This window comes from Pseudomonas sp. NPDC087697, from assembly GCF_044743155.1.
GTDB lineage: Bacteria > Pseudomonadota > Gammaproteobacteria > Pseudomonadales > Pseudomonadaceae > Aquipseudomonas.
In genome coordinates, this window is the sequence record NZ_JBIUVW010000011.1 from 57,672 (window position 1) to 113,139 (window position 55,468).

At 59.9% G+C, this 55,468-nt stretch carries 56 protein-coding genes and 1 pseudogene (1 of these 57 running past the window's edge); 27 read left to right on the top strand and 30 right to left on the bottom strand.

Features of this window, described 5'->3' with window-relative positions; translation table 11 throughout:
• Positions 1 to 89: 89 nt before the first annotated feature.
• Together ACIPIN_RS10825 and ACIPIN_RS10830 are read left to right on the top strand one after the other, a co-directional pair.
• Positions 90 to 1,217, top strand: coding sequence for an NAD(P)/FAD-dependent oxidoreductase (locus ACIPIN_RS10825; protein ID WP_401118259.1), 1,128 nt, complete (start codon positions 90 to 92; stop codon positions 1,215 to 1,217).
• Positions 1,218 to 1,307: 90 nt separating this feature from the next.
• On the top strand, positions 1,308 to 1,934 hold the full coding sequence (locus ACIPIN_RS10830; protein ID WP_401118261.1) for a transcriptional regulator: 627 nt from the start codon (positions 1,308 to 1,310) through the stop codon (positions 1,932 to 1,934).
• A 118-nt stretch (positions 1,935 to 2,052) separates the two neighbouring features.
• Here the strand turns inward: ACIPIN_RS10830 and ACIPIN_RS10835 are convergent, their stop codons facing one another.
• The 6 genes from ACIPIN_RS10835 to ACIPIN_RS10860 form a co-directional block, all read right to left on the bottom strand.
• Complete coding sequence (locus tag ACIPIN_RS10835) at positions 2,053 to 2,829, bottom strand: ABC transporter substrate-binding protein (protein WP_401118264.1); 777 nt, start codon at positions 2,827 to 2,829, stop codon at positions 2,053 to 2,055.
• A gap of 266 nt (positions 2,830 to 3,095) precedes the next feature.
• Positions 3,096 to 3,545, bottom strand: coding sequence for a molybdopterin synthase catalytic subunit MoaE (moaE, locus tag ACIPIN_RS10840; protein WP_401118267.1), 450 nt, complete (start codon positions 3,543 to 3,545; stop codon positions 3,096 to 3,098).
• A gap of 3 nt (positions 3,546 to 3,548) precedes the next feature.
• Positions 3,549 to 3,791: a MoaD/ThiS family protein gene (locus tag ACIPIN_RS10845; protein ID WP_262113841.1), complete on the bottom strand. Its 243-nt coding sequence runs from the start codon at positions 3,789 to 3,791 to the stop codon at positions 3,549 to 3,551.
• Positions 3,788 to 4,261 (bottom strand): cyclic pyranopterin monophosphate synthase MoaC, encoded by a 474-nt coding sequence (moaC, locus tag ACIPIN_RS10850; protein WP_054593900.1) that lies wholly within the window; start codon positions 4,259 to 4,261, stop codon positions 3,788 to 3,790. Before moaC ends, ACIPIN_RS10845 begins: the two co-directional genes overlap by 4 nt.
• Positions 4,262 to 4,497: 236 nt before the next feature.
• Positions 4,498 to 5,889, bottom strand: a complete 1,392-nt coding sequence (locus tag ACIPIN_RS10855) for a PhoH family protein (protein ID WP_401118270.1) — start codon at positions 5,887 to 5,889, stop codon at positions 4,498 to 4,500.
• A gap of 362 nt (positions 5,890 to 6,251) precedes the next feature.
• A complete protein-coding gene (locus ACIPIN_RS10860; RefSeq protein WP_401118273.1) occupies positions 6,252 to 7,376 on the bottom strand; it encodes a polysaccharide deacetylase family protein in 1,125 nt (374 codons plus the stop codon).
• Between the two features lie 255 nt (positions 7,377 to 7,631).
• On the opposite strand from ACIPIN_RS10860, the gene yaaA reads away from it, so the two are divergent.
• From yaaA to ACIPIN_RS10875, 3 genes are all read left to right on the top strand, one after another.
• Positions 7,632 to 8,411, top strand: a complete 780-nt coding sequence (gene yaaA, locus ACIPIN_RS10865) for a peroxide stress protein YaaA (protein ID WP_401118275.1) — start codon at positions 7,632 to 7,634, stop codon at positions 8,409 to 8,411.
• A 196-nt stretch (positions 8,412 to 8,607) separates the two neighbouring features.
• A complete protein-coding gene (locus ACIPIN_RS10870) occupies positions 8,608 to 9,072 on the top strand; it encodes a multidrug transporter (RefSeq protein ID WP_401118277.1) in 465 nt (154 codons plus the stop codon).
• 43 nt (positions 9,073 to 9,115) lie between these two features.
• The gene (locus tag ACIPIN_RS10875; protein ID WP_401118279.1) at positions 9,116 to 9,940 is read left to right on the top strand and encodes an SDR family oxidoreductase; all 825 of its coding nucleotides are present in this window, start codon (positions 9,116 to 9,118) and stop codon (positions 9,938 to 9,940) included.
• Positions 9,941 to 10,061: 121 nt separating this feature from the next.
• Here ACIPIN_RS10875 and ACIPIN_RS10880 read toward each other — a convergent pair whose 3' ends face one another.
• Complete coding sequence (locus ACIPIN_RS10880; RefSeq protein ID WP_401118282.1) at positions 10,062 to 10,949, bottom strand: LysR substrate-binding domain-containing protein; 888 nt, start codon at positions 10,947 to 10,949, stop codon at positions 10,062 to 10,064.
• A gap of 109 nt (positions 10,950 to 11,058) precedes the next feature.
• Between ACIPIN_RS10880 and ACIPIN_RS10885 the strand changes: the two genes are divergently transcribed.
• The 3 genes from ACIPIN_RS10885 to ACIPIN_RS10895 all read left to right on the top strand — a co-directional run bounded on the left by ACIPIN_RS10885 (position 11,059) and on the right by ACIPIN_RS10895 (position 13,602).
• Positions 11,059 to 12,438 carry an MFS transporter gene (locus ACIPIN_RS10885; protein ID WP_401118284.1) on the top strand — a complete coding sequence of 460 codons (1,380 nt, stop codon included), beginning with the start codon at positions 11,059 to 11,061 and terminating at the stop codon, positions 12,436 to 12,438.
• Positions 12,435 to 12,833: a DUF4440 domain-containing protein gene (locus ACIPIN_RS10890; RefSeq protein WP_401118286.1), complete on the top strand. Its 399-nt coding sequence runs from the start codon at positions 12,435 to 12,437 to the stop codon at positions 12,831 to 12,833. Before ACIPIN_RS10885 ends, ACIPIN_RS10890 begins: the two co-directional genes overlap by 4 nt.
• A 394-nt stretch (positions 12,834 to 13,227) precedes the next feature.
• Positions 13,228 to 13,602: a DUF6124 family protein gene (locus tag ACIPIN_RS10895; protein ID WP_401118288.1), complete on the top strand. Its 375-nt coding sequence runs from the start codon at positions 13,228 to 13,230 to the stop codon at positions 13,600 to 13,602.
• A 251-nt stretch (positions 13,603 to 13,853) separates the two neighbouring features.
• Here the strand turns inward: ACIPIN_RS10895 and ACIPIN_RS10900 are convergent, their stop codons facing one another.
• From ACIPIN_RS10900 to ACIPIN_RS10915, 4 genes are all read right to left on the bottom strand, one after another.
• Positions 13,854 to 14,717 (bottom strand): efflux RND transporter periplasmic adaptor subunit, encoded by an 864-nt coding sequence (locus ACIPIN_RS10900; RefSeq protein WP_401118290.1) that lies wholly within the window; start codon positions 14,715 to 14,717, stop codon positions 13,854 to 13,856.
• Positions 14,718 to 14,727: 10 nt separating this feature from the next.
• The gene (locus ACIPIN_RS10905) at positions 14,728 to 14,928 is read right to left on the bottom strand and encodes a DUF1656 domain-containing protein (protein WP_019691945.1); all 201 of its coding nucleotides are present in this window, start codon (positions 14,926 to 14,928) and stop codon (positions 14,728 to 14,730) included.
• On the bottom strand, positions 14,918 to 17,104 hold the full coding sequence (locus tag ACIPIN_RS10910) for an FUSC family protein (protein ID WP_401118292.1): 2,187 nt from the start codon (positions 17,102 to 17,104) through the stop codon (positions 14,918 to 14,920). Before ACIPIN_RS10910 ends, ACIPIN_RS10905 begins: the two co-directional genes overlap by 11 nt.
• A gap of 147 nt (positions 17,105 to 17,251) precedes the next feature.
• Positions 17,252 to 18,763: an efflux transporter outer membrane subunit gene (locus ACIPIN_RS10915; RefSeq protein ID WP_401118294.1), complete on the bottom strand. Its 1,512-nt coding sequence runs from the start codon at positions 18,761 to 18,763 to the stop codon at positions 17,252 to 17,254.
• Between the two features lie 275 nt (positions 18,764 to 19,038).
• Between ACIPIN_RS10915 and ACIPIN_RS10920 the strand changes: the two genes are divergently transcribed.
• From ACIPIN_RS10920 to ACIPIN_RS10930, 3 genes are all read left to right on the top strand, one after another.
• On the top strand, positions 19,039 to 20,007 hold the full coding sequence (locus ACIPIN_RS10920) for a LysR family transcriptional regulator (RefSeq protein WP_401118296.1): 969 nt from the start codon (positions 19,039 to 19,041) through the stop codon (positions 20,005 to 20,007).
• 253 nt (positions 20,008 to 20,260) lie between these two features.
• Positions 20,261 to 21,235 carry a 2-hydroxyacid dehydrogenase gene (locus tag ACIPIN_RS10925; protein ID WP_401118299.1) on the top strand — a complete coding sequence of 325 codons (975 nt, stop codon included), beginning with the start codon at positions 20,261 to 20,263 and terminating at the stop codon, positions 21,233 to 21,235.
• Between the two features lie 245 nt (positions 21,236 to 21,480).
• Positions 21,481 to 21,990 carry a DUF2165 family protein gene (locus ACIPIN_RS10930; protein ID WP_401118301.1) on the top strand — a complete coding sequence of 170 codons (510 nt, stop codon included), beginning with the start codon at positions 21,481 to 21,483 and terminating at the stop codon, positions 21,988 to 21,990.
• Positions 21,991 to 22,038: 48 nt separating this feature from the next.
• On the opposite strand, the gene ACIPIN_RS10935 is transcribed toward ACIPIN_RS10930, so the two are convergent.
• Positions 22,039 to 22,941 (bottom strand): DMT family transporter, encoded by a 903-nt coding sequence (locus ACIPIN_RS10935; protein WP_401118303.1) that lies wholly within the window; start codon positions 22,939 to 22,941, stop codon positions 22,039 to 22,041.
• Between the two features lie 140 nt (positions 22,942 to 23,081).
• On the opposite strand from ACIPIN_RS10935, the gene ACIPIN_RS10940 reads away from it, so the two are divergent.
• Positions 23,082 to 23,957, top strand: coding sequence for a helix-turn-helix domain-containing protein (locus ACIPIN_RS10940; protein WP_401118305.1), 876 nt, complete (start codon positions 23,082 to 23,084; stop codon positions 23,955 to 23,957).
• 96 nt (positions 23,958 to 24,053) lie between these two features.
• Here the strand turns inward: ACIPIN_RS10940 and ACIPIN_RS10945 are convergent, their stop codons facing one another.
• The 8 genes from ACIPIN_RS10945 to ACIPIN_RS10980 all read right to left on the bottom strand — a co-directional run bounded on the left by ACIPIN_RS10945 (position 24,054) and on the right by ACIPIN_RS10980 (position 33,146).
• Positions 24,054 to 25,106, bottom strand: coding sequence for a hypothetical protein (locus ACIPIN_RS10945; RefSeq protein WP_401118307.1), 1,053 nt, complete (start codon positions 25,104 to 25,106; stop codon positions 24,054 to 24,056).
• Positions 25,106 to 27,541 (bottom strand): TonB-dependent siderophore receptor, encoded by a 2,436-nt coding sequence (locus ACIPIN_RS10950; protein ID WP_401118309.1) that lies wholly within the window; start codon positions 27,539 to 27,541, stop codon positions 25,106 to 25,108. Before ACIPIN_RS10950 ends, ACIPIN_RS10945 begins: the two co-directional genes overlap by 1 nt.
• 224 nt (positions 27,542 to 27,765) lie before the next feature.
• A complete protein-coding gene (locus ACIPIN_RS10955) occupies positions 27,766 to 29,466 on the bottom strand; it encodes a bifunctional metallophosphatase/5'-nucleotidase (RefSeq protein WP_401118311.1) in 1,701 nt (566 codons plus the stop codon).
• A 99-nt stretch (positions 29,467 to 29,565) separates the two neighbouring features.
• On the bottom strand, positions 29,566 to 29,706 hold the full coding sequence (locus ACIPIN_RS10960; RefSeq protein ID WP_401118313.1) for a hypothetical protein: 141 nt from the start codon (positions 29,704 to 29,706) through the stop codon (positions 29,566 to 29,568).
• An 11-nt stretch (positions 29,707 to 29,717) separates the two neighbouring features.
• The gene (locus ACIPIN_RS10965) at positions 29,718 to 30,707 is read right to left on the bottom strand and encodes a FecR family protein (protein WP_401118315.1); all 990 of its coding nucleotides are present in this window, start codon (positions 30,705 to 30,707) and stop codon (positions 29,718 to 29,720) included.
• Positions 30,704 to 31,279, bottom strand: coding sequence for an RNA polymerase sigma factor (locus ACIPIN_RS10970; protein WP_401118440.1), 576 nt, complete (start codon positions 31,277 to 31,279; stop codon positions 30,704 to 30,706). The genes ACIPIN_RS10965 and ACIPIN_RS10970 overlap by 4 nt, the downstream gene beginning before the upstream one ends.
• 298 nt (positions 31,280 to 31,577) lie before the next feature.
• Complete coding sequence (locus ACIPIN_RS10975; protein WP_401118317.1) at positions 31,578 to 31,985, bottom strand: HPF/RaiA family ribosome-associated protein; 408 nt, start codon at positions 31,983 to 31,985, stop codon at positions 31,578 to 31,580.
• 213 nt (positions 31,986 to 32,198) lie between these two features.
• Positions 32,199 to 33,146 (bottom strand): LysR substrate-binding domain-containing protein, encoded by a 948-nt coding sequence (locus tag ACIPIN_RS10980; protein ID WP_123424317.1) that lies wholly within the window; start codon positions 33,144 to 33,146, stop codon positions 32,199 to 32,201.
• 135 nt (positions 33,147 to 33,281) lie between these two features.
• On the opposite strand from ACIPIN_RS10980, the gene ACIPIN_RS10985 reads away from it, so the two are divergent.
• From ACIPIN_RS10985 to ACIPIN_RS10995, 3 genes are all read left to right on the top strand, one after another.
• The gene (locus tag ACIPIN_RS10985) at positions 33,282 to 34,658 is read left to right on the top strand and encodes an L-serine ammonia-lyase (RefSeq protein WP_401118320.1); all 1,377 of its coding nucleotides are present in this window, start codon (positions 33,282 to 33,284) and stop codon (positions 34,656 to 34,658) included.
• 63 nt (positions 34,659 to 34,721) lie between these two features.
• A complete protein-coding gene (locus ACIPIN_RS10990; protein ID WP_401118322.1) occupies positions 34,722 to 36,023 on the top strand; it encodes an HAAAP family serine/threonine permease in 1,302 nt (433 codons plus the stop codon).
• Positions 36,024 to 36,303: 280 nt separating this feature from the next.
• Positions 36,304 to 36,621: a DUF3509 domain-containing protein gene (locus ACIPIN_RS10995; RefSeq protein ID WP_401118324.1), complete on the top strand. Its 318-nt coding sequence runs from the start codon at positions 36,304 to 36,306 to the stop codon at positions 36,619 to 36,621.
• On the opposite strand, the gene ACIPIN_RS11000 is transcribed toward ACIPIN_RS10995, so the two are convergent.
• On the bottom strand, positions 36,618 to 37,118 hold the full coding sequence (locus ACIPIN_RS11000; RefSeq protein ID WP_401118325.1) for a phosphate-starvation-inducible protein PsiE: 501 nt from the start codon (positions 37,116 to 37,118) through the stop codon (positions 36,618 to 36,620). The two genes, ACIPIN_RS10995 and ACIPIN_RS11000, sit on opposite strands and share 4 nt — an antisense overlap.
• Positions 37,119 to 37,390: 272 nt before the next feature.
• Here ACIPIN_RS11000 and ACIPIN_RS11005 point away from each other — a divergent pair.
• A pseudogene (locus ACIPIN_RS11005) lies at positions 37,391 to 37,630 on the top strand (YebG family protein); the annotation flags it as partial.
• A gap of 163 nt (positions 37,631 to 37,793) precedes the next feature.
• Here the strand turns inward: ACIPIN_RS11005 and ACIPIN_RS11010 are convergent.
• From ACIPIN_RS11010 to ACIPIN_RS11025, 4 genes are all read right to left on the bottom strand, one after another.
• Entirely contained in the window at positions 37,794 to 38,903 is a 1,110-nt protein-coding gene (locus ACIPIN_RS11010) for a dihydrolipoamide acetyltransferase family protein (RefSeq protein WP_401118327.1), read from the bottom strand.
• Positions 38,904 to 38,931: 28 nt separating this feature from the next.
• Entirely contained in the window at positions 38,932 to 39,921 is a 990-nt protein-coding gene (locus tag ACIPIN_RS11015; protein ID WP_401118330.1) for an alpha-ketoacid dehydrogenase subunit beta, read from the bottom strand.
• On the bottom strand, positions 39,914 to 41,011 hold the full coding sequence (gene pdhA / locus ACIPIN_RS11020) for a pyruvate dehydrogenase (acetyl-transferring) E1 component subunit alpha (protein ID WP_401118332.1): 1,098 nt from the start codon (positions 41,009 to 41,011) through the stop codon (positions 39,914 to 39,916). The genes ACIPIN_RS11015 and pdhA overlap by 8 nt, the downstream gene beginning before the upstream one ends.
• Before the next feature lie 100 nt (positions 41,012 to 41,111).
• Positions 41,112 to 42,131: a Leu/Phe/Val dehydrogenase gene (locus ACIPIN_RS11025; protein ID WP_401118334.1), complete on the bottom strand. Its 1,020-nt coding sequence runs from the start codon at positions 42,129 to 42,131 to the stop codon at positions 41,112 to 41,114.
• 184 nt (positions 42,132 to 42,315) lie between these two features.
• On the opposite strand from ACIPIN_RS11025, the gene ACIPIN_RS11030 reads away from it, so the two are divergent.
• From ACIPIN_RS11030 to ACIPIN_RS11055, 6 genes are all read left to right on the top strand, one after another.
• Positions 42,316 to 43,119: a SirB1 family protein gene (locus ACIPIN_RS11030; RefSeq protein WP_401118336.1), complete on the top strand. Its 804-nt coding sequence runs from the start codon at positions 42,316 to 42,318 to the stop codon at positions 43,117 to 43,119.
• A 75-nt stretch (positions 43,120 to 43,194) separates the two neighbouring features.
• The gene (gene folM, locus ACIPIN_RS11035) at positions 43,195 to 43,905 is read left to right on the top strand and encodes a dihydromonapterin reductase (protein WP_401118338.1); all 711 of its coding nucleotides are present in this window, start codon (positions 43,195 to 43,197) and stop codon (positions 43,903 to 43,905) included.
• 23 nt (positions 43,906 to 43,928) lie between these two features.
• Positions 43,929 to 44,504, top strand: a complete 576-nt coding sequence (gene folE / locus ACIPIN_RS11040; RefSeq protein WP_401118341.1) for a GTP cyclohydrolase I FolE — start codon at positions 43,929 to 43,931, stop codon at positions 44,502 to 44,504.
• Between the two features lie 2 nt (positions 44,505 to 44,506).
• Positions 44,507 to 44,878 (top strand): dihydroneopterin triphosphate 2'-epimerase, encoded by a 372-nt coding sequence (gene folX / locus ACIPIN_RS11045; protein ID WP_401118344.1) that lies wholly within the window; start codon positions 44,507 to 44,509, stop codon positions 44,876 to 44,878.
• A 68-nt stretch (positions 44,879 to 44,946) separates the two neighbouring features.
• Positions 44,947 to 45,243 carry a DUF1244 domain-containing protein gene (locus ACIPIN_RS11050; RefSeq protein WP_262113777.1) on the top strand — a complete coding sequence of 99 codons (297 nt, stop codon included), beginning with the start codon at positions 44,947 to 44,949 and terminating at the stop codon, positions 45,241 to 45,243.
• Positions 45,236 to 45,574 (top strand): HopJ type III effector protein, encoded by a 339-nt coding sequence (locus ACIPIN_RS11055; RefSeq protein WP_401118346.1) that lies wholly within the window; start codon positions 45,236 to 45,238, stop codon positions 45,572 to 45,574. Before ACIPIN_RS11050 ends, ACIPIN_RS11055 begins: the two co-directional genes overlap by 8 nt.
• A gap of 187 nt (positions 45,575 to 45,761) precedes the next feature.
• Here ACIPIN_RS11055 and trxB read toward each other — a convergent pair whose 3' ends face one another.
• On the bottom strand, positions 45,762 to 46,724 hold the full coding sequence (gene trxB / locus ACIPIN_RS11060) for a thioredoxin-disulfide reductase (protein ID WP_401118348.1): 963 nt from the start codon (positions 46,722 to 46,724) through the stop codon (positions 45,762 to 45,764).
• Positions 46,725 to 47,037: 313 nt separating this feature from the next.
• Here trxB and cysZ point away from each other — a divergent pair, with 313 nt between their 5' ends.
• Both cysZ and ACIPIN_RS11070 read left to right on the top strand, forming a co-directional pair.
• Positions 47,038 to 47,793 (top strand): sulfate transporter CysZ, encoded by a 756-nt coding sequence (gene cysZ / locus ACIPIN_RS11065; protein WP_401118351.1) that lies wholly within the window; start codon positions 47,038 to 47,040, stop codon positions 47,791 to 47,793.
• Positions 47,794 to 47,833: 40 nt separating this feature from the next.
• Positions 47,834 to 49,069 (top strand): glycosyltransferase family 4 protein, encoded by a 1,236-nt coding sequence (locus ACIPIN_RS11070; RefSeq protein ID WP_401118354.1) that lies wholly within the window; start codon positions 47,834 to 47,836, stop codon positions 49,067 to 49,069.
• Here the strand turns inward: ACIPIN_RS11070 and ACIPIN_RS11075 are convergent.
• From ACIPIN_RS11075 to ACIPIN_RS11085, 3 genes are all read right to left on the bottom strand, one after another.
• Entirely contained in the window at positions 49,038 to 50,141 is a 1,104-nt protein-coding gene (locus ACIPIN_RS11075) for an NADH:flavin oxidoreductase (RefSeq protein WP_401118357.1), read from the bottom strand. The genes ACIPIN_RS11070 and ACIPIN_RS11075 overlap by 32 nt on opposite strands.
• A 188-nt stretch (positions 50,142 to 50,329) precedes the next feature.
• Positions 50,330 to 50,812, bottom strand: a complete 483-nt coding sequence (locus tag ACIPIN_RS11080) for a glutathione peroxidase (RefSeq protein WP_123424296.1) — start codon at positions 50,810 to 50,812, stop codon at positions 50,330 to 50,332.
• Between the two features lie 125 nt (positions 50,813 to 50,937).
• Entirely contained in the window at positions 50,938 to 51,423 is a 486-nt protein-coding gene (locus ACIPIN_RS11085; protein WP_007901600.1) for a peptidylprolyl isomerase, read from the bottom strand.
• Here ACIPIN_RS11085 and ACIPIN_RS11090 point away from each other — a divergent pair.
• From ACIPIN_RS11090 to ACIPIN_RS11100, 3 genes are read left to right on the top strand one after another with little or no spacing between them, the layout of a single operon-like run.
• Positions 51,392 to 51,730 carry a DUF3565 domain-containing protein gene (locus ACIPIN_RS11090; protein WP_401118359.1) on the top strand — a complete coding sequence of 113 codons (339 nt, stop codon included), beginning with the start codon at positions 51,392 to 51,394 and terminating at the stop codon, positions 51,728 to 51,730. The genes ACIPIN_RS11085 and ACIPIN_RS11090 overlap by 32 nt on opposite strands.
• 59 nt (positions 51,731 to 51,789) lie before the next feature.
• Complete coding sequence (gene pta / locus ACIPIN_RS11095) at positions 51,790 to 53,889, top strand: phosphate acetyltransferase (RefSeq protein ID WP_401118361.1); 2,100 nt, start codon at positions 51,790 to 51,792, stop codon at positions 53,887 to 53,889.
• Entirely contained in the window at positions 53,890 to 54,795 is a 906-nt protein-coding gene (locus tag ACIPIN_RS11100) for an acyltransferase (RefSeq protein ID WP_401118364.1), read from the top strand.
• Between the two features lie 177 nt (positions 54,796 to 54,972).
• On the opposite strand, the gene cysN is transcribed toward ACIPIN_RS11100, so the two are convergent.
• A protein-coding gene (gene cysN / locus ACIPIN_RS11105; RefSeq protein WP_401118365.1) for a sulfate adenylyltransferase subunit CysN crosses the window boundary here: on the bottom strand, positions 54,973 to 55,468 show its 3' end. The gene runs 1,403 nt beyond the window's last position; the window shows 496 of its 1,899 coding nt (coding positions 1,404-1,899); its start codon lies beyond the right edge, outside the window — the gene reads right to left on this strand; it ends in the stop codon at positions 54,973 to 54,975.

Genomic DNA, 55,468 nt, shown 5'->3' on the forward strand with positions numbered 1-55,468 from the left:
GCCTCTAAAAAGATCGCAGCCTCGTTCCACTCGTCAGCTCCTACAGGGGCATCTATACCATTGGCATTTGCGCCCATCAGGAGACGTTCATGACCCAGGCTGACTTCATCATCATCGGCGGTGGCATTGCCGGTGCTTCCACCGGTTTTTGGCTGTCGCAACACGGTCGGGTAATCGTACTCGAACGTGAATCCCACCCGGCCTACCACTCCACCGGGCGTTCAGCCGCTCTGTACACCGCCGCTTACGGCACGCCGCAAGTGCGCGCACTGACCCAGGCCAGCCGGGACTTTTTCGATGCGCCACCGGCCGGATTCTGCGAACACCCGCTGCTGACGCCACGCGGTGAGATGACCGTCGACTTCACCGGCGATCCGGAGGAGCTGAACAACCAATACCTGAGTGCCAAGGCGACCGTGCCGCAGATGCAGCTGCTCAGCGCCGACGAAGCCTGTGCGCGAATTCCAATTCTGCGTCGCGAGAAAGTTCATGGCGCGATCTATGACCCCACCGCCACGGACATCGACACCGACGCCCTGCATCAAGGCTACCTGCGCGGAATCCGCCGCAATCAGGGCGAAGTGCACACCGACAGCGAAGTCCTGAGCCTGACGCGCGATGCCGACAATCTCTGGCAAGTGAAAACCGCCCAGCAGACCTTCAGCGCGCCAATCATCATCAATGCGGCTGGCGCCTGGGCCGACCAACTCGGTGAAATGGCCGGCGCCAAGCCTCTGGGTCTGGTCCCCAAGCGTCGCGCAGCCTTCATCTTCGCCGGTCCCGAAGACGTGGACATCCACGATTGGCCGATGCTGGTCAGCCTCGACGAATCGTTCTACATGAAGCCCGATGCCGGGATGTTCCTGGGTTCGCCGGCCAACGCCGACCCGGTCGAGCCGCATGACGTGCAGCCTGAAGAGCTGGACATTGCAATGGGTATCTACCAGATCGAAGAAGCCACCACCCTGACCATCCGCCGACCGACCCGCACCTGGGCCGGCTTGCGCAGTTTTGTCGGCGACGGCGATTTGATCAGCGGCTACGACCCGCAGGTGCCAGGGCTGTTCTGGGTGGCCGCGCAGGGTGGTTACGGCATTCAAACCTCACCCGCCATGGGTCAGGCCAGTGCCGCGCTGGTTCAAGGCAAAACCTTGCCGGAACAACTCAGCCGCTTTGGCCTCAGCGCCGCCATGCTCTCCCCTTCCCGCCTAGGCTGAACCTGCCCGCGGGGTGACGTCTGACCTCGATTACGGCAAACTCCCAGCGCCCCTTTCTCTACGGGGCGCTGATTGCCTGGAGCAACACCGATGACCCCACCTCTTCAAGATCCCGCACTGGATAACTACCGGGCGATCGCCGACGCCATTGCCACGCTGTTTTTCCCCCACGCCGAGGTGGTACTGCACGACCTGCGCACGCAAAAGATCGACTACATCGCCAACAACATTTCCAAACGGGAAGTGGGCGACGACGCCGCGTTGGAGGACATGCTCAGTGAAGAAGTCAGCGAGCGGAACATCGGCCCGTACGAAAAGCTCAATTGGGATGGGCAAAAGATCCGCAGCCTCAGCAGCGTATTGCGCGACAGCGAAGGCCATCCGATTGCCGTGCTGTGCATCAACCTGAATATTTCGCTGTTTGAAAACGCCAAGGCGGCGCTGGATCTGTTTCTCTCACCGAGCAAGTTGATCCCGCAACCTGACGCGCTGTTTCGCGACGACTGGCAGGAGCGCATCAACACCTTCCTGCATAACTGGCTGCGAGAGCGGCAACTGGGTCTGAATGTGCTGACCCGCGAGCACAAACGCGAGCTGGTGCTGGCGTTGCACGCCGAAGGCGCCTTCAAAGGCAAAAGCGCCTCCAACTATGTGGCCAACGTGCTGAACATGGGGCGGGCGACGGTGTACAAGCATTTGAAAGAATTGAAAGGCTGAAACCTGACCTGAGAGGTGTGTTGGCTGATAGGGCCTCATCGCGAGCAAGCTCGCTCCCACAATGGACCTGTGTTCGCAGGACTAATGTGGGAGCGAGCTTGCTCGCGATGGCTATCAATCAATCGCCGTAGATATCCGATTTGAAGTACTTGGCCTCAATCTTCTGGTATTCGCCGCTAGCGCGAATGCCATCGATGGCATTGTTCAGCTCGGCAACCAATTCGGTGTTGCCCTTGCGCACCGCAATCCCGGCGCCTTCACCCACGTATTTCGGATCCTTGAGCTCCGGCCCGACAAAGGCGTAGCCCTTGCCGCGAGGCATCGACAGAAAATCATTCAGCGGAATGGTATCGGCGAAAATACCATCCAGACGCCCGGCGGCCAGGTCCATGTAGATCTCTTCATTGTTGCCGTAACGCATAACCTTGATGCCCTTGGGCTCGAAGACTTCCGTGGCATAACGGTCCGTGGTGGTTGCCCGTTGCACACCAATGGTCTTGCCCTTGAGGCTTGCGTACTGATCATCAACCACCGCGCCGTCCTTCATCACCAGCCGCGATGAAGTGAAGTAGTACTTATGGGTGAAGTCCACCGACTTTTTACGATCTTCGTTAATGGTCATGGACGACAGCGCGGCGTCGATTTTCTTCACCTTGAGGGAAGGAATCAGACCGTCAAACTCGCCCTCGACCCACTCGCACTTGACCTTCATCTGCGCGCACAACGCGTTGCCGATGTCATAGTCGAAACCGGTGATTTTTCCATCCGAGGTCTTGGAGGCAAACGGCGGATACGCCGCTTCAATACCGATGCGCAGGGTTTTCTCGGCGGCAAACAGACTGCTGCACGCCAACAGGCTCAGGGCCAGGCCACCGATCAGGGGGAGCTTCTTCATGTTCGTTTTCTCGCGGGTTGTTGTTGGTTTGGCAAGACAGAAGAAAGTGAAACGGGAAACGCCTTTTTTGTACTTATAATTCCATACTGGACTTTTATGTATTTCCCGTCAATCAGGCGTACGCAGTTATTCCGGTCATTCATCGCGGTTGGATTTTTGGGGGTTGTTAAGATCAAAAGATCGCAGCCTGCGGCAGCTCCTACGCAGATTGACTTGTGTAGGAGCTGCCGCAGGCTGCGATCTTTTAGGAATCACACGAGGAAACGTTACTTCCAGCGATCCGCCGCCGCGTGATCACTGTCACGCCCTTCCACCCAACGCGGGCCGTCACTGGTGTTTTCCTTCTTCCAGAACGGTGCACGGGTTTTCAGGTAGTCCATGACAAAGGCACAAGCGTCGAATGCCGCCTGGCGGTGGGCACTCGCAGCACCGACAAAGACGATGGGCTCGCCCGGCTCCAAAGCGCCGATGCGATGCAGCACTTCCAGCTTGAGCAGCGGCCAGCGTCGTTCGGCCTCAATGGCGATTTTGCCGAGAGCCCTTTCGGTCATGCCTGGGTAGTGCTCAAGAAACATCCCGGCCACATCGAGCCCGTCGTTGAAGTCGCGAACATAGCCGACAAAACTCACCACTGCGCCAACACCGACATTCGCCGCGTGCATCGCGTTGACTTCAGCACCCGGATCGAACGCCGTGGACTGCACACGAATCGCCATGGATCAGCCTCCGGTCACTGTCGGGAAAAACGCCACTTCATCGCCATCGACGAGCGGTTCGTCGAGCTGGCACAAATCTTCATTGCGCGCGCACATCAGGTTCTGCTCGCTCAGCACCTCGGCGCCCTCGCGTTGCGCCAACAGCAAACGCACATCGTCGACCGTGGCGAAATCGCCTTCGACGCTCAACGAATCAACGCCCAGCGCCTCGCGGTAACGGGCGAAAAACCTCACCGTCAATTTCATTGATCAGCCACCTGATAATGCCCGCTCTTGCCGCCGAGTTTCTCCAGCAGGCGCACGGTTTCGATGACCATGCCACGGTCCACGGCCTTGCACATGTCGTAGATCGTCAACGCGGCAACACTGGCCGCAGTCAGCGCTTCCATTTCGACGCCGGTCTGTCCGGACAGTTTGCAGCGGGCGACGATGCGCACCGCATCGAGGCCTTCGGCACTGAGCTCGACCTTGACGCTGGTGAGCATCAGCGGATGGCACAGCGGGATCAAATCGGAGGTTTTCTTCGCCGCCTGAATGCCGGCAATGCGCGCCACAGCGAATACATCACCTTTGGGGTGACCACCGCTGACGATCATCTGCAGGGTTTCAGGGAGCATACGCACAAGCGCTTCGGCCGTGGCCTCACGGAACGTCACGGCTTTTTCGGTGACGTCGACCATATTGGCGCGACCTTGGGAATCGAGATGAGTCAGCACAGCCTTACTCCTGATCAGGAGCAGCGATTGTAAACCCGTGGGTCAATTTTTCGCGAGTTTGATTATCAGATCACCACAACCTTGTGGGAGCGGGCTTGCTCGCGAAGGCGGTGTATCAGTCAGCATCATTTGTGAAGGTCAGATCGCATTCGCGAGCAAGCCCGCTCCCACAGGATTATTCGTCGGGCGCAAAAAAACCGGGCGGCTTTTGGGCCGCCCGGTTCTGGTGGGACAGGTTACAAATGGGATTCGGCGTATTCGGCCAGAATCGAACGCGGCACCCCTTGCAGGGTGATGTGTACACCGTTGGGGAAATCCTTGAAGCGTTCAGTCAGGTACGTCAGCCCGGAGCTGGTCGCGGACAGGTAAGGGGTGTCAATCTGCGCCAGGTTGCCCAGGCACACCACTTTGGAACCGGCACCGGCACGGGTGATGATGGTTTTCATCTGGTGCGGGGTGAGGTTCTGGCATTCGTCGATCAGGATCAGGCTCTGCTGGAAGCTACGGCCCCGGATGTAGTTGAGGGATTTGAACTGCAACGGCACTTTGCTGAGGATGTAGTCGACGCTGCCATGGGTGCTTTCGTCATCCATGTGCAAGGCTTCGAGGTTGTCGGTGATGGCGCCCAGCCAAGGCTCCATTTTTTCCGCTTCGGTGCCCGGCAGGAAACCGATCTCCTGGTCCAGGCCCTGCACGCTACGAGTGGCAATGATGCGCCGGTAGCGCTTGCTGACCATCGTCTGCTCGATCGCCGCCGCCAGCGCCAGAATGGTTTTACCCGAGCCCGCAGCACCCGACAGGTTGACCAGGTGAATATCCGGGTCGAGCAAGGCGAACAGCGCCAGGCTCTGATAGATGTCGCGTGGTTTCAGGCCCCAGGCTTCCTGGTGCAACAGGGGTTCCTGATGCAGGTCGAGGATCAACAGCTTATCGACCTGGATTTCCTTGATCCAGCCGACAAAGCCCTGTTCGTCAATGATGAATTCGTTGATATGCACGGCCGGCAGGTTGTCGATCAACTGCACCTGGTGCCAGGTGCGGCCATGGTCCTGACGGGTTTCGACCTTGCTCACGCGGTCCCAGAACGAACCCGTCATGTTGTGATAACCATTGGGCAGCAACGACACGTCGTCGACCAACTGGTCGGTGCTGTAGTCCTCGGCCGCGATCCCGCAAGCCCGGGCCTTGAGGCGCATGTTGATGTCTTTGGTCACCAGCACCACACGCAGGTCTTTGTCACGCGCGTGCAGGTCGATCAACTGGTTGATGATGATGTTGTCGTTCAGGTGTTCAGGCAGAACAATGTTCGGCTCGCTGCGCTTGCTCATCAGAATCGACAGCAAACCCTTGGGCCCGCTTTTTCCGCGCTGGATCGGTACACCCAGTTCAACGTCTTCGGGAGAGGCGTCGCCCAGCGTCTTGTCGATCAGGCGAATGGCCTGACGGCATTCGGCCGCAACACTGTGATGGCCGCCCTTGAGCTTGTCCAGCTCTTCAAGGACGGTCATCGGGATGGCAACGTGGTGTTCTTCGAAGTTCAGGAGCGCGTTTGGATCGTGGATCAATACGTTGGTATCGAGTACATAAAGGATTGGCTGGTTGGAGGGGCTACGTCCGTGATCATCCATACTCGGTCACCTGTGTGGGAGCCAGTCGACGCAATACCATGACAGTGCTGCGCCTCGAAGTGGCCACCGAATTCACCTGCCGTACTCAAATGAACTGCACGACTCAAGTGAACTGCACACGCGGGGGGTCTTGGAAGACGCCACCTGTGTTGCAGGTTTCGGCGGTCTGTCTTCGTAATACTCTAAAACCCATGACAGAAAAAAGCACTTTGACGCTTTTTTGAAGTTTATTTTTCAGAGTGACGAAAAGCCCTTGGCGCGCCGACCCGGCACCGTTAAAGTCGGAAGTCCGCCTGCATCGAATTCCCTCCTGAAATCCCCCCTACCCCAATGTTTCCGGCTTTTTTGGGGAAGGGCGCGTCTCAGTGAAAAGCGTCCTGACAATCCTCCCAGCCGATCCCGCTTTGCGCGGTTTGCTTCAGAAGCCAAGGCATCGCCGTTTTCACCGAGTCCTGTTTAACGTTGAAATTGATCACCCCGTGGCGCCACAACAGCATCAATGTCAGCACCCGCTGCGCGCTCTGCTCAGCCGAGAGCTGACGACTGCCGTCCGCCGGGTCAATGTCCCACAACGCAACCTGCAATCCCTGAGTCTTGAAGAAACCCTGCGCATCGGCGCGACGCTGGCCATTGGGCGGGCGGAACAACGGCACAAAGTTCTCCGGCAGTTTGTTCTTCACCAGTTCGACGCTGCGCGTGATCGAGTACTGCCAATCCTGCCAATGGCTGTGGGAACGGAACTCCCAGCCCTGCACGCCGATGCACTGCTTTGAGTACAACGCTTGCAGCTCGGCCACCGAATGTTGTGCCAAACGGTTCTGGATGTCACTGCCCAGCACAAAGAAGGTTCCGCTCAGGTTCGACTTGCGCAGGTACTCGGTCAGCCAGGCGGTGTGGTCCGGTGCAATGTTGACGGCACTGTCGAAGCTCAGCACAAACAGCCGATCGTTGAGCTCATCGCCATTGCGCTCGTAGTCACCGAACAGTTCGACTTCGCTGCTGGTTTGCGGAAACAACGCAGCCTTGCGCAATTGTTCGTCCAGATAACGTTCATGAAAACGCCGGCTCGGCTCGGCCCAGCGGGTGTAATACGAGTCTTCGCCAAGCTGGAACTTGGCAGCCTGCTGACGCAGGGTGTCCATGTCTTCGACCAGAAAACAGAAAGACGCATCCTGGTCACAGCTCTGCTGGGCGAAGTTGTAGTTGGCGAGCAGGCGCAGCCACATGTGCGCGCGCAGTTTGTTGATCGAATCGAGGTTGATCATGCGCAAGCCCAGGCGCTGCTTTAAAGCAGCTTCGTCCAGCATTTCACTGGCGAGCAAGGCCCGGGCGAAGGTGAGAATTTCCGCGCGTGAAGCGACATCGAACAGGGTCGGACTGCCGAGTTGCTCTGGCCAGGTGCTGCGATCCAGCGTGGCGAGGTCGTTGGGCGCGGCATAAGCGCCAACGCTGAACAACCAGGCACAAAACAGTAAAGCGATACGCAAAGGGATGTCTCCATAACAAAACCCGCGCGGCACTATAGCTGATCTGCGCGCAGCTCCCCCCTTCTCAGATGCACCCGTAGGAGCAAAGCTTGCTCGCGATGGCAGCGACTCGGTTTGTCTGGAGTCCGCGTCATCGTTCATCGCGAGCAAGCTTTGCTCCTACATACGGTCGCCGTCTGGCAGCTATGACCTTGATAGCTGGAGTCAACCCGGACAACCCCCTAGAATCCCCGCACGATTAAAGGAGACGACTTCATGCTGATGGTGATTTCCCCCGCCAAGACCCTCGATTACGAAACACCGCCGGCCACCCAGCGCTTCACCCAGCCGCAGTACCTGGACCATTCTCAGGAGCTGATCCTGCAATTGCGCGAGCTGAGCCCGGCGCAGATCAGCGAGTTGATGCACGTTTCCGACAAGATCGGCGGCCTCAACGCCGCACGTTTCGGCAGCTGGACCCCGGCATTCACGCAGGCCAACGCCAAGCAGGCGCTGCTGGCGTTCAAGGGTGACGTGTACACCGGCATGAATGCCCAGACCTTCAGTGAAGCCGATTTCGACTACGCGCAGCAACACTTGCGCATGCTCTCGGGCCTCTACGGCCTGCTGCGCCCGCTGGACCTGATGCAGCCGTATCGTCTGGAGATGGGCACCAAACTGGCCAATGCCCGCGGCAAGGATCTGTACGCCTTCTGGGGCACGCAAATCAGCGAATGGCTGAACGAAGCCCTGGCCGACCAAGGCGATGACGTGCTGCTCAACCTCGCCTCCAACGAGTACTTCTCGGCGGTCAAACGCAGCGCCTTGAATGCCCGGATCATCAACACCGAGTTCAAGGACCTGAAGAACGGCCAGTACAAGATCATCAGTTTCTACGCGAAGAAAGCCCGCGGAATGATGAGCCGTTTCGTGATCCAGGAACGCATCAACGACCCGGCCGCGCTCAAGCAATTTGACGTGCAGGGTTACCGCTACAGCGCTGAACAGTCGAAACCCGACAACCTGGTTTTCCTGCGCGACCATGCTCCTGAGTAAAGCATCGCGATGGCGCACGATATAGATCAATGTACGTGCGCCGAAACGTGATCGGCCCTACATTTTCGTGCATCATTAGTCTTTCTTATTCCCTGGCCTTTGTAGGGGCCGATTAAGGCTGCGGCGACTCTCAGCCATGGTCAATCACATCTACGCTTAGGTAGGATGGCCCTCTCCCCTTCCGAGGTTTCGCTTCATGTTCATCGGCGTCCTGCTGGTCATTACCTGGCTGTTCCTGCTGTTGCGCTACCCGGCCAAAGCCTTGCCGGTGTCCTTGGCAGCAGCCGTCGGATTGGCCATGGTGGCGACGTGGGTGGTGTGGCTGGATAACCGCGAGGCCAAACAACTGGCGCGACTGGAGTTGCGCATCACCTATGCACCGGAACACTGCCCGGCCGATCGCCCGCTGCTACTGAAGATGAACAACGGCAACGACGTGCCGCTGACCGAATTGCGCTGGCGGATCGCGGCCTACGCGCCGGGCGACACGGTCAATCTGGCCGACAATCAATACGCCGCGCCGCGCTACCGTGGCCCCGGCGAATTGCAGGCCGGCGCCGATTGGGAAGACTGTTTGCCGATGCCGCCGCTGCGTCCCGGCTATCGCCCGCAAACCCTGGAGTTTCGCGCCGAGCGTTTGCAGGGTAGTTTCTCTGACTGATCCTTCATCTCCCCCCCCCCTCTTCTTGCACAAGGACCGCGCCATGCCCCTCGCGTTAATCACCGGTTGTTCCAGCGGCATCGGCCGCGCTCTGGCCGATGCCTTCAAAGGCGCCGGTTTCGAGGTATTGGCCACCGCGCGCAAGGCTGAAGACGTGGCGGTACTCGCGGCGGCCGGATTCACCGCGGTGCAACTGGACGTCAACGATGAACCGGCGCTCGAGCAATTGAGCGAGCGGATCAACCAGCAACACGGCGGCCTCGACGTGCTGATCAACAACGCCGGTTACGGTGCTATGGGGCCGCTGCTCGACGGCGGTGTCGCGGCGATGCAGCGTCAGTTTGAAACCAACGTGTTCGCCATCGTCGGCGTCACCCGTGCATTGTTTCCGGTATTGCGTCGTAGCAAAGGCCTGGTAGTGAACATCGGCAGCGTCTCAGGGGTTTTGGTCACGCCGTTCGCTGGCGCTTATTGCGCCTCGAAAGCCGCGGTGCATGCCTTGAGCGATGCATTGCGCATGGAACTGGCGCCGTTCGGCATTCGGGTGATGGAAGTCCAGCCCGGCGCCATCGCCTCCAGTTTCGCCAGGAACGCAGGCGTTGAAGCCGAACTGCTGATCACCGAACAATCGCCCTGGTGGCCGTTGCGCGAGGGCATTCGCGCTCGGGCCAAGGCTTCCCAGGACAACCCGACCCCGGCCACGGAGTTCGCAGCTGATCTGCTTAAAGCCGTGCAGCACAACAAACCACCGCGTTTACTGCGGCTGGGCAACGGCAGCCGGGCGTTGCCACTGCTGGCGGGGTTGCTGCCCAAGGGCTTGCTGGAAAGCGGGTTGATGAAGCGGTTTGGGTTGCGCGGGCAACTTTAAGACCGCGTCGACACCATCGCGAGCAGTCTCGCTCCCACATTGGATCTGAGTGATATACAAATTGTGTGTTCGCCAGAGATCCAATGTGGGAGCGGGCTTGCCCGCGAAGGCGTCAGGATGTTCAACCCGATTGCGGGCTCTTCATGAAATCGATGAATGCTCTGACCTTCAGCGGCAGATGCCGGGTATCCGGATACAACGCGTAAACCCCTTGCCGGGCGAACTGATGATCAGGCAGCAAACGTTGTAACCGTCCGGCATCAAGGTCCTCCTGAATCAACCATTGCGGCAGGATCGCTACGCCATGTCCTGACAGAGAGAAGGCCCGCAAGGTGGCCGAATTGTCAGCGACAATCGCGGTTTTGCCGGGGCCTGGCTGATAGAGATGTTCCGCCCCCTCAGCATCGGTCAGCGTCAATTCAGTCACCCGCGCGTGCCCCAGTTTCGGCAGCGCCTCCAGAGTCTCCAATGTCGTGACTGTTGCGTGTCGGGCGATCAGCGATGGCGCGGCAACAGCAAAGATCTCGAACGTCGACAACTGCACTGCGCGCAAATTGGAGTCGAGCATCCGCCCCAGCCTGATCGCCACGTCGAAGCGCTCGGAAATCAGATCAGCCTGGGTCGAGGAGGTGGATAAGTGAATGTTCAGTTGCGGGTGCAAGTCACGGAATACATCCAGTGTCGGCACCACCTTGGCCAGCGCATATTCCAGCGTTGTCGTGATACGCAGCGTGCCCTCGAGTTGGTTGTGTGCCGAACGTGCCTCTTCGATGGCCCGGCGTGCTTCGTCTAGGGTCCGTAGACAACGCTGATAAAAACGCTCGCCGGCGTCGGTCAGCGCCAATTGCCGGGTGTTGCGGGTCAACAGAGTCACGCCCAATTCCGCCTCCAGCCGTTTCAGATTGAAACTCACCACCGCGCGGCTCTGACCCAGCAGATCGGCCGCAGCCGTCAGTGACCCGGCCTCGACCACGGCTTTAAAGGTGTCGAAACGATCCAAACTCACCATGTTGCGCCGCCCATCTGTCAAAATATTTTTGACAAACTAACAGCCAAACCGACGTTTCTCCAGCACGCCAAACGCCCTACGCTACGCCTCTGTCTACCTGGAGGCTGCCATGGCCTATCGCTCGAAAGTCACCCTCGTGTATTTGCTCGGTTTTGCCCTCGACCTGCTGAACATGTTCGTCGCCAACATCGCTTACCCGGACATTGCCCTGGAACTGCACGCCTCGGTGACTCAACTGGCGTGGATCAGCAACGCCTACATGCTCGGGCTGACGCTGATCATTCCGCTGAGTGTCTGGCTGGCGGCAGCGCTCGGTGAGCGTCGGTTGATCCTCGGCTCATTGCTGCTATTCAGTTGCGCCTCATTGTGCGTGGCTCGGGCCGGTTCAATCGAGGCGCTGATCGGTTGGCGACTGGTTCAAGGTCTGGGTGGCGGGCTGCTGATCCCGGTGGGTCAGGCCTTGGCCTATCGGCAGTTTCCGGTAGCAGAACGCAGCCGTCTGACGGCCTGGGTGATGCTGATCGCTTTGCTGGTGCCGGCGCTGTCACCTGCGGCGGGCGGGCTGATTGTGCAGGTGTTGTCCTGGCGCTGGATCTTCTACGTCAATGTGCCGCTGGCACTGCTGGCGTTGTTGCTCGCTGCCGTGTGGTTGAAAGCCGACGACCCGACGCCTGAACGCCCGACACTGGACAGTCGGGGACTGTTGCTCGGTGCCGGGACCTTGAGCCTTTTGCTGATTGCGCTGAGCCTGTTGAGCGAGGCCGGCAGCCGCTATCTGGGTATTTTTGGACTGGCGCTCAGTGCTGTCGGCGGGTGGTTATACGTTCGCGATGGCTGGCGAAAAGCGGCGCCGATCCTCGATCTGCAGTTGATCAAAGGTCAGTGGTTGCGCGTGGCGATGCTGGTGTACCTGTTTATCCCCGGCGTCTTCATCGGCACCAGCCTGATCGCCGTGCTGCACTTGCGCGACCTCGGTTTCAGCGCGGTACAGACCGGTGCGTTGATGCTGCCGTGGGCGATTGGGTCGGGGCTCGCGATCACGTTGGGCAAACGCGCCTTCCAGCGTTTCGGTCCCAAGCCATTGTTGATCGGCGGCATGATCGCTCAGAGCCTCGGCATCCTGCTACTGACGCAGATCGAACAACCTCAAGGGCCGCTGCCGATCCTTGCCTACGCGCTGATGGGGCTGGGCGGCAGCCTGTGCAGCAGCACGGCGCAGACCCTGGCGTTTCTCGACATTCACACCTCACGCATGGGCCACGCGAGTGCCCTGTGGAACATCAATCGGCAACTGAGTTTCTGCCTCGGTGCGGCGCTCTTGAGTTCACTGCTGGGCGCGCTTGGGCCCTCTTCGTCACACGCATTCATCCTGTGTTTTCTGTGCGCAGCAGCGCTCACGTTTTCTCCCTTGTCAGCCATTCTGCGCCTCGACACCGCGAAGCTGCTGACGCACATTACCCCTCACCCACCCAAGGAGAAAACCGCATGACGGACTACAGCGAATACTTCAACGAAGTGACCCAGACCCTCGTCGACATCGAGCAATGGTTTTCCGGCACCGCCGATAAAGGCGTACTGACGCAGTTGCTGGCGCGTTTCTCGCCGCAGTTTTCGATGATCGTACCCGGCGGCAACGCGCTGGATTATCCGGGCTTGAGCGAGCTGTTCGATAAACTCGGCGGTGCTCGCCCCGGCTTGATTATCGGCCTGAGCGAACTGCACGGGATCGGCCAACACGCAGGCGGCGCCACCGTCAGCTATCGCGAACTGCAATCCGATGCGAGCGGCGTGCTGAACGATCGGCGCGCTACGGCCGTGATTGAAAAACTGCCGTCAGGCGCGCTGCAGTGGCGGCATTTGCATGAGACGTATTGCCAAGGTTGAACAAGATTGCTCCCACTCTGGAGAGTGGGAGCAATCAACAGCCTTTGTTTATATAACGCGTCATCTCACCAGCCGCCCCCTACATCACCTTGCGTCGCAACCTACACCTGCGCCAGAATCCGCCGGCTTGTGCGCCTTGGCCCTTGCTCCTATTGTTTCCGTGTCACTGCTCATCAGTGATCGGGTCTGCAAGCCCGCCGGAAATAACCAGTCGCACGGCAACACCATAAGTAAAAGGACGCTTTTTTGTGTCCGTTTTTATGGCGGCTGTGCGCGGGAGACCTTCGGGTCTGCCGGGTTCCTGGTTTCCCGGTCTTGCAGACCCGCGCATAGCTGCCACCCATCATCTGCAAGTGATATTGGCAGCTCCTTTGGAACAATCAGGAGCATCACCATGTTCAAAGCTACTCCAAACCCTCCCGAAACCGACCCCGTTTCTCCCTACGCCTCCCTCGATTCAAAAGAACTCCACGCCGCCGCGCACCGTGCGCTCGACCATTACCTGGTGCTGCCCGAAACAAAGGCACTGTTAGCCGACCGACGCCCCGGCTGCATTTTCGTCATCGCCCCCGACGTCGACTCTGAAACCCTGCTGGCCCACGCCTGCGAAACCCTCGCCTCGGCCAATGTCATGGCCAGCGATCTGGCGTTTGAGCTCGACGGTCCGAAGCGCAATACCGCGCTGGCGATTCAACAGATGATCTCTTTGGCCGAGTTGGCGGTGAATCGGGCACTGGATCACCTCGATCCACCGGACTCGCCGCAGTAGCGCGCCAAGGCGTTAATCGTTCATAGCAGGCAAGCCTTGATGGCAATCAGTTAAGGCGAAGGCGCGCAACCTGTGGGAGCGAGCTTGCTCGCGATGGCGGTGGGCCAGCCAACATTGATGTTGAATGTAATGCCGTCATCGCGAGCAAGCTCGCTCCCACAGTTGACCTCCTTCGTGCACATATCGTGTGTTCGCTGAAGATCTAGTGTGGGAGCGGGCTTGCTCGCGAAGCAGGCGACTCGGTCTACCAGCTACTCCCCGCCCGCCTGCTTCACCACCACCGTACAAGTAATCCCCGCCGCCAGCAGCACCCCGTCCGGCACTTCATCGATGTGAATCCGCACCGGCACCCGTTGTGCCAATCGCACCCAGTTAAAGGTCGGATTCACGTCAGCGATCAGCTCGCGGCTTTCCGGGTTATCGCGATCATAGATACCGCGCGAAATACTTTCGACATGGCCCTTGAGCACTTCGCCACTCATCAATTGCATATCGGCCTTATCGCCAACTCGCACGTGGGGCAGTTTGGTTTCTTCGAAGAAGCCGTAGACCCAGAACGAGTTCATGTCGACCACGGCCATTTTCGCTTCGCCGATGCGTGCGTAGTCGCCGCGATGAACGTTGAGGTTGGTGACGTAACCGTCCACCGCTGCCAACACTTTAGTGCGTTTGAGGTTCAGCTCTGCCGCCTCAAGCTGAGCCTGGGCCTGTTGGTAATCGGCCAGTGCCGAGTCGGCAATGTTACTGGCATCGTCGCGGTTTTCTTTGGAGATCACCAGGTTGTCGAGATCCGCTCGGCGATGCGCGTTGACTTTGCGCATCTCCCAGGTGGCCTTGCGTGACGCCACCAGCGACTGCGCCTGTTTCACCGCGATCTGGTAGTGCTCGGGGTCGATCTGCATCAGCAGGTCGCCCTTTTTCACCAACTGGTTGTCACGCACCGGAACGTCGATCACTTCGCCGGTGACGTCGGCGGCGACGTTGATGATGTTGGCGCGCACCCGGCCATCGCGGGTCCACGGAGTGTCCATGTAATGCACCCAGAGGGTCCGGCCGATCCACAGCGCGAGGGCCAGTACCAATAAGGTCGCGAGCAGACTGAAGAGCTTTTTCATCGAATCGGTCTCAAGGGTAAACAGTCAGCGCCAGGGCGCCGAACAAGCAAGTGAAGAGGCTCAAACGCAGCAGCGCCGGGTGCCAGAAGAAGCGGTACAGATCAAACCCGGAGAGAAACCGGTCGAGCGCCCAGGCCACTGCCGCAGCGATGAAAAACATCAGGGTCATGGTCGGCATGTACACGCCGTGGAAGGCGATTTCACGAGGCATGGTCAGGTCCTTGAGCGGTGGCAAGTGCTGCCAGCGGCGATTGCGGGTCGAGCAGCGATGTGCGGATGAAATGCAGGTAGCTCTTCACCCGACGCAAGGCCGACGTGTCGAAATGCGGGGCGAAGGGTTCGTCGGTGGCCTGGACGCGGCTGATGGCGTGGTCGACCGCCACCAGACTGCGTTCCAGATTGCTTTGACTTGGTTGCAGAAACAGCCGCACCAGCGAGCGGCCCATGACCCGGATCGCCTGGCGCCACGGTTGAGATTCGGCATAGGCCGGGTGCACCGGAAGAATCGCCTGCTCCTTGCGCAACTCGATGATCGCGTGGCCGATTTCCAGCACCACGAACATCCAGCGCAACAGATCGCGTTGCACCTGCGGTTGCCCGGCGGCCAGGCCATAGGCCTGATGCACCAGATCGCGGGTGCTGCTTTCAAAACTGCTGGCCAGCCCCTTGAGTTTGCCGCTGATGGCGAACACCACTTGCCCACGCAAGTCCTGCTCCAGTCGCCACCACAACCAGCGACTGTTGGGCGGCAAGATGATCGCCCCCGCCGCCGCGCACACCAGCATGCCCATGACCATGGCGATGTAGTCGTTGATGAAGGTGTAAGGGTTGTAGACCGTCAGGTTGTCCGGCACTGAACCGGTGCTGAAAAAGATCAGCAAACCCAGGCCGACACCGGCGTACTGCGGCCGTGAAGTGAGGAACGAACCGAGCACAATCACCGGCGCCAGCATCACGCAGAGCAACGGGAAACCGTCGATCCACGGGAAGATGAAAAACATCTCGACGAAGCCGATCAGCGCCCCGAGCAACGCTCCGCAGGCCATCTGGAACGCCATGCGTTTGGGGTTCGGGGTGGCCGCCGAAAGACCGACGGTGGCGGCAGCGATCAAGGTCATGGTGGCGCCGCTCGGCCACGCGGTGGCGACCCAGTAACTGCCCAGCACAATCAGAATGAACGAGGCCCGAATGCCCGCAGCGGCCGAGGCCAGCCAGTTGGTTTTCGGGGTGTAGGGTTCGTCCCATTGCTCGCGTTCGTGACGGTGCTCGGCCAGTGACGCGTGGGTCTGTGCATAACTGTGCAGCTCGTCGACGAAGCGGTAGAGCAACTCGTACGCCGTGTGGAAATCCAGCTGCTCGGCGTCGCTCGGTTCGCTCTCCTGAAAGATCGCCCGCAAGCTGCGCACCCGCGCCGGCAAACCCTCTTTGTAGGTCGCCAATTGCGCCGCCAGACGCGCCGCATCGGCATGCGTCAGCGCACGCCCCGAAAAGCTATCGAGCAATTCGGCCAGGTCCTGCAAGCCCGGTTTGATCGCCGCCACCACCTGTTCGGTGCCACTGTTGCGCAAGCGTTCGAGCAATTGGTGCAAGGCATTGAAACGGGTGGTGATGCCCATGAACTCGCTGTTCAAGCGACTGAGCCGACCGTTGCGTCGACGCATGTGCGGGTCTTCGAACACAGTGACGCTGCGCAGACCTTCCAGGCCCACGGCTTCGGCGATAAAACGCACGTTGCCGGCTTCGAAAGCCTCGCGTTGGCTGCGCCCACGCAAGCCATCAGTCACGAACAGTGCGAACACCCCGAAGCGCTGATACAAGGCGTTGCGCATCGCGGCGCTGGCGGTTTGCGGGAGGATCGCGGCACTGACCAGGGTTGAACAGAGAATCCCCAGGGAGATTTCCAGCACCCGCCAGACCGCAGCCATAAAGGCGCCGTCCGGATGCGCCAACGCCGGCAAACCGACCATCGCTGCGGTGTAACCAGCGAGCACAAACCCGTAGGCGCGGAAGTTGCGATAACGCGCGGCACCGGCCGTGCAGATACCGACCCAGATCGCCAGTGAGCCGAGAAACAGCTCGGTGTTCTGCGCGAACAGGGCAATCAGCGCGACCATCACCGCCGACCCGGCCAACGTGCCGAGGAAGCGATAAAAACTTTTGGCGAACACCTGACCGCTCTGCGGTTGCATGACGATGAACACGGTGATCATCGCTGTGCGCGGTTGCGGCAGTTCCAGGCGCATGGCCAGCCAAAGAGTCAGGAACGCGGCGATCAGCACCTTGAAGATGTAAACCCAGGTCACGCCGTCACTGCGTGCCCAGTCGAAAAAACCACGGCGCCATTCAAGGGAATACAGCCAGCGCAGCGGTGCAGGCAAGGGAGTCATGAAATCCTGCTCAGTGGTCGAAAATTGTGCGGCGAGAACACGATCCCTGTGGGAGCGGGCTTGCTCGCGAAAGCGGTGTGTCAGTCGATGCAGATGTCACCTGACACACCGCTTTCGCGAGCAAGCCCGCTCCCACAGGTTTTGTGTTCAATTCGAGAGGCTCTGAAGAAGGACCGGGGTTTTCGGCGCCTGGACTTTGCTGTCCGGCGGCACGTCGTTGCCAGCGCCAAGTCCGCCGCCGAGGGCGGTGACCAGTTCGGCATGGGCACTCAAACGAGCGGCCTGAACCTGTTGTTGCACTTGCTGCTGCTTGAACAACAGGCTCTGGGCGTTAAGCACGTTGAGGTAATCGGTGAGCCCGCGCTGATAGGCGATCATCGCGATGTCGTAGGTTTTCTGCGCAGCCGCCACCGATTCCTCGGCGAAGGCTTGCTGCTTGTCCATGGACTCGCGGCGGATCAACTGGTCGGAGATGCTTTTGAGCGCATTGACCAGGGTCTGGTTGTACTTGGCCACGGCGATGTCATAGCCGGCCGAGGCTTCACCCAGCTCCGAGCGCAAGCGCCCACCATCGAAGATCGGCAAGGAGATCGCCGGCCCGACGTTGTAGTTAAGCTTCTTGCCGGTCAGGAACTCCAGCGCTCCACCGCCGGTGGCCATGTAACCGAGGCTACCGACCAGATCGACGTTGGGGTAGAACCCGGCGTGCGCCACATCGATACCGCGTGCCTGAGCCGCGACTTGCCAGCGACTGGCGACCACGTCCGGGCGTTGGCCGAGCAATTGCGCCGGCAGCGCCGAAGGTAGTTTCAGTGCTGTGCCCAAAGACAGCGTCGGGCGCTGCAAACGTGCGCCCTCCCCCGGCCCTTTGCCTGCCAGTGCCGCGAGCTGGTTTCGACTCAGGGCGATTTCTTCGTCCAGCGCGTCCAGTTGCCGATGGGTTTCCGGCAACGGGGTTTGTGCCTGGCTGACTTCGAAATGAGTGCCAATGCCGCCGTCCAGACGCTTCTGTGCGAGGTCGAGAATCTGCTGTTGCTGCTTGAGGGTCGCGACCACGATGTCCCGCTGCGCGTAATGCAGCGACAACTGGATGTAGGCACGCACCACGTTGTTCTGCAATTCGAGCTGAGCCATGCGCGCTTCGGCGGCGCTCATGTGCGCCATGTCGACGGCGCGTTCGGTGGCATTGCTTTCGCGGCCCCACAGGTCGAGGGCGTAGCTGAAACCGAGGGCGGCGTTGTTGTCCCAAGTGGTGGTATTGGCCAGTTCACCCGGACCGTAGAACTGATCGGTGGGCCAGTTGTGGCGCTTGAGGGTGGATTGGCCATTGACCTGCAACGACTCGGCCGACTCGGCAACACCGGCCATGGACTTGGCCTGACGCACACGGGCGGCGGCCATGGCCATGCTCGGGTTGCCTTGCACGGCGAGGTCGACCCAGGCGTTCAATTGGGGATCGCCATAGGCCTGCCACCACTGCGCGGTGGGCCAATGAGCGTCCTTGGCGGCGCTCTGGATCGCCTCGTCGGTGGCCAATGTGTTGGCGTCGAATGCCTTGCCCTGTGGGGCAATACCTCCGGTTCCGATGCAGCCGCTGATTGCTAACGATAAAGCCCAAACACTGAGAGTCTTCAACTCTCTGCTGATGCGACGCGGCACTGCTGCAAATTCCTGGAATTGGGGGAGGTACGAGATCCTTGTGGGAGCGGGCTTGCTCGCGAAGGGGCCGCCGCGGTGGGTCTGAATGACCTCGTTGCAGCCATTCGCGAGCAAGCCCGCTCCCACAATGGCGGCAATTCTAGGCGGCGGTCCGGGTGGCGATAAGCCGGGAATCCTGTGAATCTTTGTTACCGTTCACGAGATAATCCCTTGGTCGGGGTCACAGAACTCCGCAACTTCGTGCCACAATTTGTCATCGCACCCGAGAGCACCCCATGGACACTTTGCAAAACATGCGCGCCTTCAGCTGCGTCGCCGAAGCCGGCAGCTTCACTGCCGCTGCCGTGCAGCTGGATACCACGACGGCCAACGTCTCGCGCGCGGTCTCCAACCTGGAAGCTCACCTGCAAACCCGTTTGCTCAACCGCACCACCCGCCGCATCGCCCTGACCGAGGCCGGCAAACGTTATTTGCTGCGCTGCGAGCAGATCCTCGCCTATGTCGAGGAAGCCGAAGCCGAAGCCAGCGACGCCCATGCGCGCCCGGCCGGGCAACTCAAGGTGCACACCATGACCGGGATCGGTCAGCACTTCGTGATCGATGCGATCGCCCGCTATCGCAAAACCCACCCGGACGTGACCTTCGACCTGACCATGGCCAACCGCGTGCCGGACTTGCTGGACGAGGGCTACGACGTATCGATCGTGCTCGCCAGCGAACTGCCGGACTCGGGTTTTGTCTCGCAACGGCTGGGCATCACTTACAGCATTGTCTGTGCATCGCCGGCCTACGTGAAGGCCAACGGCTGCGCGCAGAAGCCCAGCGACCTGCTTAACCATGCCTGCCTGCGCCTGGTCAGCCCGGTGATTCCGCTGGAGAAATGGGTGTTCGATGGCCCGGAAGGCCAGGAAATGGTCACCATCAACAGCTCGCCGTTTCTGGTGAACTCCGCCGACGCCATGAAAACCGCGATCATCAGCGGCATGGGCATTGGTGTGCTGCCGGTCTACGCCGCCATCGAGAGTCTGCGCAACGGTAGCCTGGTGCGGGTCATGCCCAACTACCGCTCGCAAGAGCTGAACCTGTACGCCATCTACCCGTCGCGCCAGTACCTGGATGCGAAGATCAAGACCTGGGTCGAATATTTGCGCGGGTCGTTGCCGGAGATTCTAGCGGCGCATCAGGCGGAATTGGCGGCGTATGAGTTGAGCGGGAGTATGGGTGGGGTTCGGGTGGCGAATTGATCGTAAGGATTGACGCGATCCAGTGTGGCGAGGGAGCTTGCTCCCGCTCGGGTGCGAAGCAGCCGTAAACCAGACGACAAGGTTTGCCTGATACACCTTACGCTCCGGCTTTTGGGGCCGCTGCGCTGCCCAGCGGGAGCAAGCTCCCTCGCCACAGGGTTTGTGTTCGCTCAAAGCCTGGAGCTCTCGCAAAACCCCGTCAGAGAATGTTAGCGTGCTTGGCATTCTCCTCCGCCTGACGAGCCTTCCTGCGATGAAAAAGACCGTACTTGCCTTCAGCCGTGTCTCGCCCGAAATGGTCGAGTCCCTGCAACAGGACTTCGATGTGATCGTGCCCAATCCCAAGCTGGGCGACATCAGCGCACAGTTCAACGAAGCCCTGCCCCACGCCCATGGCCTGATCGGCGTCGGTCGCAAGCTCGGTCGCGCGCAGCTGGAAAACGCCAGCAAACTCGAAGTGGTGTCCAGCGTCTCGGTCGGTTACGACAACTATGACCTGACCTATTTCAACGAGCGCGGGATCATGCTCACCAACACCCCGGACGTGCTGACCGAAAGCACCGCCGACCTGGCCTTTGCCTTGCTGATGAGCAGCGCCCGGCGTGTCGCCGAGCTGGACGCCTGGACCAAGGCCGGGCAATGGCAGGCCACTGTCGGCGCGCCGCTGTTTGGTTGCGACGTGCATGGCAAAACCCTGGGCATCGTCGGCATGGGCAACATCGGTGCGGCGATCGCACGGCGCGGTCGTCTGGGCTTCAACATGCCGATTCTGTACAGCGGCAACAGCCGCAAGGCTAACCTCGAACAGGAACTCGGCGCGCAGTTTCGCAGCCTTGATCAGTTGCTGGCTGAAGCCGATTTCGTCTGCCTGGTGGTGCCACTCAGCGACAAGACCCGGCACCTGATCAGCCATCGCGAGCTGGCGCTGATGAAGCCCAGCGCGATTCTGGTGAATATTTCCCGTGGCCCGGTGGTTGATGAACTGGCGCTAATCGAGGCTTTGCAGAACAACCGGATCCGCGGTGCGGGGCTGGATGTGTACGAGAAGGAACCCCTGGCCGAGTCGCCGCTGTTCCCGCTGAAGAACGCCGTGACCTTGCCGCACATCGGTTCGGCCACCCATGAAACCCGCGAAGCCATGGCTAACCGCGCCTTGGCCAACCTGCGCAGCGCGCTGCTGGGTGAGCGGCCGCAGGATCTGGTAAATCCGCAGGTGTGGAAAGGCTGATCGACAGACAGGCACGCCGTTTAAGGCGTGCCTGTTGTTTTAAACTTATGGGTGAACACAACAGTGCACACCCACAACACCATTAATAAAAACAGTCAGGCCTGACACTTCGTTTGCGATTAGGCAGCACAACTTACCTGCGACACAACTTGCAATTCAGTCCCGCCCCCTACACTTTTCATGCGTTATAAACTCACCCGCTATAACCTGCGCATTGCAGGAACCGGAATGGGAGAGTATGCACTATGATACATTTCACGACTGCCTGCCTGATCAGGCGCAGTAAGTTGGCCCTGGTGTTAATGGCTGGAGTATTTGGTTTGCTTGTTGTATACGGCAATGTGACCGACTACGACTCCAACTACGAATTCGTTGGACATGTCCTCAGCATGGACACAACCCGCCCCAACGATGCCCTACGCTATCGCGCCATTACCTCCCCCATGCTGCACCATAGAATCTACTGGATGATCATCACCCTGGAGACGATCTACACGGCCTGTTGTTTGTTGGGTGCCTATCAGCTTTATAAAAAACTGAATGCGCCACGCAAGGAGTTTCACGAGGCAAAAAAATACGGAATTATCGGCTTGATGATGGGTATATTCGTGTATTACTTCTGCATACAGGTTATCGCCAATGAATGGTTCGACATGGACACTTCCAAAGAGTGGAACGCCATGGCATGGACCCGAAGTATTATCGGCTACATGATGACGGCGCTTATTTATCTGTCACTGAAGACTGACCATTAATAAACGCCGTACGGCTGAACCCTGCAACACAAAGTGCAACTTGTTCGATCACGCCAACTTGCCACTTACTGCCGTTACCAGCGCCTTGGGCTTGCGAAACACCAACACGTTACCCAGCATCACCAGTACCAACCCGGCCAATGCGGGTGCGGTCCATTGGTAGCCTTCGGCGAAGGCCGACACGTTCAACGCCACCACCGGGAACAGCACAGTGCAATAAGCCGCGCGTTCAGGGCCCATGCGCCCGACCAGGGTCAGGTAAGCGGTAAAGCCGATGACCGAGCCCGGAATCACCAGATACAACAACGAGCCGATGTAACGCGAGTTCCATTCCATGTCGAACGGAATGCCTTTGACCAGACAGTACATCGACAGCATCGCAGCGCCATAGGCCATACCCCAGGCGTTGGTGGTCAGCGGCTTGAGGCCGGCTTTCTGTTGCAGGCTCGAGAGCATGTTGCCAGCCGAGAAGCACAGCGTACCAAGCAGCGCCAGAGCCAGGCCAAGCAGGGTTTGCGGGCTGGCGGTATGGCCGACCAGTTCCGGCCAGAACAACAAGCCCAGCCCGAACAGCCCCAACGCGCCGCCCATCAACACATTGCGCGCAACTTTCTGACCGAAGAACACCCGCGCATTCAGCGCATTCCACAGTGTGGCGGTAGAAAACACTACGGCGACCAGACCGCTGGGGATCCACTGGCTGGCGGTGAGGAAGCACATGAAATTGATGCAGAACAGGCACAGCCCCTGGGCCAGACAGATAAGATGACCGCGCCGGTTCATCACTTGCAGGCGTCGGCTGAGCAGTAACATCACGAACAGCACCAGCGATGCCAGGCCGAAGCGATAAACGATCGACACCGGAATCGCCACCACCCCCAGTTGCAGTTTCAAGGCGATCCAGGTGGTGCCCCAGATCAGCACGGTCAGCAGGTATAACGAGAGGTTCATAGCGGCAACTCCTGAAGATGGCCTTCAGTCTGTGCCCGAGGGACACCTGTGCGCTTGCATAAACTTGCGCTTTTGTCAGGCAACGGGCTGGCAGCGTCGAGGCGACGGAGTAGGATGCAAGGCGTTGGAGAGAACCGATCATGCCCGCACTGGAAACCCTGCAAGTCTTTCAAGCCCTCAACCGCTCGCCCAATGCTCGCCTTGAGCACAGCGCCGAGCTCGGTGACGGCATGGCTGCAGCCCTGTGGAGCAACCATCACGATGCCCAGGACTATGAAGCGCCGGGTCATCACACCCTCTCCTGCTACATCGCCGGAGGCACCGGGACCTTTCGCCGCGAGCAACCCGGCACCAAGGGCGGCCCGGACAAACTCTGCATCCTGCCCGCCGAGCACCAGTCAGCCTGGGTGATCAACGGTGAAATCCGTCTGGCTCACTTGTACTTCAGCCCCGAACAATTTGCCCTCGGCTGCGTCACCTTGCTCGACCGTGAACCGCGTGAACTGCAATTGCAGGAAAGCACCTTTCTCGAAGACCCGCAGCAGGCTCGACGCTTCCGTCAGTTGATTGAATTGAACTGGAACGAGCCCGGTGAACGCCTGCTGACCAGCAGTCTCGCGCACGAAATGCTCAGCCACACCTTGCTCAGTCAGGTCGGCCTGCGTCAGGGCTTGCGCCTCAAGGGTGGGTTGGCCGCGCATCAACGCCGGCAATTGGTCGAGTACATCGACCACCAATTGGCCGAGCCGATCAGCCTGGGTCAGTTGGCCGGTCTGTGTGCTTTGTCGGAGTACCACTTTGCGCGGATGTTTCGCGAGAGCTTCGGCCTGCCGCCGCATCAATACCTGTTGGCCCGCCGCCTGACTCATGCACGGCATTTGCTGCGCAGTACTTCGCAGCCGCTCGGTGAAATTGCGCTGGCCTGCGGTTTTGCCAGCGCCAGCCATTTCACCAACCGCTTTCGTCAGGCCATGAAGGGCACGCCTGGCGAATACCGCCAGGCGTTTTTGCGTTAACCCCCCTCCCCCCCTCCCGTAGGAGCTGCCGCAGGCTGCGATCTTTTGATCTTCAGCGGCCTTGCCGACACCAAAGATCGCAGGCTTCGCCAGCTCCTACGGGGTTAGGGTGGTCACCGAGAAGCTGTTGGCGTGAAACTGCGGATCCGGCTTGGGCTCAGCCTTGCTCGGTGCTGGCTGGGTGAAGTCCATCGCCGGCAGGTAAACCTTTTTGTTCAGCGGATCGAAGGCCATGTTGTAGGCCATCGGCAAGGTGCTGACGCTGGCCTGCGCCTGGTAGTGATCAGCATCAAGTTGCTTGATGATGCTCAGGTTGGCATCGACCCCGCTTGGAATCAGCAACCGCCGATTGTCCGCGTCATAGGCCAGGGCGTTGACGTCACGGGTGATCGGCAGGCGAGCCTTCAAGGCACCGCTCTCAAGATCGGCGACAACCAGTTGCGGTGTGTCGCCTCGGCAAGCAATGAACAAACGCCCGCGTTCGGCATCCTGAGCCAGAGCACTGGGCCGCGTGCAACCTTCGAACTGCCAGGTGTCGAGGACTTCAAAACTGCTCGCGGAGAAACGTGCAACCTTGCCCTCGTCGCGCATCGGCAGGAAGAAACTGCCGTCGCCCTTGACCAGCAACGGGTCGATTTTCTTCACGTCCAGTTCATGCGCGGCGGTGATGCGCTCTTGCTGCGGATCAAACACAAACAAGGTCGAACGATCGGCACGCCGACCGCTGACGATGATCACCTGGCCGCTGCGCGGTTCATACACCGCGCTGTTGAGGTTGCTCTGGGCCACCGGAATGCGCTTGAGCAGTTTGAGTGTGGATAACTCGACCACGCCCAGGCTGCCGTCGGTGTTGAGCACAAACACCCGGTTCAACGTCGGCACGAACACCACGCCGTTGGCGCCCGCTGAGCCGTCGATGGTTTTCAGCAGACGTTGCTGGTCGACATCGAACACGCTCAGGCCGTTTTCCCGGCGGGCCAGAAACAGATAAGGCCGCGTCGGGTCGAGGGCGACAAAACCCCAACTGTCTCCCGATCCGGGCAAGCTCACCTGCTGCTCGCGATGGTAAACCCGTGCATCCGGTGCCGGCGCGGCAAACGCCGCGCCGCTGAATGCCAACGCCAAAATAGCAATCTTCAAGGTTTTCATCAGAACTCCAGGGTGCTGGACAACGACACCTGACGCGAATCGCCCATCGACACAAAGAACCGGCTGACGGCCGAGGTGTAGTAAGTGCGGTCGAAGAGGTTTTTCACGTTGAGCTGGAACTTGACCTTCTGCCCGTCGAGTTTGGTGTCGTAGGTGGCGAAGGCGTCGGCCACGGTGTAGCTCGGCAGGTCGAAATCGTTCACCGCATTGCCGGCCCGCTCGCCGACATACCGGGCGCCTGCGCCCACCCGCAACTGGTCGCCACCGACGATGGTGCCGAAGTCATAGACCGCCGACAGCGAGCCAGTGTTTTTCGCCACGTTTTGCAGTCGTTTGCCTTTGTAGTCCGGGTCTTCGGTGACCTCGGCGTCGGTGTAGGCGTAGCTGCCGATCATGCTCCAGCGGTCACTCAACTGACCGGTCAGGTCCATTTCCAGACCACGGGACCGCACTTCACCGGCCGCACTGTAGGTGGTGACCAGCGGGTTCTCGGAGTTGGCCACCAGTACGTTGCGCTTCTTGATGTCGAACAGCGCGATGTTGCCGGTCACGCGACCCGGGATATCGAGCTTGGCGCCCAGCTCCCAGGACTTGGCTTCTTCCGGTGCAATGCCGCCATCGAGAACGATCGTGCTGCCGCTCAATGGCGCGATGGTCGAGTTCGGTTTGAAGGACTCGGTGTAGCTGCCGTAGAACGACAGTTCATCGGTGTAGCGATACACCAGACCGGCGCGCGGCACCCACTTCTGGCCGTTGCTGTCGGTGTTGGCCTTGAACGGACGGCCCTTGCCGGCGTACTGGTCGTATTCCTGGAAGCGTCCGCCGGCCACCAGAATCCACTGGTCGTTCAGATGGATCGAGTCCTGCAGGAACACCGCATCGCTGCGCAGCAAATCGGTCTGATCGCTGTCCGGAGCGCTGACCGTGGTGCCTGCCACCTCACGACCGTAGATCGGGTCCAGATAACTGAAGGAAGGGAACAGGCTCTTCTGACGGATCAGGTCGGCGCGGTAGATCTTGCGGTATTCGTCATCCACACCAAACACCAGATCATGCTGCATACCGGCCACATCGACCTTGCCTTCGAGGCTGGCGGTGGTGAAACGGTCAGTGGTCAGGGCGCCCTGTGTGCGGTCCATGCTACGGGTCAGCGTGCCTTTTTTCGGGTCGATGGCAGTGATGCGAACCTGACTGGCGTCGTAGGTTTCGCGGTTCCAGCTGTAACCGAAGTGGGCTTTCCAGTTGTCGTTGAGCTCGTGGTCGGCTTCGAAATGGTACAGATCCGAACGGCCTTCCATGTTGTTGAACGGCTCGTCAAGGCGACGCTCACGGGGGATGTCCAACGGGTGATTGGTGCGCGGATCGATGGCGGTGCCACGGTCGAAGGGTGCAAGAAACTCGCGGTGCTCGTAAGCGAACAGCAGCTTGGTGCTCTCGCCGAACCAGGCCAGGGACGGCGCGATCAAGGTCTCGCGATGCGTGCCGAAGTTGCGCCAGTAGTCTTCGTCTTCGTGGTCCAGCACCATTCGATAAGCCAGTCCGGAGTCGCCCAGTGGCCCGGTGCTGTCGAGGCTGCCACCGCTGCCGTTCTTGCCGTTGCCATAGCTCGAGCCACGCACGGTCAAGGCGTTGTATTGCTGCAATTCCGGCTTCTTGCTGACCACGTTCACCACGCCGCCCGGATCCTGAATGCCGTAAAGCAACGAGGCCGGGCCCTTCAAGACTTCGACTCGATCCACCGCGGCGTTCAGGCCACGGCCCTGCACCAGCGGCATGCCGTCGCGCATGATCGAGCCGTTGCGGTTGTCACCGAAACCACGAGTCATCACCGAATCCTGAGTACTGCCCAACGTGTTGCCCTGGGTGATGCCGCTGACGTTGGCCAGCGCATCGTCCAGATTGCGCGGCACCTGATCGCGCAGCACCTGGGCCGGGATCACGTTGATGGTCTGGGGGATTTCCTGGAGCGAAGCCGAGGAACGTGCCACTGAGGTGGTGGACGGTGGCTGATAGCTCATCGGTTGCTGCACCACCGAGGTGATGGTGGTCGCGCCGAGGTTCAGGGTGCCCTCGGTGGGCTGTGGCTCAAGGGCCAGGGTGTGGGCGTCGGTCTGGCGGAAGGTGAAACCAGACTTGCTCAACAAGCGCTGCATGGCTTGTTCGGCGCTCATCTCGCCACTGATGGCCGGCGCGCTGAGACCGTACGGCGCTTCATCGGTGTAAACCACGCTGATGCCGGTGACCCGGCTGAAGTCGCTCAAGGCCTGGGGCAGCGGTTTAGCGGCGATGCTGAAGCTGAACAGCGCGCTGTGTTGCTCGCTGGACTGCGCGGCGCAAGCCACGCTCAGCGGCAACAAGGCCGACACCGCCAGCGCAGAAGCGCCAAACCACTGTTTAACCGAACCGCCTGCCGCCGACTTTGCCCTGGACTTCATTGCTCATGACCTGTGTGTAGAAATGCTACGGATGCGAATGAATCGCACTTTCACCTCTACACGAATGTCACTCGGGTTTACCTCACACCTTTTTTGAAATTATTTGCACGACGCCCCGTAGGAGCTGCCGCAGGCTGCGATCTTTTGATCTTTCAGTTTTTGGAAAAGATCGCAGCCTGCGGCAGCTCCTACGGGGGCGGTGGTGTGTGGCCGGGGTCAGCGCGTTATTTCACCTTCACGATGCGCCCTGCACTTTGCGCCGAACCAACGGGTTTGCCTTTTTGATCCATGCGGCGCAGGTAGTCGATCAGGCTATCCAGGTCCGTCACTTGCAAATCCCTACGGTTGGTTCCCTGTTTGAAAAGACTGAAGCGATCGCCACCGTCGGCCAGGAAGCCGTTCAGCACCAGGCGATAATTGCGCTCGAGCTGCACCGGCTTACCGTTGAGGCGAACACTGCCGGGGATCACTCGACTGTCCAGCGGGCGCGTGGAATCCCAGCGATAGCTGAAGCCCTTGGAGACTTGCAGCACATTGACGTCGCCTTCTGTCCTCCATTGTTGATTGAGCAATTGTTCGAGTTGCCGACCCTTCAAATCGAAGGCAATCAGGGTGTTGTTGAACGGCTGCACCGTCGCCACCTGCCCATAGTTCAGGCGTTTTTGACCTGGCTCCAGGGCCAGGTCACCACGAATGCCACCTTTGTTCATGAAGGCGATTTGCGCGCCATGCGCCGCGCCGGTCGCCAGTTGAGCATCGGCGATCAAGTCACCCAACGGCGTCTCCCCCGCCGCATTGGCACGTCGAGTGATCGGTGAAGCCGCGATGGCGCCGACGGGTTTGAGCAGCACGTTATTGCTGCGTGCTTCAACTTCCCGCTGCAAGGCGAGCATCTGCGGATCGGCGGGATACTGCGCCGGATCGGCCAGCAAGTTGGCCGCTTGAATGCGCATGACCCGATGCTGACCGGGGGTTACGTCGAGCGTCAGGTGGGTCATCAGATGCCCATAGGAATTGCCCTGAGTCACCAGCAGAGAACCGACCTTGCACAGATAGCCTTGATGGGAATGCGCGGAGATCAATACATCGACCGCCGGATCGAGTCGCTTGGCCACGTCAACGATATCGCCGCTCAGTTGGCTGCAGTCTTGTTTGTCATAAGGTTCAGGGGTTGAGCCGCCCTGGTGCACCACCGCGATAATCGCATTGACGCCCTGGCGGTTGAGCTCCGGGATCAACCGATTGATCGACTCTGCCTCATCCTCGGCCCGTAAACCCTGCATGCCCTTGGCACTGACCACGGATGCAACATCGCGCAGCACCGCACCGACAAACGCGATCTTCTGGCCTTTGACCTCTTCGATGCGGTACGGCGGCAACAGGGTTTTGCCGGTGTCGGTGTCGATCAGGTTCGCCGCCAGGTACGGGAAACCACTGCCGGGATAGCGGGCGCGAAACTGGCAGGCCTTGGTCGGACGAGTGGATTCGCAGCCGCCATTGAGCTGACGCAGGAACTCCGCCTTGCCGTTGTCCAGCTCATGATTGCCGATGGCGCTGAGTTTCATGTCCATGTACCGCAGCGCTTCGAGCGTCGGTTCGTCAGCCCACATCGCCGACAGCGGCGGACTGCCGCCCACCAGGTCGCCGGCACCGATGAACAACAACTGCGGATCTTCCTTGCGCAGTTGCGTCAGCATCCCGCCGAGGGTCGCGATGCCCCCGGCCTTGAGCATGCGCACACCGTCAGGAGCCGTGCTGTCACGAACCGAATACGGGTTGGCCTGCAAGTAACCGTGCAGGTCGTTGATCGCCACGATGTTCACGGCAACCGGTTGGGCTGGTGGCTGAACATGAGTGCAACCGCCCAACGCGGCGATGGCCAGAGCGACTGCACTGAGCAGCCTTGGCAGGGAATGGCGTGACATGAGTTCATCCTTGTTCGCGTAGGAGCTGCCGCAGGCTGCGATCTTTTGATTCTGTTTTAAAAGATCGCAGCCTGCGGCAGCTCCTACAAAGTGTGGCGATCAGGCCGGATGCAGTTGGCCGTGTATCGCTTGCGGTACTTCAACCACCTTCAGCGTAGTACCCATCCCCGCACGCAACAGGAGGATTTTCAGGTGGTCGGTAATGCATCCGATCCGCTCCTGAAAGTGAGGGCTCAACATCGCCCTCATCTTCAGCGCAGAATAATCACCCGTCCCAACAGGCTGTGCTGCTCGAACCCCAACACCCCTTGCAGGGAATCAAGCACCGCTTGCGGGTCCTTGCTTGGAAAGCTGCCACTGATCCGCCGTGCGGCCAGGTCGTCGTTGAGCACGATGATCCGTCCCGGGTAATGGCGGCCTAGGTCTTTCACCACATCGGCCAAGGGTGACTTGTAGTAATTGAGCCAGCCCTGACGCCAGGCCAGTTGCGCGTCACTGTCGACGGCGTGAAGTTTTGCGGCGGTGCCGGCGCCATAGCTCACTTGCTGGCCGGCCGTCAGCACCTGTTGCTCGGCGCCCTTGGTCGGTGTCACTCCGACACGTCCCGACAGCACTGTCACCTGCGCGCCCACAGGTTGCAATCGCACTTCGAACTGCGTGCCGAGCACCCGCGCCTCGCCCTTTTCTGCGTCGACCACAAAGGGCTCGCCGGTATGGGTCACGCTGAAAAAGGCCGCACCGCGACGCACCTGAACGTGCCGTTCACCGTGGCTGAAATCCACGGCAATGGCGCTGTCGGCATCAAGGGTGACCCGGGATTGATCGGCCAGGGTCACGCTGCGCACTTCACCCGGCGCCGAGACATAGTCCGCCCCTAAATCATCGAGCCAGCGCGACGGCTGCCAACCGGCACCCAACGAGACCATCAGCAGCAAGCAGGCGGCCATGGCCAAACCGCCAGACCAACGCCGCACGCTGGAACGCCGGGAGCGGTTCATCGCATTGAGGTAACCCTGCAAGGCAAACGCCTCTTCCTCGGCCAGGGTGCGGGCCGGCACTTCGCTCAATTCCCAGACCACCTGCGCCCGGGCGTAGGCTTCGGCATGCGCCGGATCGGCCTGCAACCAACGGCTGAACGTGGCTTGATCGCCGCTGCTCGGCTGGTCGTGTAACAGGCTCAACCAGGCCAGCGCGACCTGCTCCTGAGCGGGCGTCGGGGTGACGCGAGCGGTGTGATTCACGGTGCTGTCCCTGGCCTGCGCGGTATGGATTCTCGCAGACTGGCTTTGCAGGCTTCGAGGGCGCGCATCATATGTTTTTCCACGGCACTTTGGGAAAGCCCCATGGCCTTGGCGATTTCGGCGTACTTGCGTCCGTGAATGCGGTTGAGCAGAAAAATCTGCCGGGTACGTTCGGGCAAACCGCGCAACGCCGCCTCGACATGGCGCAGGTCATTGCCGGCTTCCAGCGCCGCTTGCGGCTCGACGCTCAGGTTGTGCTGTTGCTCGGGCAGCCAGCCTTCGTTGAGTCTTACCCGCGCGCCTTCGCTGCGCAGATGGTCGATGGCGATGTTGCCGGCGCAGCGCAGCAGGTAAGTGCTGAGTTCTTCGACTTGCACCAGCGGCCGGCGCCAGAAGCGCAGAAACAAATCCTGCACCAAATCTGCGGCAGTCGCCCGACAGCCCACGCGCCGACTGACCAACGCTTCCATTTGCGGACGCTGGGACAAAAACACCTGCAAAAAATGCGCGCGACCACCTGGGCTATCGGTGCCGTCAGCGTTCTGGGATTCAGGGGGCGTGGTGATCATCAAAGGTCGACTCAACGTGGTCCGAGCCCTGGTCAGGGTCAACGTGCGCCAATATTAATGATAAATATTCTCATATGCAAAAGACTCAATGACGCAGCAACACTCCGACGATCAACGCTGGTTGTCGGAGGCAGATATATGCGGGGGTGTTCCAGGTTTTTGCAGGAGCGCGGGGGCACACTGGCCTTGCCCGCAATTGCAGTGCAAGCCGGCCCCCACAGGAGAGTATTCAAGACACAAAACAAAACGGGCCTGCATCTGCAGGCCCGTTTTCAGTGGGGTGGAAAAGGTGTTTCAGGCATCAGCTATTGAGCGCGGCCTGTTCGTTTTCGAGAAACTCTTCTTCAAGCAGCGCATCGGCATGAGCACCTGAACTGATCGGTGTCACGGTGGCGCGTTTACCGCGCAATTTGCCGAACAGGTGTTCCAGCGCGTGTTCAAGCTTGGTGGCCGCCCCGTCGATGGCCAGTTCCAGTGTGGCGGCTTTATGAGTAACGGAAACCGGTTGATGGCCTTTTGGCCGCGCTTCAAGCTGGCAGCGCATGTCGTGTGGACCGGGTTTATCGCCGTTCTCGTCCCGCAGGTGGACTTCGACCCTTGTCAGGTCTTCTTCGTAACGTTCGAGCATGCTCTCAATGGTAGTACGTACCCACTCCTCCAGTCGGATGCTGCTTTGAATATGGTTATCGCTGTTGACTTGGATTTGCATAGTTCATCCCTTATTTCAGCTAGCTCGCGAGAGGTCCGGTGCAGTGTTTGAAACCTGGGTGACCGTGACCTCTTGGTTACAGAGTTGGGCAGACCGAGAAACAATTCAACCCCTAAAAAAAGATAAATATTCATACGCAAAAAAAGCCGGACAACCGACAAAAGCGCTGTTAATGTCGGGAGTTGGGTCGCCCTGCAATGCAGCAAAAAAGCCTCACAATTGGCCCTCGCCCAACGGGTGCATCCCGCGAAAAATCTCCGCCTCTTCCACCAGCCAGTCATGCACCGCGCGCACGCCCGGATGGCTCAGCGCACCCGGTGAATACAGCAACACATAGCGTTTGTAATTGGGCACCGCGACGCCAAACGGCACGATCAGCGTCCCACGCTCCAGTTCATCGTTGAGCAAGGTCCGCCGGGCGATGGCCACGCCCATCCCGGCAATCGCCGCCTCGATGGTCAGGTGGTTGCGGTTGAAGGTATGCCCGCGCCGCACGTCCGCGCCGTCGAAGCCGATGGCGTTCAGGTAGAACTCCCATTCCGCGTATTCATAACTGCCGCGCCAGGCGGTGATGTCGTGCAACAACGGAAAATGCACCAGGTCCGCCGGCCCATGCAACGGTGGTCGGCCACGCAGCAGGCTCGGCGCGCAGACCGGGAAAATCTGTTCATCGAGCAGGGCTGTGGATAACAATCCGGGGTAACTGCCATCGTTCAAGTCGATGGCCAGGTCGAAGTCACCTTCGTGCAACGCCACGCTGCTGTCCTCGGCCACCAGCCGCAGCTGGATATCCGGAAACCGCTGCTGCAAACGCGGCAGGCGCGGTGTCAGCCATTTGCCGAGAAACGAAGGGATCGAGCGCAAACGCAGAATTCCGCTGATCATCCCCGCGTCCAGCCGGCGTAGTTCCGCGTCGATGCTGCCGTAGGCTTCGTTAACCGTGATCGCCAGACGCTGGCCTTCGGCACTCAATTCAACACCCCGGGCGCGGCGATGAAACAGGCGAAAACCCAAGCGCTCTTCCAACTGACGAATCTGCTGGCTCACGGCGCCGGGCGTGATGTGCAGTTCTTCGGCACAACGGGTGAACGACAAGTGGCGTGCCGCACAGGAAAACACATGCAGCCAGACGTAGGTCTGGGCATGAAATTGACGACTCATCGTTTAGCCCTACTAAAGCCTGTCTTAGGAAGTTTCGTTGGTCAGGGCTGACCGAGGTAGGCAGTATCGCCGACATTGCGCTTGTCCTACAAAAAATGGCAGCGATTCCTACTCCATTACTTGTAAGGCTTTAGCATGGCTATCAGTGTTTTCGATCTCTTCAAAGTCGGCATCGGTCCGTCCAGTTCCCATACCGTCGGTCCTATGCGCGCCGCCGCGACCTTCGCCCAAGCACTGTTTGACCGGGGGTTTCTGGAGCAAGTCCGGCGTGTGGAGGTCCGTCTCTACGGCTCGCTTTCCGCCACCGGCGTCGGCCACGCCACCGATCGCGCCTGTGTCATGGGTCTGATGGGCGAATGGCCCGACAGCATCGACCCGACCTGCATCGGTCCGCGTATCCAGCAGTTGCGTGAAAACAGCGAACTGCTGCTGGCCGGTCGCCAGAGCATTTCCTTCGATTGGCAACGCGACTTGCTGCTGCTCAACGAAAGCCTGCCCTACCACCCCAACGCCATGTCGCTGACAGCCTTTGGCGAAAGCGGCCAGCTGTGGGAACAAACCTACTACTCGGTTGGCGGCGGTTTCATCGTCGAAGCGGCCGAAGCCGAATCGGGCGTGCCGGCGACCAGCGACGTGGTCTTGCCGTACGATTTTTCCAGCGCTGCCGAACTCCTGTCACTGTGCAACCAGCACGGCTTGCGGGTTTCCGAACTGATGATGGCCAACGAACGGGCCTGGCGCAGCGATGCGGAAATTCGCAACGGCCTGCTGCACATCTGGTCGGTGATGCGTGAATGCGTCGAGCAAGGCTTGCGCCACGAAGGTCTACTGCCGGGTGGTCTGGATGTTCCGCGCCGCGCCGCGAAATTGCACCGCAGCCTGCTGGAAATCGGCAAACCGAACGTGATCAGTTCGACCCTCTCGGCGATGGAATGGGTGAACCTGTTCGCCCTCGCAGTAAACGAAGAAAACGCCGCCGGCGGACGCATGGTCACCGCACCGACCAACGGCGCGGCGGGGATCATCCCGGCGGTGCTGCATTACTACATGAAGTTCAACCCCGACGCCTCGGACGACGATGTCGTGGCGTTTTTCCTCGCCGCTGCATCGGTGGGCATCCTCTGCAAAAAGAACGCCTCGATCTCCGGCGCCGAAGTCGGCTGCCAGGGTGAGGTGGGTTCCGCCTGCGCCATGGCCGCTGCCGGGCTCGCCGATGTATTGGGCGCGACACCGGAACAACTGGAAAATGCCGCCGAAATCGGCCTGGAACACAACCTCGGCCTGACCTGCGACCCCGTCGGCGGGCTGGTTCAGGTGCCGTGCATCGAGCGCAACGCGATTGCCGCCGTGAAGGCGATCAACGCCACGCAAATGGCCCTGCGCGGCGACGGCAAACACTTCATTTCCCTGGACCGGGTGATCCGCACCATGCGCGATACCGGCGCCGACATGCACGACAAATACAAAGAGACTTCACGGGGCGGCCTGGCGGTGAGCTGGGTGGAATGCTGAGGAGCATTCCCTGAGCGTCAGCATTACGTGAGCCCGAGCAAGAATAATAACGAGGCGATACCGATGACCGATGTACGTACACCTGCTGCCGATAATCCTGCTGTAGAACTCAAACGCGAAACCGCTACGGCCACCAAAGGCTGGAGCAAACACGACACCACCTGGATGCTCGGCCTTTACGGCACGGCGATTGGCGCGGGTACGCTGTTCCTGCCGATCAACGCTGGCGTCGGCGGTTTCTGGCCGTTGCTGGTGCTGGCGCTGCTGGCCTTTCCGATGACCTTCTTCGCCCACCGTGGCCTGACTCGCTTCGTGTTGTCCGGGCGTTCCGGGGACATCACCGAAGTGGTGGAAGAACACTTTGGTATTGGCGCCGGCAAGTTGATCACCTTGCTGTACTTCTTTGCGATCTTCCCGATCCTGCTGGTCTACAGCGTGGCACTGACCAACACCCTCAGCAGCTTCATGGAGCATCAGTTGCACATGGCGCCACCACCGCGCGCGGTGTTGTCGCTGGCGCTGATTCTGGGCCTGATGGCGATCGTGCGTTGCGGCCAGGGCGTCATCGTCAAATGCATGAGCGTGCTGGTTTACCCGTTTGTTGCGGCGTTGCTGTTGCTCGGTGTGAGCCTGATCCCGAACTGGAACGGCGCGTTCTTCGCCTCGGCCAGTGAAGGCATGCCGCTGCCGCTGTTCTTCAAAACCCTGTGGTTGGCGATCCCGGTGATGGTGTTCTCGTTCAACCACTCACCAATCATCTCCGCCTTCGCCGTCGATCAGAAACAGCGTTACGGCGCTCAAGCCGAGCCGAAAAGCAGCGGCATCCTCGCCCTCGCCCACAGCATGATGGTGGTGACGGTGATGTTCTTCTGCTTCAGCTGCGTGCTGGCCCTGTCGCCGGCCGACCTTGCGGCAGCCAAGGCGCAGAACATCTCGATCCTGTCGTACCTGGCCAACCACTTCCAGACCCCGGTCATCGCCTATGCCGCGCCGTTGATCGCGCTGGTGGCAATCACCAAATCCTTCCTCGGCCACTACATCGGTGCCAGCGAAGGCTTCCAGGGCCTGATCGTGAAAAGCCTGCGCGGCCGTGGCCGAGTGATGTCGGCCAACTGGCTGAACCGCGTGACAGCGCTGTTCATGATCCTCAGCTGCTGGGCCGTGGCGACTTTCAACCCAAGCATCCTGGGCATGATCGAAACCCTCGGTGGGCCAGTGATCGCTTGTTTGCTGTTCTTGATGCCGATGTACGCGATCCGCCGTGTGCCATCGCTGCGCCAGTACTCAGGACAAGCCTCGAACGTGTTCGTGGTGTTGATCGGCTTGATCGCACTGTCAGCAATCATCTACTCCGTCATGCCCTGAAACGGACCATGAATGAAAAAGGCGAGCCATTGAGTGCTCGCCTTTTTATTGCCTGTTTATTGACCCGGAGCAGGACCGGCATGTCCCTTGCTTTGTCCGTAGGAGCTGCCGAAGGCTGCGATCTTTAGCGCGTTAAAAGATCAAAAGATCGCAGCCTTCGGCAGCTCCTACAAAGCAAAGGAGCGAACGTTACGGAGGATTGCCGATGGTCTGGAAAAGCGAACCAATCCTGATCACGGCCAGTCAATAACTGCACGATCCAATCAAGCGGTGACGCATTATGGATAACCCATTTCAACTGATTACCGACGCTTTTGCGCCAGATTATCAGATCAACCTGAGCATTCAGGGGCTCGACGGCAGCATCATGCTGACCCTCTCCAACGCCGGCCGCATCGTCGCCAAACGGATGATCAGCGCCGAACAACGCAATGACCCGCAACGCCTGAAACGGCTGGTGCAAAGCATTCAGTTCGGCATCGCTATCGAACAGGGCCACAGCGCCGTGGCGATCCTCGAAACCATGACCGACGGCGACAACCTCAAGTTGCTGGCGCCGTCACGCGAGGGTCTACCGCCCCTGCCGGCAAGGTTTTAAAGCTCGCCCTTCTCGACTTCCGGATGTTCACTGGATCCCGCACCCGTCTTGCGTTGCGGATGCGCGATCTTCACCGACGGGAATTGCGAGGAGGCATAGCGCACCACCAGAATCGAGAACGCCAGCAGCAGAATCCCGCCGCAGAGGTAAATGATCCCGATGTCCGGCGGGTTGTGGTGCGACACGTTGGAGATCAGCAGGCGCGTCAGCGCGGTGATCGCCACGTAGATCAGAAAGCGCACCGGCATGTGGTTGGTCTTGAAGTAAATCCCGACCATCGCCCCCAGTTCCAGGTAGATGAACAGCAGCAAGATGTCATCGATCTTGATGTTCCCCGCCTCGATCATCTGCAAAAACTCCATCACCGCCGCCCAGGCAGTGACCGCACCAATGGCAAACAGCGCCATGTAGTGGAAAGTCTCGACGAACAGATTGCCCAGCGACTCGGCCAGCTCATGGACGTTCTGGCGAAGCTTTTCAGCCCAATTGATATTCACGGTAGTTCTTCCTTAGGTCGGCTCGACCGATGATGCGGGTTCGACGTGACAGTAGTTCTGCATGCAGAAAAAAGGCCAGCGGCATGGAGTGAGATGGCGATCGGGTTCGGCTGGACACTTCTGCAGAAGCAATCGGTGCTGCTGACAAACGCAGAAACCCGTCTACATTAAAAAGCCACTACCCAAAGCGCAGGGATTCGCTTATCCTTTTGGCTGTATATAAATACAGTAGTCGAAAAAGACAACTATCGTGAAGGCATGTGAGGTGGTGAATGGCCGTCGAAGTGGTATACCGCAGCAGCCGAGATCTGGAGCGCTTGTTCATGGATAAAGCCGAAGCTGACCGTCATGACAAAATGCTCGAACTGGCCGAGTTGCTGGCTGAAGTGTTGCAAAAAGCGGTTCCGTCGCTGACCGAGCAACAGGTGGAAGAGGCCGGGATCTACATGGCGAAAAATCGCGATGTGTTCGCCAAGGCATTCAAGAGCCAACCGGACGCCCTGTCCGAATTGCTCAACGTGCCTGCTGAAACCGTTGAACCCGCTGAACCCGTTGAGCCAACTGAATCAGCCGAGCCTGCCAAACCCGCAAAATCCGCTAAGCCCGCCAAGTAAGCAACGCCCGAATTGAATAGGCCCTGAGTCGCTGACTCAGGGCCTTTTTCACGCCTGGATTTCAACCGTCCGGTTGTTCCAATGCCTCGACCAATACCTTGAAGAACCGCGCCGCTTCACCGCCCGTCACCACCCGATGATCGAAAGTCAGCGACAGCGGCAGTATCGGATGCACCAGCACCTTGCCGTCCGTCGCCACCGGCTCGTCGCGAATAGCCCCCGCGGCGAGGATCGCCACTTGTGGCGGCACCACCACCGGGTTGGCATAGCGCCCGAACAAGGTGCCGAAGTTCGACAAGGTCAGGGTCGCACCCATCATTTCCTTGGCCGGGATCGAACGCGCCTGCACATCGACGCGCAAGCGGGTCACGCCTTCTTTCAGGTCGGCTGACGAGCGATTACCGACATCGCGCAGCACCGGCACGAACAAACCGTCCGGGGTATCGACGGCAATGCCCAGGTCCAATGTGCTGTGGTGTTTGATCGACAAGGTCTTGCCATCAAACCCGCTGTTGAGCACCGGTTCCACGGCACAGGCTGCCGCCATGGCTTTGGCCAGGCGGATCAACGGCTCACGCGCACTGCCCCATCGATGCAGATCGGCATCGGCGAAGATGGTCACCGGCACCACCTCGGCGTGGGACCGTGCCATGTTCAGCGCCATGCTGCGGCGCACCCCGCGCAGCTTCTCACCACCAAATTTGTCGCGTTCGGTCTGCGACGCACTTTCGACGTCGCTGCGGGTGATAAGCCCATCGGGACCGGACCCGCTTAGTCCATTCAACTCGACGCCCAATTGCCGGGCCAGTTGCCGCACTGCCGGGGTGGCACGGGCGCTCATGTGTTCGCGGGTCGAGGGTGCGGCACCGACAAAAAACCGATCGTCCTGACTGCTGCTGCCACCTTCAAGCCGACCCACCACCGTACCGGCATCCGCCTCGCCTTCATACCCCAGCAAGGGTTCGCCGACGTGCAGGATGTCACCTTCAGCGCCGTAGGTTTTCGCAACCACGCCGTCGTAGGGCGCGGGAATATCCACCAGGGCCTTGGCGGTTTCCACCGAGACCAGCAGTTGATCGGCCTTCACCGTATCGCCAACCTTGACGTGCCATTCGACGATTTCCGCTTCTTGCAGCCCTTCGCCCAAGTCGGGCAATTTGAAATATTTCATCGCAGCCTCCCGGGCCTCAGCCGCCTCTTTAGAAGTGGTGCAGCAGCACGCTGTCGCAGGCGTGAAGGATGTCTTCGACGTTTGGCATGTACAGCAACTCTTGCCGATACAGCGGTGGCGGAATGTCCGGCGCGGTGACCCGCAGGATCGGTGCCTGCAAATCCAGCAACGCACGTTCGTAGAGGCTGGCGGCAATTTCCGCGCCGACGCCACAGGTGCGTGGTGCTTCATGGACAATCACGCAACGACCGGTCTTGCGCACCGAGGCTTCCAGCGTGTCGAGGTCCAGCGGCTTGATGCAGGCGACATCGATCACCTCGGCCGAAATCCCCTGCTCGGCCAGTGCGGTGGCGGCCTGCAAGGTTTCCATGACACTGGCGCCCCAACTGATCAAGGTAATGTCGCTGCCTTCACGCAAGGTGAAGCAGGTATCCAGCGGCAGACGCTTGCCATCGTCGATCAACGGTTGTGGGTTCATCCGGTAGAGCCGCGTCGGCTCAAGGAACAGCACCGGGTCCGGGTCGTCGATGGCCGCCAGCAACAAGCCATACGCCCGCGCCGGCGACGAAGGAATCAACACCCTCAGCCCCGGGATATGGGCAAACAGCGCCTCGGTACTTTCGCTGTGATGTTCCGGCGCACGAATCCCTGCACCCATCGGTGAACGCAGCACCATCGGGCAAGTAATCCGCCCCCGCGTGCGGTTGCGCATGCGGCTGGCGTGAGACACCAGGTGCTCCATGGTGGCGTAGATGAAGCCCATGAACTGGATTTCCAGCACCGGTTTCAAGCCTTGGGCCGCCATGCCAATCACCAGGCCGCCGAGCATGGTTTCGGCCAGTGGTGTATCGATCACCCGCTTGAAACCAAAACTGTCGCGCAACCCTAGAGTGGCTCGAAAAACCCCACCGTTCACGCCGACGTCTTCACCGAGCACAATGACGTTCTCGTCCTCGCGCATGGCCCGGTGCAACGCTAGGTTGACCGCCTCCAGCAGCGTGACTTTGCCGTTACCCATGGCCGGGCCCTCTTGCACGCCGCGCCGCTCGTTCGAGCAACCATTCGCGCTGTTCGGCCAAGGCTTGCGGCCACTGGGCATAAACGTGATCAATCACCGACTCGGGTGACTGATTGCCCGCCGCATCGAAGTTATCCACAGCGCCTTGCACCAAAGCCTGACACTCGGCGATCAACGCCTGTTCGCGCCCTTCGTCCCACACGCCCTGCCCGGCCAGGAAACGTTGCAAGCGCTTGACCGGCTCTTCAAGCCAGGCCTGTTTGACCTCGTCCGCCGGGCGATAGCGGGTCGCATCGTCCGCCGTGGTGTGATCGCCGAGGCGATAACTCACGCACTCCAGCAATACCGGGCCTTTCCCGTGACGCGCTCGTTCAAGGGCGATTTGCACCCGGTCGTAAACGGCGAGTATGTCGTTACCGTCGACCTGCTCGCCGTGGAAACCGGCGCCAATAGCCTTCTGTGCCAGGGTCGGCGCCGCGCATTGAATCCGCCGTGGCACCGAGATCGCCCACTGGTTGTTGTTGACCACGAACACCACCGGCAACTGCCAGGCCCCCGCGACATTCAAGGCTTCAAGGAAATCGCCCTTGCTGGTAGCGCCATCGCCGCAGGTGGTCACGGCAACCCGGTGTTCACCGCGAATCTTGAACGCACTGGCCACTCCACAAGCGTGCAGCGCCTGGGTGGCAATCGGCACACAGATCGGAAAGTCCTCGGCCGCCGACGGCTCGGCAAAGTCGCTGCCGCGCTCATCGCCGCCCCAGTACAGCAAAATCTCTTCCATGCGCACTCCGCGCATCAATTGCACGGCAGTGTCGCGGTAATACGGGATCAGCACGTCTTCAGGATGCATCAGGCTCCCGACCGCCACGCCAATCGCTTCCTGGCCGAGGGTTGGCGCGTAAGTACCGATGCGTCCAGTGCGTTGCAGGGCGACGGCTTTTTGATCGAAGAGGCGGGTCAGGACCATTTGCCGGTAGAGGCGGGTCAGCAGATTGAAGTCGTCGGCCCAGGCGGGAAGCTCGCTCAATGCCTGGCCATCGGGGGATAAATAGCGGGTGTAAGGAAGGTCGACCTTGTTATGAGGCATGGCACAGCTCCTTGCACGCGGGGGTATGCGTGTTGCTGTTGAGCCCGGCGCTTGTGGCGCGGGCTTTTCAAGCCAGTCGGCCAGGGTGAGGCCGATGCTCTTAGCGATAAAGCAAGCGCTCCGCCAACTCGTCCGCCACCCGCGCCGGCGAACGTTTTTCCGCCTGAGCATGGGCGAACACTTCGGTCAGTCGAGTGCTGATTTTCGAGAGGTGGGCGGTGATCGTCGACAGCTCTTCGCCGTGATGTTTCAGGGCAACGTAAATCAACCCGCCGGAATTGATCACGTAGTCCGGCGCATAAAGAATGCCGCGGTTCTCCAACTGATCCGCAACCTGCAGGTTGGTCAGCTGGTTATTGGCCGAACCCGCCACCGCCGCGCAACGCAACTGCGCAACGCTGTGGCTGTTGAGCACCCCGCCCAGCCCGCAAGGCGCGAGGATGTCGCACGGGGTGCTGAGCAGCGAATCGTTGGCAATCGGATGGGCGCCCAGTTGCTCCATCGCCAGTTGCACCTTGCCGGCGTCGATGTCGCTGACCAGCAATTCGGCCCCGGCGGCATGCAGTTGCTCGGCGAGGGAGAAACCGACATTGCCCAACCCCTGGATCGCCACCCGCAGGCCTTCGAGGTTGTCGCTGCCCAGGCGGGCCATGGCGGTGGAGCGAATACCGGCGAACACCCCCATGGCGGCATGCGGCGCCGGATCGCCGGCGGCAGTGGTGCTGGTGACATGCTGGGTTGTCTGGGCAATGCAGTCCATGTCGGCGACCGAAGTGCCGCTGTCGATGGCAGTGATGTAACGACCGTCGAGCTGTTCGACAACGCGTCCGAAGGCCTCGAACAAGGCACTGCGGCTTTCTACGTGAGGTGGGCGAACGATCACCGCTACCCCACCACCTTGCGCCAACCCGGCCAGCGCGGCTTTGTAACTCATGCCTTGCGCCAGGCGCACAGCATCCATCACGGCGCTTTCATCGTCGGGATAGGCAAGGTAACGGCAGCCACCGAGGGCGGGGCCCAAACGGCTGCAATGAATGGCAATGACCGCCTTCAACCCGGTCACCGGGTCAACGCTAAGGTGCAGCGATTCAAGGCGAGTGCTTTGCATGAGAGCGAACATCGTAGGGCTCCCGAATCACTTCTTGTAGTCGCCAGTATAGGCTTGCGGCCAAAAATTGCTGAAGCGCACCGGAATAAGCAAAGGGCGCTTTGCAACCTTAAAGACATAACCTGCAACACCATGTGTACAGCACTGGACGAATGCCTGCGACGGGGCTAAAACGAGGCATCCGCCGGAGATTTTGATGAACCCGCGCCAAGCTTTTTTCGCCTGTCTGCAACGCTCGCCACCGGCGCTCTTCGAAGCGGCGCTGTGGATCGCTGCCGAGCACGATCCGGAGGTCAAGCCCGAAGTGCTGCTGGAGCAATTCAAGGATCTGCAGCAACGGGTCAGCGCCGGTTTGCCGATGTTGCCGGTCAGCGAGTTGGCTCAACCGTTGTTACGGCGACTCAACGACATGGGCTATCAACAGGACGAATCCACCCCGCTACGTCCGCAGGCGGCGCTGCTCAACAAAGTGCTGGAACGCCGACGCGGGCAACCGCTGGCACTCGGGCTGATTGCGCTGGAGTTGGCACGACGCCTGGAGATTCCCATGGTCGGAGTCAATTTCCCCGGACATTTCCTGTTGAAAGTGCCGGGTGCCGATCATTTGCTCGACCCGTGTGGCGGTCGGCGGTTGTACCCCAACGATTGCCGCGAGCTGCTGCAACGACAGTACGGCCCGAACATGCAGCTCAACGCCGAGCATCTGCTCACGAGCGAACCGATCCACATGCTTCAGCGACTGTCGCGCAATTTGCGTCAGCTACATTTGGCCAACGACGACAACATCGGCGCGCTGATCGACGCCGAGCGAGTACTGGAGCTCGGCAATGCCAGCACCAGCGACTACCTGGCCCGTGCCAGCCTCTATCAACGGCTGGACTGCCCCAACGCCGAGCGTTTCGATCTGGAGCACGCCTTGTTGCTCTGCGACGATCCGATCCAGCGCATCCGCCTGACCGAACGACTGGGGCATTTGCCGCCCAACAGTGTGGTGCACTGACAGCGCAATGGATTACCAGCCTTGGCAGTCGGGATCGCTGGTATAGTTTTGCCATACCCACGAACCGAGCCGTTGATGACCTCTTCCCCTGCTCCGATCCTCATCACGGGCGCCAGCCAGCGCGTCGGCCTGCATTGTGCCCAGCGGATGCTGGAAGAAGGTCACCGCGTGATCATCAGTTACCGCAGCGAACGCCCTGGCGTGCAAACCCTGCGTGACCTTGGCGCGACAGCACTGTTTGCCGACTTCTCCAGCGAGGCAGGGATTCTGGCGTTCATCACGCAACTGAAAGCCCATACCCAAAGCCTACGGGCGATAGTGCATAACGCCTCCGCATGGCTGGCCGAAACGCCTGACACCGAAGTGGCCGCGTTCACCCAGATGTTCAGTGTGCACATGCTTGCGCCCTATCTGATCAACCTGCATTGTGCCGACTTGCTGGAGCGCTCAAGCCCTGCTGACATCGTGCATATCAGCGACGATGTCACGCGCAAGGGCAGCAGCAAGCACATCGCCTACTGCGCCAGCAAAGCCGGGCTCGACAGCCTGACCCTTTCTTTCGCCGCGAAATACGCACCGAAAATCAAGGTCAACGGTATCGCACCGGCCCTGCTACTGTTTAACCCCGACGACGACGCGGCGTACCGCGCCAAGACCCTGGCCAAATCCGCGCTGGGTATCGAGCCCGGCAGCGAGGTTGTCTACCAGAGCCTGCGCTACTTGCTGGAAAACCCTTATGTCACCGGCACGACCCTGACCGTCAACGGCGGACGGCACGTCAAGTAAGCCGCCCCCCGCGAGGATGTTCCATGACGTTATCCCTGCCCCAGAACTCCCTGTCACAGAGCTACCGCGAGATCCTTATCGGCGTCGGTGAAGACCCCGACCGCGAAGGTCTGCAAGACACCCCGATGCGTGCGGCCAAGGCCATGCAGTACCTGTGTCATGGTTACGAGCAAAGCGTCGACGAGATCGTCAATGGCGCGCTGTTCGACTCTGACAACGATGAAATGGTGATCGTCGACAACATCGAGCTCTACTCGCTCTGTGAACATCACATACTGCCCTTCATCGGCAAGGCCCATGTAGCTTATATTCCTACCGGCAAGGTGCTGGGCCTGTCGAAGATCGCGCGAATCGTCGACATGTTCGCCCGGCGTTTGCAGATCCAGGAAAACCTCACCCGGGAAATCGCCGAGGCGGTGCAACGCGTGACCCAGGCCGCCGGTGTTGCGGTAGTGATCGAGGCCCAGCACATGTGCATGATGATGCGCGGCGTCGAGAAACAGAATTCGACCATGAACACCTCAGTGATGCTCGGTGCCTTCCGCGATTCGAGCAATACCCGTCAGGAGTTCCTGCAATTGATTGGACGGAGCAAGTAGCAATGCCACAACTTCAACCAGGAATGGCCCGCATCCGGGTCAAGGACCTGTGCCTGCGGACCTTCATCGGAATCAATGAGGACGAAATCCTCAACAAGCAGGATGTGCTGATCAACCTGACCATCCTCTATGCAGCACACGATGCAGTGCGCGACAACGACATCGATCACGCGCTCAATTACCGCACCATCACCAAGGCGATCATCGCCCACGTGGAGGGCAATCGGTTCGCCCTGCTCGAACGCCTGACCCAGGAGTTACTCGACCTGATCATGGTCAACCAGAGCGTGCTCTACGCCGAAGTCGAAGTCGACAAACCCCATGCCCTGCGTTTCGCCGAGTCGGTGTCGATTACCCTCGCCGCGAGTCGCTGACCGCGCCTGGCGCATAGTCCGCCAGGCTTTTATTATCCGCGCCACGATTTGATTGCACCGAGCCCATCATGACCGAACAACAACGCCTGGAACTTGAAGCCGCCGCTTTCCGTCGGCTGGTCGCGCACCTGGACAGCCGCAAGGATGTGCAGAACATCGACCTGATGAACCTCTCGGGTTTCTGCCGCAACTGCCTGTCCAAGTGGTACAAGGCCGCCGCCGACGAACGCCAGATCGAGGTCAGCCTCGATGACGCCCGTGAAGTGGTTTACGGCATGCCGTACGCCGAGTGGAAAGCCCAATACCAGCAAGAAGCCAACGCCGACCAGCAAGCGGCGTTCGCCAAAGGAAAAACCCATGACTGATCTGAACACCCTGCGCGCCAGCCTCAAGAGTGGCGAACATGCCTTCGCCGATACCCTGGCATTCATCGCTGCTGGCTACGATTACCAGCCACAAGCGTTCAACAACGGTGGCGTAGAGAACGCAGCCGGACAGAACGAAGGTTCGTGCAAGACCCTCGGCCTGGCGCTGCTGGAAGGTTTGAGCGATGAAGAAGCGTTGCTGGCGTTCGGTGAGCATTACCGCTCGGTGGTTGCGACGCCGGACGGCAGCGATCATGGCAATATCCGGGCGTTGATTGCGCATGGTTTGGCGGGGGTGAGGTTCACAGTTCAGCCACTGACACGTCGCTGATCCCCAGATTGAATGCAACACCCTGTGGGAGCGGGCTTGCTCGCGAAAGCGGTATATCAGTCGACATTGATGTTGAATGTGAGACCGCCTTCGCGAGCAAGCTCGCTCCCACATTTGAGCTTCATCGCCCGTGAAATCGCGGGCACAAAAAAACCGGCCTAGGCCGGTTTTTTTCATTTCAACGATTTCAGAACTTGGCGTTCTGCAGGTCGTCCAGGTAACGTTCAGCGTCCAGTGCGGCCATGCAACCAGCGCCAGCTGAGGTGATTGCCTGACGGTAAACGTGGTCAGCCACGTCGCCGGCAGCAAAGATGCCTTCAAGGCTGGTCGCCGTCGCGTTGCCGTCACGGCCGCCCTGCACCACCAGATAACCGTCTTTCAAGGTCAGTTGGCCTTCGAACAGCGAAGTGTTCGGCGTGTGGCCGATGGCGATGAACACGCCGTCGACTTTCAGCTCGTCGAAGCTGCCGTCGTTGTTCTTCAAACGTGCACCGGTCACGCCCATGTTGTCGCCCAGCACTTCGTCCAGAGTCGAGTTCAGCTTCAGGACGATCTTGCCTTCGGCAACCCGTGCGTGCAGCTTGTCGATCAGGATTTTCTCGGCGCGGAAGGTTTCGCGACGGTGAATCAGAGTCACTTTGCTGGCGATGTTGGCCAGGTACAGCGCCTCTTCTACAGCGGTGTTGCCGCCGCCGACCACAGCCACTTCACGGTTGCGGTAGAAGAAACCATCGCAGGTCGCACAGGCCGACACGCCTTTGCCCATGAAGGTTTCTTCCGACGGCAGGCCCAGGTAGCGGGCACTGGCACCGGTCGCAATGATCAGCGCGTCGCAGGTGTACGTGGCACTGTCGCCAGTCAGGGTGTACGGCTTGGCGGCGAAGTCGACGGCGTTGATGTGGTCGAAAACGATTTCGGTCTCAAAGCGCTCGGCGTGCTCTTTCATCCGCTCCATCAATGCCGGGCCGGTCAGACCGTGCACGTCACCTGGCCAGTTGTCGACTTCGGTGGTGGTGGTCAGTTGACCGCCAGCCTGCATGCCAGTGATCAGCAACGGCTTGAGGTTAGCGCGGGCAGCATAGACCGCAGCGCTGTAACCGGCAGGGCCGGAACCGAGAATAATCACTCGCGAATGACGTACATCAGACATGACTCACTCCTATCGACCGGCCGGTACTACCTGGCGCGGAATGCCGGATTGCCGGCTGGAATAAAAAAGGACTGTGCAAGCACTTGGGGAAGCGCCGTAGTTGGACAGCCCTGAAAATAATGGGTGCAGCGTATCGAGGAGGCGAAGATTAAGGAAATACGGTTTAACAATCCAGCTCATAGGCGGTCTCTATCCCCATGAGGCAGATTTAAAGGCGCCTTTGTTACAGTTAATGTCGATGCCGTTACCGTGCTTTCGCCTGTGTGGCAAAGCCGGTAAGGTCGGCGCGTTTTCTCATTGCTCGGAGCACACTATGCCCGCCCCCGTTCTGTCCGGCCCGCAATACCTGCGCGAAGGCCTGAAGCTGGTCTTGAGTCCCGGCCTGCGTATGTTCGTGTTGTTGCCGCTGGCCATCAACCTGGTGCTGTTCGTCGGATTGATTTACTTCGCCGGCCATCAGTTCAGCCTGTGGGTCGACACCCTGATGCCCTCACTGCCGAGCTGGCTGAGTTTTCTCAGCTATGTGCTTTGGCCGCTGTTCGTCATTCTGGTGGCGCTGATGGTGTTTTTCACCTTCACCATGCTGGCCAACGTGATCGCCGCGCCGTTCAACAGTTTTCTCGCAGAGAAAGTCGAAGTGGTGGTGCGCGGCACTGACGACTTCCCGACCTTCAGTTGGGCTGAGCTGATCGCGATGATCCCGCGCACGTTCGCCCGGGAGATGCTCAAACTCGGCTACTTCCTGCCCAGAACCCTCGCGCTGCTGATCCTTTCATTTATCCCGGTGGCCAACTTGATCGCTGCGCCGCTGTGGCTGCTGTTCGGCATATGGATGATGGCGATCCAGTACATCGACTACCCGGCAGACAACCACAAGATGAGCTGGCAGGACATGCTCGCCTGGCTGCGCGAGAAGCGCTGGCAGAGCATGAGTTTTGGCGGCATCGTTTATCTGGCGCTGCTGATTCCGGTGGTGAACATCCTGATGATGCCAGCGGCCGTGGCGGGCGCGACGTTGTTTTGGGTGCGCGAGCGTGGCGCGGAAAACCTGGTGGCCAAGCCCGCCTGATCGCGTCACAAATCCATCATCGCGTTGACACAATGACGACATGGCCTCAGCCGACACTGAGGTCATGACGACAGCTCTGCATATCACTCTGATCACCGAAACCTTCCCTCCGGAAATCAACGGCGTGGCCAACACCCTTGGCCGCTTGTGCGATGGCCTGCGCGCGCGCGGGCACCTGGTAGAACTGGTGCGACCGCGCCAGGGCAGCGATCAAACACGCCTCAGTGACGATGAGCTGTTGCTCTGCCGCGGCTGGCCGCTACCGGGGTATCCGGGACTGCAATGGGGTCAGTCGTCGATGCACAAATTGCTGCGGCGCTGGAAGCGTCATCGCCCGGACGTGCTCTATATCGCCACCGAAGGGCCGCTGGGTTTGTCGGCCTTGCGGGCGGCGCGGCGGCTGGGCATTTCGGTGGTGAGCGGTTTTCATACCAACTTCCAGCAGTATTCCAACCAGTACGGTCTCGGACTGTTGACCCGACTACTGACGCATTACCTGCGCTGGTTCCATAACCGCTCCAAGCTGACCCTGGTGCCCAGCGCCAGCCAGCGAATGGAGTTGGAGCGTCGACATTTCGAGCGCCTGGCACTGCTGTCCCGTGGCGTCGACAGTCAACTGTTCCATCCGGCCAAACGACTGGGTTCACTGCGTGAAAGCTGGGGGTTGGAGAACAACGATGTCGCGCTGATTCACGTCGGCCGGCTCGCTCAGGAAAAGAACCTGGGGCTGCTCAAGCGTTGCTACCAGGCCTTGCAGTCAACTTATCCACAACGACGGATAAAGCTGATTGTGGTAGGTGAAGGCCCACAGCGTGCGCTGCTGGAAAAAGAACTGCCCGAGGCGATCTTCTGCGGCTCACAGCGCGGTGAGGCCCTGGCTTGTCACTACGCGTCCGGAGATCTGTTTCTGTTTCCAAGCCTGACCGAAACCTTCGGCAACGTGGTGCTGGAAGCACTGGCATCCGGATTGGGTGTGGTGGCCTACGATCAGGCAGCCGCGGCTCAACACATTCGCCATGGTTACAACGGCGTGCTGGCGATGCCGGGGGACGAAGAAGCATTTTGCGATGCAGCCCGTTGGCTGCTGGAAGAAGCAGAAACCTTGCGCTGCATACGACTCAACGCGCGTCAGCACGCCAGTCGCCAGGGTTGGGGGGCAATTATCGAGCAGTTTGAAGGGCAATTGCGCGGGGCCTGCGAGGTGCAAGCCGGGGCACAGCCTTTGCTGGCCATGCCCCATTCGATCAAACCAGCGTCATCAACGCCTCACGACTGAACGGCAGGATGTCCTGCTCGCGACCTTCGCGCACTTTCAGCGCCCAGTCCGGGTCGACCAGCAAGGCGCGACCCACGGCCACCAGGTCGAACTCTTCGTTATTCAACCGCTCCAACAGTTTCTCCAGGCTGGCCGGCTGCGCGACTTTGTCGGTGTTCACCATGAACTGCAGGAACTCACCGTCCAGCCCCACGCTGCCCACGGTGATGGTCGGCTTGCCCGTCAGTTTGCGGGTCCAGCCTGCCAGGTTCAGCTCGGAACCGTCGAACTCCGGCTCCCAGAAACGCCGCGTCGAGCAGTGGAAGATATCCACGCCGGCATCGGACAGCGGTTTGAGAAATTCGCCCAACGCCTCTGGGGTTTGCACCAGACGCGCGGTGTAGTCCTGCTGCTTCCACTGGGAGAAACGGAAGATGATCGGGTAGTTCGGACCGACCGCCGCACGCACGGTCTGGATCAGCTCAATGGCAAAGCGCGAACGATTGGCCAGGCTGCCACCGTATTCGTCGGTGCGCTGGTTGCTGCCCTCCCAGAAAAACTGGTCGACCAGATAACCGTGGGCGCCGTGGATCTCCACGCCGTCCATGCCGATGCTCTGCGCATCCTTGGCTGCCTGAGCGAAGGCCGCGATCACGTCCTGGATGTCCTGTTTGGTCATGCCGTGAACCACGACCTGACCATCCTTGAGTTTTTCCGATGGCCCGTAGCCCGGCACGCTGGCATCCGGCTCGGTGCCAATGCGCCGTACGCTGCCGACGTGCCACAACTGCGGAACGATCTTGCCGCCTTCGGCGTGCACCGCATCAACGACTTTTTTCCAGCCGGCCAACGCCGCTTCGCCGTAAAAGTGCGGGACGTTCGGGTAACCGTTGGAAGCCTTGTGGCCCACCGTGGTGCCCTCGGTGATGATCAGGCCCACACCCGCGGCAGCGCGGCGACGATAGTACTCGATGACTTTCGAGTTCGGCACACCGCCCGGGGAAAACGAACGGGTCATCGGTGCCATGACCACACGGGTCGGCAACTCCAGGGCACCGAGGTTAAACGGTTTGAACAAGGCTTTGACAGGCATGCGGCACTCCATGGAGAGGCGAGGTTTATGACGGCGATAATATGGAGTGTGCAAAGCCTTGGATAGCACTATTGATTGCAGTGATTAAGAGTCAAAAGACAGAGGGGTTCTGTAGGAGCACGGCTTGCCGGCGATGGCGTCCTTGAGATCGCTATCGCCGGCAAGCCGTGCTCCTACGAGAGATAGGTTCAGATCAGGGCTTTTTCGATCGCCTGAACGATCGTCGGATCATCCGGCGCGGTACGTGGCGAGAAACGCGCCAGCACGCGACCATCTTTACCGAGGAGGAATTTCTCGAAGTTCCAGGTGATATCACCCGGGAATTCCGCGCCCTCACCTGCCAACAACCGGTACAGCTGATGGCGGTCATGACCGTTGACTTCCAGCTTGCTGGACAGCGGGAAGGTCACACCGTAGTTGAGGCTGCAGAACTCTTTGATCTCGTTTTCAGTGCCCGGCTCTTGCCCGGCAAACTGATTGCACGGCAAACCCAGCACACTGAAACCTTTGCCCTTGTATTGCTGGTAGAGGTTTTCCAGAGCAGCGTACTGCGGGGTCAAACCACACTTGGAGGCGACGTTGACCACCAGCACGACGTGCCCTTTGAAGGGCGCCAGAGGCAACTCCTGGCCATCCAAAGCTTTCAATGTAAGGTCGTGAAAAGCACTCATGACGGACTCCAAATTTCCCGTGTTCTTCTCGAAACAGCCACTTGGCGATGTCGCCAAGGACAGCCGCGGACTAAAAAGGCGCCCCTCGGGCGCCTCTCCAGTTCTCGAAAGCTTAGCGCAGAAAATCAGTGGTGATGGCCACCTTCGCCATGGACGTGACCATGAGCGATTTCTTCCTGGCTGGCATCACGGATGTCGATGATTTTGACCTGGAAGTTCAAACGCTGGCCGGCCAACGGGTGGTTGCCGTCAACGGTCACGTCGTCGCCGTCCAGATCACGGATGGTGACGATTTGCATCTGGCCGTCTGGCGCGGAAGCGTGGAACTGCATGCCCACTTCCAGTTCGTCGACGCCTTCGAACATGCTGCGGCTCAGGGTGCTGACCAGTTCGGCAGCGTATTCGCCGTAGGCATCTTCAGGTTCTACGGCGACAGTCAGTTCGTCACCGACTGCTTTACCTTCCAGGGCTTTTTCCAGGCCTGGGATGATGTTACCTGCGCCTTGCAGGTAGACCAGCGGTGCGCCGCCGGCAGAGCTGTCGATGACCTCACCAGCGTCGTTGGTCAGGGTATAGTCGATGGAGACAGCCTTATTGGCGGCGATCAGCATGGGGCGAGACCTTTTGCATAAGAATATAGAAAGACCAAGTTTAGCGAAGCAAACGCCCGAAAGCGAACAGAACCCGGACGGACGGGTCGCTTCGACCGGGTCGACGATCCAGGGCTTCCATCAGGACGAGGACGGACACTGGGTTGTCGAGCTTTCCTGCGGCCATACCCAGCATCTGCGCCACCAGCCACCATGGCAATCACGAACCTGGGTGCTGGCCCCTGCCAAACGTATTAAAAAAATAGGCCAACCCTTTGATTGCGGTTGGTGCGCTCAGGGCTCGGTTAGCGATAACCTTGACGTCTGATTTCGGCAGACAGCCAGATATAGGCCGTCGCCATTGCCATGCACCTCCAGAGAATCCGCATGCAAACTTTTTTTATCGCGCCCACCGATTTTGGTGTGGGTCTGACCTCCATCAGCCTCGGGCTGGTACGTACCCTTGAGCGAGCCGGGCTGAAAGTCGGTTTCTTCAAACCCATTGCCCAGCCACATCCTGGCGACACCGGTCCTGAACGCTCCACCGAACTGATCGCCCGCACCCACGGCCTGAAGCCACCACAGCCGCTGGGCCTGGCCCACGTCGAGCGGATGCTCGGCGACGGCCAACTGGATGAGCTGCTGGAAGAAATCATCACCCTGTACCAGCAAGCCGCCATTGGCAAAGACGTGCTGATCGTCGAAGGCATGGTCCCGACCCGCAGCGCCAGCTACGCCGCACGGGTCAACCTGCACCTGGCGAAAAGTCTGGATGCCGAGGTGATTCTGGTCTCGGCACCAGAAAACGAAGTGCTCACCGAACTGTCCGGCCGGGTCGAGTTGCAGGCGCAATTGTTCGGCGGTCCAAAAGACCCGAAAGTGCTCGGCGTGATCCTTAACAAGGTCCGTACCGATGAAAGCATGGAGGCCTTCGCCGCACGCCTGAAGGAACACTCGCCCTTACTGCGCAGCGGCGACTTCCGGCTGCTCGGCTGCATTCCGTTCCAGCCGGAATTGAACGCACCGCGCACCCGCGACGTGGCAGACCTGATGGGCGCTCAGGTGCTCAATGCCGGCGACTACGAAACCCGGCGCATGACCAAGATCATCATTTGCGCACGCACCATGCGCAACACGGTCGAACTGCTCAAGCCCGGCGTACTGGTGGTGACCCCTGGCGATCGCGACGACATCATCCTCGCCGTCAGCCTCGCGGCGATGAATGGCGTACCGCTGGCCGGGCTGTTGCTGACCAGCGACACCCTGCCCGACCCTCGGATCATGGACCTCTGCCGAGGCGCCTTGCAGGCCGGGCTGCCGGTGTTGTCGGTGAGCACTGGCTCCTACGACACCGCCAACCAGTTGAACGGTTTGAACAAGGAAATCCCGATCGACGACCGCGAGCGTGCGGAGATCATCACCGACTTCGTCGCCAGCCACCTCGACGCCAACTGGCTGCACCAGCGCTGCGGCACGCCGCGTGAAATGCGCCTGTCGCCGGCAGTGTTCCGCTATCAACTGATCCAGCGCGCCCAGGCCGCCAACAAACGCATCGTCCTGCCTGAAGGCAGCGAGCCGCTGACCGTGCAGGCGGCCGCGATCTGCCAGGCGCGCGGAATTGCTCGCTGCGTGCTGCTGGCCAAGCCCGAAGACGTGCAAGCGGTCGCGCGCGCCCAAGGCATCGAGTTGCCTGAAGGTCTGGAGATTCTCGACCCGGACCTTATCCGTCAGCGCTATGTCGAGCCGATGGTCGCGCTGCGCAAGACCAAAAGCCTCAACGCCCCGATGGCCGAGCAGCAACTGGAAGACACCGTGGTGATCGGCACCATGATGCTGGCGCTGGATGAAGTCGACGGGCTGGTGTCCGGGGTCATTCACTCCACCGCCAATACCATTCGCCCAGCCCTGCAACTGATCAAGACTGCCCCCGGCTGCACATTGGTGTCGTCGGTGTTTTTCATGCTGTTCCCTGAGGAAGTGCTGGTCTACGGCGACTGCATCATGAACCCACACCCGAGTGCCAGCGAACTGGCCGAGATCGCCCTGCAAAGCGCCGACTCTGCCGCAGCCTTCGGGATCACTCCACGGGTGGCGATGCTCAGCTACTCCAGCGGTGAATCGGCCAGCGGCGAAGAAGTCGAGAAAGTCCGCGAGGCCACCTTGCTCGCCCACGAAGCGCAAAACGCGCTGCTGATCGACGGGCCGTTGCAGTACGACGCCGCAGCCAACGCAGACGTGGCTCGGCAACTGGCGCCGAACAGTCAGGTAGCCGGTCGGGCAACGGTGTTCATTTTCCCTGACCTGAACACCGGCAACACCACCCACAAAGCCGTGCAGCGCAGCGCCGACTGCGTCAGCCTGGGACCGATGCTGCAAGGCCTGCGCAAACCGGTAAATGATTTGCCGCGCGGCGCTCAGGTCGACGACATCGTCTACACCATTGCCCTGACTGCGATTCAAGCCGCCAACCGACCTATGGATGTTTAAATGCTGGATTTTCTACCTGCACCCTTGCGGGGCGTGATCGCCTCGCTGTTGTTGGCGTTGAACACCCTTCTGTTGTGCTCGTTTCTGTTCTGCGTGGCGATCTTCAAGGTGTTGCCATTCGCCCTCACCCAGCGCTTCACCCATTGGCTGATGAACCATACCCACGAGGCATGGATCAGCAACAACAAGGCATGGATGAAACTGATAGGCCAAACCCGCTGGCACCTCAGCGGGCTGGAAGGTCTGGATTATCAGCACTCGTACCTGATCACCAGCAACCACCAGAGCTGGGTCGACATCATGGTGTTGCAATACGTGCTTAACCGCCGGATTCGCCCACTGAAGTTCTTCCTCAAGCAAGAGCTGATCTGGGTTCCGGTGATCGGTCTGGCCTGGTGGGCGTTGGGTTTCCCGTTCATGAAGCGCTACTCCAAGGCTTACCTTGCCAGGCACCCGGAGAAGAAAGGTAAAGACCTGGCAACCACTCGCGAGACCTGCGACAAGTTCCGCAATAACCCGGTCGGTATTTTCAATTTCGTCGAAGGCACACGTTTCACCGAGAGTAAGCATGCACAGCAGCAATCGCCGTTCCGCTACCTGCTCAAGCCCAAGGCTGGCGGTATCGCGTTTGTGCTGGATGCCATGGGTGAGCAGCTGGAAGCCATCGTCAATGTGACCATTCATTACCCGGCCGGGCGCCCCGGTTATTGGGACCTGCTCTGTGGCAACGTGAAAGACGTGGTGGTGCACTTGCAGGAACTGAAGATCCCGCCGCAGTTCATCGGCAAGAACTACGACCAGGACGGCGTGTACCGCCTGGAGTTCCAGGGCTGGATCAATCAGTTGTGGCAGGACAAGGATGCGCTGCTTGCGCAGATGCATCGCGAGTATGCCGCGAAAAAATAGGGTGTCTGTCAGGGCCTCATCGCGGGCAAGCCTTGCTCCTACGGATTTGCGTCGTGCCACATGATGCGATCACACAAAATCTGTAGGAGCAAAGCTTGCTCGCGATGGCGATCTCAAGGACACAAAAAAGCCCGCAGATGAATGCTCATCTGCGGGCTTTTTGTTGGAAGCGAGGGCTTAGATCGCGCCGCGTTTACGCAGCAGATCCAGCACTTGCTTGACGCTTTCTTCCAGCGACAGCGTCTGGGTGTCGACCACAAGGTCAGCGTCCAGCGGCACGTCATACGGGAAGGAGTCGCCCGGGATGTTGTCACCAGCAGCGGCGTACAAACCTTGCGGATCACGTGCGGCGCAGACCAGCGGCGACGCCTGTACGTAAACGGTCAGCAAACGGTCACTGCCGATCAGCGCCTTGGCCTGTTCGCGGCCTTCGGCATCCGGTGCAACGAAAGCCGCCAGGGTCAGCAAGCCGGCTTCGTTGAACTGACGCGCAACGTGAGCCGCACGACGCCAGTTCTCGGTACGCCCGGCACGATCCTGCGGCAGACCTTTGTTCAGGTCATGACGCAGGTTCTGGCCATCGAGCACAAATACCGCACGGCCCATGTCGAACAGCTTGCGCTCGACCGCATAGGCCAGGGTGCTTTTGCCCGCACCCGAGAGGCCGCTGAAC

Bases quoted from the DNA above. Each gene is read 5' to 3' on its own strand.
- ACIPIN_RS10825 (WP_401118259.1), top strand. From the start codon at position 90: ATGACCCAGGCTGACTTCATCATCATCGGCGGTGGCATTGCCGGTGCT.
- ACIPIN_RS10830 (WP_401118261.1), top strand. From the start codon at position 1,308: ATGACCCCACCTCTTCAAGATCCCGCACTGGATAACTACCGGGCGATC.
- ACIPIN_RS10835 (WP_401118264.1), bottom strand. From the start codon at position 2,829: ATGAAGAAGCTCCCCCTGATCGGTGGCCTGGCCCTGAGCCTGTTGGCG.
- moaE (WP_401118267.1), bottom strand. From the start codon at position 3,545: ATGGCGATTCGTGTGCAGTCCACGGCGTTCGATCCGGGTGCTGAAGTC.
- ACIPIN_RS10845 (WP_262113841.1), bottom strand. From the start codon at position 3,791: ATGAAATTGACGGTGAGGTTTTTCGCCCGTTACCGCGAGGCGCTGGGC.
- ACIPIN_RS10855 (WP_401118270.1), bottom strand. From the start codon at position 5,889: ATGGATGATCACGGACGTAGCCCCTCCAACCAGCCAATCCTTTATGTA.
- yaaA (WP_401118275.1), top strand. From the start codon at position 7,632: ATGCTGATGGTGATTTCCCCCGCCAAGACCCTCGATTACGAAACACCG.
- ACIPIN_RS10870 (WP_401118277.1), top strand. From the start codon at position 8,608: ATGTTCATCGGCGTCCTGCTGGTCATTACCTGGCTGTTCCTGCTGTTG.
- ACIPIN_RS10875 (WP_401118279.1), top strand. From the start codon at position 9,116: ATGCCCCTCGCGTTAATCACCGGTTGTTCCAGCGGCATCGGCCGCGCT.
- ACIPIN_RS10880 (WP_401118282.1), bottom strand. From the start codon at position 10,949: ATGGTGAGTTTGGATCGTTTCGACACCTTTAAAGCCGTGGTCGAGGCC.
- ACIPIN_RS10885 (WP_401118284.1), top strand. From the start codon at position 11,059: ATGGCCTATCGCTCGAAAGTCACCCTCGTGTATTTGCTCGGTTTTGCC.
- ACIPIN_RS10890 (WP_401118286.1), top strand. From the start codon at position 12,435: ATGACGGACTACAGCGAATACTTCAACGAAGTGACCCAGACCCTCGTC.
- ACIPIN_RS10895 (WP_401118288.1), top strand. From the start codon at position 13,228: ATGTTCAAAGCTACTCCAAACCCTCCCGAAACCGACCCCGTTTCTCCC.
- ACIPIN_RS10900 (WP_401118290.1), bottom strand. From the start codon at position 14,717: ATGAAAAAGCTCTTCAGTCTGCTCGCGACCTTATTGGTACTGGCCCTC.
- ACIPIN_RS10905 (WP_019691945.1), bottom strand. From the start codon at position 14,928: ATGCCTCGTGAAATCGCCTTCCACGGCGTGTACATGCCGACCATGACC.
- ACIPIN_RS10910 (WP_401118292.1), bottom strand. From the start codon at position 17,104: ATGACTCCCTTGCCTGCACCGCTGCGCTGGCTGTATTCCCTTGAATGG.
- ACIPIN_RS10920 (WP_401118296.1), top strand. From the start codon at position 19,039: ATGGACACTTTGCAAAACATGCGCGCCTTCAGCTGCGTCGCCGAAGCC.
- ACIPIN_RS10925 (WP_401118299.1), top strand. From the start codon at position 20,261: ATGAAAAAGACCGTACTTGCCTTCAGCCGTGTCTCGCCCGAAATGGTC.
- ACIPIN_RS10930 (WP_401118301.1), top strand. From the start codon at position 21,481: ATGATACATTTCACGACTGCCTGCCTGATCAGGCGCAGTAAGTTGGCC.
- ACIPIN_RS10935 (WP_401118303.1), bottom strand. From the start codon at position 22,941: ATGAACCTCTCGTTATACCTGCTGACCGTGCTGATCTGGGGCACCACC.
- ACIPIN_RS10940 (WP_401118305.1), top strand. From the start codon at position 23,082: ATGCCCGCACTGGAAACCCTGCAAGTCTTTCAAGCCCTCAACCGCTCG.
- ACIPIN_RS10945 (WP_401118307.1), bottom strand. From the start codon at position 25,106: ATGAAAACCTTGAAGATTGCTATTTTGGCGTTGGCATTCAGCGGCGCG.
- ACIPIN_RS10950 (WP_401118309.1), bottom strand. From the start codon at position 27,541: ATGAAGTCCAGGGCAAAGTCGGCGGCAGGCGGTTCGGTTAAACAGTGG.
- ACIPIN_RS10955 (WP_401118311.1), bottom strand. From the start codon at position 29,466: ATGTCACGCCATTCCCTGCCAAGGCTGCTCAGTGCAGTCGCTCTGGCC.
- ACIPIN_RS10960 (WP_401118313.1), bottom strand. From the start codon at position 29,706: ATGTTGAGCCCTCACTTTCAGGAGCGGATCGGATGCATTACCGACCAC.
- ACIPIN_RS10975 (WP_401118317.1), bottom strand. From the start codon at position 31,985: ATGCAAATCCAAGTCAACAGCGATAACCATATTCAAAGCAGCATCCGA.
- ACIPIN_RS10980 (WP_123424317.1), bottom strand. From the start codon at position 33,146: ATGAGTCGTCAATTTCATGCCCAGACCTACGTCTGGCTGCATGTGTTT.
- ACIPIN_RS10985 (WP_401118320.1), top strand. From the start codon at position 33,282: ATGGCTATCAGTGTTTTCGATCTCTTCAAAGTCGGCATCGGTCCGTCC.
- ACIPIN_RS10990 (WP_401118322.1), top strand. From the start codon at position 34,722: ATGACCGATGTACGTACACCTGCTGCCGATAATCCTGCTGTAGAACTC.
- ACIPIN_RS10995 (WP_401118324.1), top strand. From the start codon at position 36,304: ATGGATAACCCATTTCAACTGATTACCGACGCTTTTGCGCCAGATTAT.
- ACIPIN_RS11010 (WP_401118327.1), bottom strand. From the start codon at position 38,903: ATGAAATATTTCAAATTGCCCGACTTGGGCGAAGGGCTGCAAGAAGCG.
- ACIPIN_RS11015 (WP_401118330.1), bottom strand. From the start codon at position 39,921: ATGGGTAACGGCAAAGTCACGCTGCTGGAGGCGGTCAACCTAGCGTTG.
- pdhA (WP_401118332.1), bottom strand. From the start codon at position 41,011: ATGCCTCATAACAAGGTCGACCTTCCTTACACCCGCTATTTATCCCCC.
- ACIPIN_RS11025 (WP_401118334.1), bottom strand. From the start codon at position 42,131: ATGTTCGCTCTCATGCAAAGCACTCGCCTTGAATCGCTGCACCTTAGC.
- ACIPIN_RS11030 (WP_401118336.1), top strand. From the start codon at position 42,316: ATGAACCCGCGCCAAGCTTTTTTCGCCTGTCTGCAACGCTCGCCACCG.
- folM (WP_401118338.1), top strand. From the start codon at position 43,195: ATGACCTCTTCCCCTGCTCCGATCCTCATCACGGGCGCCAGCCAGCGC.
- folE (WP_401118341.1), top strand. From the start codon at position 43,929: ATGACGTTATCCCTGCCCCAGAACTCCCTGTCACAGAGCTACCGCGAG.
- folX (WP_401118344.1), top strand. From the start codon at position 44,507: ATGCCACAACTTCAACCAGGAATGGCCCGCATCCGGGTCAAGGACCTG.
- ACIPIN_RS11050 (WP_262113777.1), top strand. From the start codon at position 44,947: ATGACCGAACAACAACGCCTGGAACTTGAAGCCGCCGCTTTCCGTCGG.
- ACIPIN_RS11055 (WP_401118346.1), top strand. From the start codon at position 45,236: ATGACTGATCTGAACACCCTGCGCGCCAGCCTCAAGAGTGGCGAACAT.
- trxB (WP_401118348.1), bottom strand. From the start codon at position 46,724: ATGTCTGATGTACGTCATTCGCGAGTGATTATTCTCGGTTCCGGCCCT.
- cysZ (WP_401118351.1), top strand. From the start codon at position 47,038: ATGCCCGCCCCCGTTCTGTCCGGCCCGCAATACCTGCGCGAAGGCCTG.
- ACIPIN_RS11070 (WP_401118354.1), top strand. From the start codon at position 47,834: ATGGCCTCAGCCGACACTGAGGTCATGACGACAGCTCTGCATATCACT.
- ACIPIN_RS11075 (WP_401118357.1), bottom strand. From the start codon at position 50,141: ATGCCTGTCAAAGCCTTGTTCAAACCGTTTAACCTCGGTGCCCTGGAG.
- ACIPIN_RS11080 (WP_123424296.1), bottom strand. From the start codon at position 50,812: ATGAGTGCTTTTCACGACCTTACATTGAAAGCTTTGGATGGCCAGGAG.
- ACIPIN_RS11090 (WP_401118359.1), top strand. From the start codon at position 51,392: ATGGAGACAGCCTTATTGGCGGCGATCAGCATGGGGCGAGACCTTTTG.
- ACIPIN_RS11085 (WP_007901600.1), bottom strand. From the start codon at position 51,423: ATGCTGATCGCCGCCAATAAGGCTGTCTCCATCGACTATACCCTGACC.
- pta (WP_401118361.1), top strand. From the start codon at position 51,790: ATGCAAACTTTTTTTATCGCGCCCACCGATTTTGGTGTGGGTCTGACC.
- ACIPIN_RS11100 (WP_401118364.1), top strand. From the start codon at position 53,890: ATGCTGGATTTTCTACCTGCACCCTTGCGGGGCGTGATCGCCTCGCTG.